Origin of the sequence: Arthrobacter sp. 3Tela_A (assembly GCF_049311025.1) — a bacterium.
Lineage (GTDB): Bacteria > Actinomycetota > Actinomycetes > Actinomycetales > Micrococcaceae > Arthrobacter_B.
The window spans coordinates 1-56,854 of the sequence record NZ_JAXIOM010000007.1 but is presented as its reverse complement, the minus strand read 5'-3'; the positions used below and the strand labels follow the sequence as shown (position 1 = coordinate 56,854).

General features: G+C 65.6%; 53 protein-coding genes (1 of these 53 cut by a window edge). 17 read left to right on the top strand and 36 right to left on the bottom strand.

All coding sequences use genetic code 11. The features are described from left to right. Together TVC13_RS04010 and TVC13_RS04005 are read right to left on the bottom strand one after the other, a co-directional pair. Positions 1 to 469 carry the beginning of an ABC transporter ATP-binding protein gene (locus tag TVC13_RS04010; RefSeq protein ID WP_422399946.1) on the bottom strand. Its footprint begins 674 nt before the window's first position, so 469 of the gene's 1,143 nt are visible here — the first part of the coding sequence; its start codon is at positions 467 to 469; its stop codon lies off the left edge, out of view. After that, entirely contained in the window at positions 466 to 2,235 is a 1,770-nt protein-coding gene (locus TVC13_RS04005; protein ID WP_387011849.1) for an ABC transporter permease, read from the bottom strand. The genes TVC13_RS04010 and TVC13_RS04005 overlap by 4 nt, the downstream gene beginning before the upstream one ends. 168 nt (positions 2,236 to 2,403) lie before the next feature. Here TVC13_RS04005 and hpaH point away from each other — a divergent pair, with 168 nt between their 5' ends. Then, a complete protein-coding gene (hpaH, locus tag TVC13_RS04000; protein WP_422399945.1) occupies positions 2,404 to 3,186 on the top strand; it encodes a 2-oxo-hept-4-ene-1,7-dioate hydratase in 783 nt (260 codons plus the stop codon). Between the two features lie 139 nt (positions 3,187 to 3,325). Beyond that, the gene (locus tag TVC13_RS03995; protein ID WP_422399944.1) at positions 3,326 to 4,975 is read left to right on the top strand and encodes a RecQ family ATP-dependent DNA helicase; all 1,650 of its coding nucleotides are present in this window, start codon (positions 3,326 to 3,328) and stop codon (positions 4,973 to 4,975) included. A gap of 23 nt (positions 4,976 to 4,998) precedes the next feature. Here the strand turns inward: TVC13_RS03995 and TVC13_RS03990 are convergent, their stop codons facing one another. Next, positions 4,999 to 6,459 (bottom strand): aminotransferase class I/II-fold pyridoxal phosphate-dependent enzyme, encoded by a 1,461-nt coding sequence (locus TVC13_RS03990; RefSeq protein WP_422399943.1) that lies wholly within the window; start codon positions 6,457 to 6,459, stop codon positions 4,999 to 5,001. A gap of 92 nt (positions 6,460 to 6,551) precedes the next feature. After that, entirely contained in the window at positions 6,552 to 7,031 is a 480-nt protein-coding gene (locus TVC13_RS03985; protein WP_422399942.1) for a CinA family protein, read from the bottom strand. Between the two features lie 124 nt (positions 7,032 to 7,155). On the opposite strand from TVC13_RS03985, the gene TVC13_RS03980 reads away from it, so the two are divergent. The 4 genes from TVC13_RS03980 to TVC13_RS03965 are packed head-to-tail and all read left to right on the top strand — an operon-like array spanning position 7,156 to position 11,241. Beyond that, complete coding sequence (locus TVC13_RS03980; RefSeq protein WP_422399941.1) at positions 7,156 to 8,268, top strand: glycosyltransferase family 1 protein; 1,113 nt, start codon at positions 7,156 to 7,158, stop codon at positions 8,266 to 8,268. Next, entirely contained in the window at positions 8,265 to 9,332 is a 1,068-nt protein-coding gene (locus tag TVC13_RS03975; protein ID WP_422399940.1) for a glycosyltransferase family 4 protein, read from the top strand. The genes TVC13_RS03980 and TVC13_RS03975 overlap by 4 nt, the downstream gene beginning before the upstream one ends. Then, positions 9,329 to 10,375 (top strand): glycosyltransferase, encoded by a 1,047-nt coding sequence (locus TVC13_RS03970; RefSeq protein WP_422399939.1) that lies wholly within the window; start codon positions 9,329 to 9,331, stop codon positions 10,373 to 10,375. The genes TVC13_RS03975 and TVC13_RS03970 overlap by 4 nt, the downstream gene beginning before the upstream one ends. Further along, entirely contained in the window at positions 10,372 to 11,241 is an 870-nt protein-coding gene (locus TVC13_RS03965) for a glycosyltransferase family 2 protein (RefSeq protein WP_422399938.1), read from the top strand. The genes TVC13_RS03970 and TVC13_RS03965 overlap by 4 nt, the downstream gene beginning before the upstream one ends. Here TVC13_RS03965 and TVC13_RS03960 read toward each other — a convergent pair. Further along, the gene (locus tag TVC13_RS03960; RefSeq protein WP_422399937.1) at positions 11,135 to 12,205 is read right to left on the bottom strand and encodes a glycosyltransferase; all 1,071 of its coding nucleotides are present in this window, start codon (positions 12,203 to 12,205) and stop codon (positions 11,135 to 11,137) included. The genes TVC13_RS03965 and TVC13_RS03960 overlap by 107 nt on opposite strands. Positions 12,206 to 12,364: 159 nt before the next feature. On the opposite strand from TVC13_RS03960, the gene TVC13_RS03955 reads away from it, so the two are divergent. Continuing rightward, on the top strand, positions 12,365 to 13,246 hold the full coding sequence (locus TVC13_RS03955) for a manganese catalase family protein (RefSeq protein ID WP_422399936.1): 882 nt from the start codon (positions 12,365 to 12,367) through the stop codon (positions 13,244 to 13,246). A 350-nt stretch (positions 13,247 to 13,596) separates the two neighbouring features. On the opposite strand, the gene TVC13_RS03950 is transcribed toward TVC13_RS03955, so the two are convergent. Next, complete coding sequence (locus TVC13_RS03950; protein WP_422399935.1) at positions 13,597 to 14,223, bottom strand: ScbR family autoregulator-binding transcription factor; 627 nt, start codon at positions 14,221 to 14,223, stop codon at positions 13,597 to 13,599. A gap of 232 nt (positions 14,224 to 14,455) precedes the next feature. Here TVC13_RS03950 and TVC13_RS03945 point away from each other — a divergent pair, with 232 nt between their 5' ends. Next, entirely contained in the window at positions 14,456 to 16,000 is a 1,545-nt protein-coding gene (locus tag TVC13_RS03945) for a long-chain-fatty-acid--CoA ligase (RefSeq protein ID WP_422399934.1), read from the top strand. A gap of 25 nt (positions 16,001 to 16,025) precedes the next feature. On the opposite strand, the gene TVC13_RS03940 is transcribed toward TVC13_RS03945, so the two are convergent. Together TVC13_RS03940 and TVC13_RS03935 are read right to left on the bottom strand one after the other, a co-directional pair. After that, a complete protein-coding gene (locus TVC13_RS03940; RefSeq protein ID WP_422399985.1) occupies positions 16,026 to 16,913 on the bottom strand; it encodes a cytochrome b/b6 domain-containing protein in 888 nt (295 codons plus the stop codon). 175 nt (positions 16,914 to 17,088) lie between these two features. Further along, a complete protein-coding gene (locus TVC13_RS03935; protein WP_422399933.1) occupies positions 17,089 to 18,108 on the bottom strand; it encodes an EamA family transporter in 1,020 nt (339 codons plus the stop codon). A 101-nt stretch (positions 18,109 to 18,209) separates the two neighbouring features. Between TVC13_RS03935 and TVC13_RS03930 the strand changes: the two genes are divergently transcribed. The 3 genes from TVC13_RS03930 to TVC13_RS03920 all read left to right on the top strand — a co-directional run bounded on the left by TVC13_RS03930 (position 18,210) and on the right by TVC13_RS03920 (position 22,090). Then, the gene (locus tag TVC13_RS03930; protein WP_422399984.1) at positions 18,210 to 18,773 is read left to right on the top strand and encodes a CGNR zinc finger domain-containing protein; all 564 of its coding nucleotides are present in this window, start codon (positions 18,210 to 18,212) and stop codon (positions 18,771 to 18,773) included. Positions 18,774 to 18,934: 161 nt separating this feature from the next. Continuing rightward, complete coding sequence (locus TVC13_RS03925) at positions 18,935 to 21,454, top strand: trypsin-like serine protease (RefSeq protein WP_422399932.1); 2,520 nt, start codon at positions 18,935 to 18,937, stop codon at positions 21,452 to 21,454. Positions 21,455 to 21,670: 216 nt separating this feature from the next. After that, positions 21,671 to 22,090, top strand: a complete 420-nt coding sequence (locus tag TVC13_RS03920; protein ID WP_422399931.1) for a hypothetical protein — start codon at positions 21,671 to 21,673, stop codon at positions 22,088 to 22,090. A 25-nt stretch (positions 22,091 to 22,115) separates the two neighbouring features. On the opposite strand, the gene TVC13_RS03915 is transcribed toward TVC13_RS03920, so the two are convergent. From TVC13_RS03915 to TVC13_RS03895, 5 genes are all read right to left on the bottom strand, one after another. Next, entirely contained in the window at positions 22,116 to 22,451 is a 336-nt protein-coding gene (locus TVC13_RS03915) for a hypothetical protein (protein ID WP_422399930.1), read from the bottom strand. A 104-nt stretch (positions 22,452 to 22,555) separates the two neighbouring features. After that, positions 22,556 to 23,095: a hypothetical protein gene (locus TVC13_RS03910; RefSeq protein WP_422399929.1), complete on the bottom strand. Its 540-nt coding sequence runs from the start codon at positions 23,093 to 23,095 to the stop codon at positions 22,556 to 22,558. A gap of 103 nt (positions 23,096 to 23,198) precedes the next feature. Then, on the bottom strand, positions 23,199 to 24,548 hold the full coding sequence (locus TVC13_RS03905) for an MATE family efflux transporter (protein WP_422399928.1): 1,350 nt from the start codon (positions 24,546 to 24,548) through the stop codon (positions 23,199 to 23,201). Positions 24,549 to 24,553: 5 nt separating this feature from the next. Beyond that, positions 24,554 to 25,804 carry an MFS transporter gene (locus TVC13_RS03900; RefSeq protein ID WP_422399927.1) on the bottom strand — a complete coding sequence of 417 codons (1,251 nt, stop codon included), beginning with the start codon at positions 25,802 to 25,804 and terminating at the stop codon, positions 24,554 to 24,556. After that, positions 25,797 to 26,717, bottom strand: coding sequence for a DUF4031 domain-containing protein (locus TVC13_RS03895; RefSeq protein ID WP_422399926.1), 921 nt, complete (start codon positions 26,715 to 26,717; stop codon positions 25,797 to 25,799). Before TVC13_RS03895 ends, TVC13_RS03900 begins: the two co-directional genes overlap by 8 nt. A gap of 155 nt (positions 26,718 to 26,872) precedes the next feature. Between TVC13_RS03895 and TVC13_RS03890 the strand changes: the two genes are divergently transcribed. Both TVC13_RS03890 and TVC13_RS03885 read left to right on the top strand, forming a co-directional pair. Further along, positions 26,873 to 27,976: a WD40/YVTN/BNR-like repeat-containing protein gene (locus TVC13_RS03890; RefSeq protein WP_422399925.1), complete on the top strand. Its 1,104-nt coding sequence runs from the start codon at positions 26,873 to 26,875 to the stop codon at positions 27,974 to 27,976. After that, a complete protein-coding gene (locus TVC13_RS03885) occupies positions 27,973 to 28,266 on the top strand; it encodes a MoaD/ThiS family protein (protein WP_422399924.1) in 294 nt (97 codons plus the stop codon). The genes TVC13_RS03890 and TVC13_RS03885 overlap by 4 nt, the downstream gene beginning before the upstream one ends. 94 nt (positions 28,267 to 28,360) lie before the next feature. Here the strand turns inward: TVC13_RS03885 and TVC13_RS03880 are convergent, their stop codons facing one another. Beyond that, positions 28,361 to 29,092, bottom strand: coding sequence for a transglycosylase family protein (locus tag TVC13_RS03880; protein ID WP_422399923.1), 732 nt, complete (start codon positions 29,090 to 29,092; stop codon positions 28,361 to 28,363). Positions 29,093 to 29,506: 414 nt separating this feature from the next. On the opposite strand from TVC13_RS03880, the gene TVC13_RS03875 reads away from it, so the two are divergent. After that, a complete protein-coding gene (locus tag TVC13_RS03875; protein WP_422399922.1) occupies positions 29,507 to 31,543 on the top strand; it encodes an APC family permease in 2,037 nt (678 codons plus the stop codon). 40 nt (positions 31,544 to 31,583) lie between these two features. On the opposite strand, the gene TVC13_RS03870 is transcribed toward TVC13_RS03875, so the two are convergent. Further along, positions 31,584 to 32,585, bottom strand: coding sequence for an NAD(P)/FAD-dependent oxidoreductase (locus tag TVC13_RS03870; RefSeq protein WP_422399921.1), 1,002 nt, complete (start codon positions 32,583 to 32,585; stop codon positions 31,584 to 31,586). Positions 32,586 to 32,693: 108 nt separating this feature from the next. Here TVC13_RS03870 and TVC13_RS03865 point away from each other — a divergent pair, with 108 nt between their 5' ends. Further along, a complete protein-coding gene (locus tag TVC13_RS03865) occupies positions 32,694 to 33,290 on the top strand; it encodes a helix-turn-helix domain-containing protein (RefSeq protein WP_422399920.1) in 597 nt (198 codons plus the stop codon). A 1-nt stretch (position 33,291) separates the two neighbouring features. On the opposite strand, the gene TVC13_RS03860 is transcribed toward TVC13_RS03865, so the two are convergent. From TVC13_RS03860 to TVC13_RS03790, 15 genes are all read right to left on the bottom strand, one after another. Then, a complete protein-coding gene (locus TVC13_RS03860; protein WP_422399919.1) occupies positions 33,292 to 33,918 on the bottom strand; it encodes a hypothetical protein in 627 nt (208 codons plus the stop codon). A 50-nt stretch (positions 33,919 to 33,968) separates the two neighbouring features. Then, on the bottom strand, positions 33,969 to 35,348 hold the full coding sequence (gene dnaB, locus TVC13_RS03855; protein WP_091600911.1) for a replicative DNA helicase: 1,380 nt from the start codon (positions 35,346 to 35,348) through the stop codon (positions 33,969 to 33,971). A 571-nt stretch (positions 35,349 to 35,919) separates the two neighbouring features. Continuing rightward, a complete protein-coding gene (gene rplI, locus TVC13_RS03850) occupies positions 35,920 to 36,369 on the bottom strand; it encodes a 50S ribosomal protein L9 (RefSeq protein WP_055242872.1) in 450 nt (149 codons plus the stop codon). An 18-nt stretch (positions 36,370 to 36,387) separates the two neighbouring features. After that, the gene (rpsR, locus tag TVC13_RS03845; RefSeq protein WP_003800144.1) at positions 36,388 to 36,627 is read right to left on the bottom strand and encodes a 30S ribosomal protein S18; all 240 of its coding nucleotides are present in this window, start codon (positions 36,625 to 36,627) and stop codon (positions 36,388 to 36,390) included. A gap of 103 nt (positions 36,628 to 36,730) precedes the next feature. Next, the gene (locus TVC13_RS03840) at positions 36,731 to 37,282 is read right to left on the bottom strand and encodes a single-stranded DNA-binding protein (protein ID WP_055242870.1); all 552 of its coding nucleotides are present in this window, start codon (positions 37,280 to 37,282) and stop codon (positions 36,731 to 36,733) included. 68 nt (positions 37,283 to 37,350) lie between these two features. Then, on the bottom strand, positions 37,351 to 37,656 hold the full coding sequence (rpsF, locus tag TVC13_RS03835) for a 30S ribosomal protein S6 (protein ID WP_091600910.1): 306 nt from the start codon (positions 37,654 to 37,656) through the stop codon (positions 37,351 to 37,353). Between the two features lie 211 nt (positions 37,657 to 37,867). Continuing rightward, entirely contained in the window at positions 37,868 to 39,145 is a 1,278-nt protein-coding gene (locus TVC13_RS03830) for a M18 family aminopeptidase (protein WP_422399918.1), read from the bottom strand. A gap of 146 nt (positions 39,146 to 39,291) precedes the next feature. Beyond that, positions 39,292 to 40,167 carry an ABC transporter permease gene (locus TVC13_RS03825; protein WP_422399917.1) on the bottom strand — a complete coding sequence of 292 codons (876 nt, stop codon included), beginning with the start codon at positions 40,165 to 40,167 and terminating at the stop codon, positions 39,292 to 39,294. After that, positions 40,164 to 41,120 (bottom strand): ABC transporter ATP-binding protein, encoded by a 957-nt coding sequence (locus TVC13_RS03820; RefSeq protein WP_422399916.1) that lies wholly within the window; start codon positions 41,118 to 41,120, stop codon positions 40,164 to 40,166. Before TVC13_RS03820 ends, TVC13_RS03825 begins: the two co-directional genes overlap by 4 nt. Positions 41,121 to 41,288: 168 nt before the next feature. Beyond that, a complete protein-coding gene (locus tag TVC13_RS03815; RefSeq protein ID WP_422399915.1) occupies positions 41,289 to 42,140 on the bottom strand; it encodes an ABC transporter permease in 852 nt (283 codons plus the stop codon). Then, positions 42,137 to 43,084, bottom strand: a complete 948-nt coding sequence (locus tag TVC13_RS03810) for an ABC transporter ATP-binding protein (protein ID WP_422399914.1) — start codon at positions 43,082 to 43,084, stop codon at positions 42,137 to 42,139. The genes TVC13_RS03815 and TVC13_RS03810 overlap by 4 nt, the downstream gene beginning before the upstream one ends. 31 nt (positions 43,085 to 43,115) lie before the next feature. Beyond that, positions 43,116 to 43,955: an ABC transporter permease gene (locus tag TVC13_RS03805; RefSeq protein ID WP_422399913.1), complete on the bottom strand. Its 840-nt coding sequence runs from the start codon at positions 43,953 to 43,955 to the stop codon at positions 43,116 to 43,118. Further along, complete coding sequence (locus tag TVC13_RS03800) at positions 43,952 to 44,998, bottom strand: ATP-binding cassette domain-containing protein (protein WP_422399912.1); 1,047 nt, start codon at positions 44,996 to 44,998, stop codon at positions 43,952 to 43,954. The genes TVC13_RS03805 and TVC13_RS03800 overlap by 4 nt, the downstream gene beginning before the upstream one ends. 99 nt (positions 44,999 to 45,097) lie before the next feature. Beyond that, positions 45,098 to 46,303, bottom strand: coding sequence for an MFS transporter (locus TVC13_RS03795; protein WP_422399911.1), 1,206 nt, complete (start codon positions 46,301 to 46,303; stop codon positions 45,098 to 45,100). 55 nt (positions 46,304 to 46,358) lie between these two features. Further along, complete coding sequence (locus TVC13_RS03790) at positions 46,359 to 48,041, bottom strand: ABC-F family ATP-binding cassette domain-containing protein (protein WP_422399910.1); 1,683 nt, start codon at positions 48,039 to 48,041, stop codon at positions 46,359 to 46,361. A gap of 116 nt (positions 48,042 to 48,157) precedes the next feature. Here TVC13_RS03790 and TVC13_RS03785 point away from each other — a divergent pair, with 116 nt between their 5' ends. Further along, positions 48,158 to 48,478, top strand: coding sequence for a putative quinol monooxygenase (locus tag TVC13_RS03785; protein WP_422399909.1), 321 nt, complete (start codon positions 48,158 to 48,160; stop codon positions 48,476 to 48,478). Between the two features lie 31 nt (positions 48,479 to 48,509). Here the strand turns inward: TVC13_RS03785 and TVC13_RS03780 are convergent, their stop codons facing one another. The 6 genes from TVC13_RS03780 to TVC13_RS03755 all read right to left on the bottom strand — a co-directional run bounded on the left by TVC13_RS03780 (position 48,510) and on the right by TVC13_RS03755 (position 55,352). After that, on the bottom strand, positions 48,510 to 48,785 hold the full coding sequence (locus TVC13_RS03780; RefSeq protein WP_422399908.1) for a hypothetical protein: 276 nt from the start codon (positions 48,783 to 48,785) through the stop codon (positions 48,510 to 48,512). A gap of 50 nt (positions 48,786 to 48,835) precedes the next feature. Continuing rightward, positions 48,836 to 49,945, bottom strand: coding sequence for a hypothetical protein (locus TVC13_RS03775; RefSeq protein ID WP_422399907.1), 1,110 nt, complete (start codon positions 49,943 to 49,945; stop codon positions 48,836 to 48,838). A gap of 137 nt (positions 49,946 to 50,082) precedes the next feature. Beyond that, complete coding sequence (locus TVC13_RS03770; RefSeq protein WP_422399906.1) at positions 50,083 to 51,528, bottom strand: phytoene desaturase family protein; 1,446 nt, start codon at positions 51,526 to 51,528, stop codon at positions 50,083 to 50,085. After that, the gene (locus TVC13_RS03765) at positions 51,521 to 52,573 is read right to left on the bottom strand and encodes a lipid II:glycine glycyltransferase FemX (protein ID WP_422399905.1); all 1,053 of its coding nucleotides are present in this window, start codon (positions 52,571 to 52,573) and stop codon (positions 51,521 to 51,523) included. The genes TVC13_RS03770 and TVC13_RS03765 overlap by 8 nt, the downstream gene beginning before the upstream one ends. Further along, positions 52,570 to 54,015 carry a glycosyltransferase family 87 protein gene (locus TVC13_RS03760; RefSeq protein ID WP_422399904.1) on the bottom strand — a complete coding sequence of 482 codons (1,446 nt, stop codon included), beginning with the start codon at positions 54,013 to 54,015 and terminating at the stop codon, positions 52,570 to 52,572. The genes TVC13_RS03765 and TVC13_RS03760 overlap by 4 nt, the downstream gene beginning before the upstream one ends. Positions 54,016 to 54,035: 20 nt before the next feature. Next, entirely contained in the window at positions 54,036 to 55,352 is a 1,317-nt protein-coding gene (locus tag TVC13_RS03755; protein ID WP_422399903.1) for a hypothetical protein, read from the bottom strand. Between the two features lie 336 nt (positions 55,353 to 55,688). On the opposite strand from TVC13_RS03755, the gene TVC13_RS03750 reads away from it, so the two are divergent. Then, positions 55,689 to 56,774: an inositol-3-phosphate synthase gene (locus TVC13_RS03750; RefSeq protein ID WP_422399902.1), complete on the top strand. Its 1,086-nt coding sequence runs from the start codon at positions 55,689 to 55,691 to the stop codon at positions 56,772 to 56,774. Positions 56,775 to 56,854 lie beyond the last annotated feature (80 nt).

The window sequence follows — 56,854 nt, the reverse complement described above, 5'->3', positions numbered from 1 at the left end:
GCGGCACCACTGCGCGGGCCAGGGCGACGCGCTGCTGCTGGCCGCCGGAGAGCGTGCCGGGATAGGAGTCGCGGAAGTCCCACAGATCCACCATCACCAGCGCCTCACGGACGCGATCGTTAATCTCCCGCTTCGGAGTCTTCGCCCGCTTCAGGGGGTAGGCAACGTTCTCGAAAACGGTCTTGTGCGGCCATAGGGCAAAACTCTGGAAGACCATTCCCAGCTTGCGCTGTTCGGGAGCCTTGTTGATGCGGCCGGCACCATCGAAGACGGCGTCGTCACCGAGGTAGATGGTGCCGCCTTCCGGGCTTTCCAGGCCTGCGATCGAGCGCAGGAGGGTGCTCTTGCCGCAACCTGAGGGGCCCAGCAGGCAGATGAACTCTCCGTCCTCGACGTCGAGACTGACGTGGTCCAGCACAGTTTTGGTACCGAAGGACTTGTGCAGGTCCCGGATTGAGATGCCGGTCATTGGGGAACTCCTTGGACTTCCGCGGCGGTGCGGGTAGAGGAACGGCGGACGAGGGCCCGGACAAGCAGCCAGGCCAGGAATGCAGCCCCGGCGAGCGCGGCCATGGCACAGGTGAAGATGACATAGAGGGCGGAGGCGAGGACAGTTTCTCCGCTGTTGTAGAAGCCGAAGCTCACGGTGGCGATCATTTCCGTGCGGGCGCTGCCCAGCAGGATCGGGACGTCGAGGATGCCGGACATGGTGATGGCGACGAGGAACCAGGCGGAGATGAGGCTCGGCCCCATCAGGCGCACCGTGACGGTTCCGACGGCCCGGAGGAAGTTGTCCCCGGCGATGCGGGCGGCTTCTTCCATGTCGACGCCGATCTGGGCCAGGGCGCCTTCCAGCGTGCGGGTGGCCAGCGGCACCGTTGCCACGGCGAGGCCGATCACCAGGATCCACACCGTGCCGTACAGCGAACGGGTTCCGGGGGTGAGCAGCACCGACCACAGGAACGCCAGACCCAGCACCAGTCCCGGCATGGCTGCCGGGACCCAGGAGGCCAGCTGGATGAAGCGGCCAAGCTTGCCCTTCATCCGCACGAAGGCAAAGCTGACCACCAGGGCGAGCACCACCGTGAGGACGCCGCCGACGGTGGAGACGATGATGGTTGTCTGCAGTGCCTGCATCACGTTGGGGGTGTTGAGCAGGCGCTCAATGTTCTGCAGAGTGAGGGTCGGAGCACCCAGATACGGCTGGAACGCGCTCAGAATGACCTGGGCAATCGGCAGCACCAGGGCAATGAAGAAGTGCAGCAGCATAATGCCGACAACCACCGGCATCCATTTGCCCGTGCTGCGCAGGTTTGTTCCCTTGGAACGGCCTCCGACGGAGGTGTAGGTCTTCCCGCCGCCGGTCAGCTTGAGCTGGAGGAGTACCAGAGCCGCCAGGATCACCACGATGACCAGTGAGGACGCGGATGCAGCCGGGTAGTCTGCCTCGTAGCCGCCCCGCAGGTAGTCGTAGATGTGCGTGGCGTAGACGTTGATGCCTGCGGGAAGGCCCAGGACAGCCGGCGTTTCAAAGGCTTCGAGTCCCTTGACGAAGACAAACAGGCTGGCGGCTGCCAACGCAGGGAGCAGCGCCGGCAGTTCGATGCCGAAGAAGGACTGGGCCCGTGAGGCTCCGCCGATTCTGGCTGCCTCCTCCAGGGCGGAGTTCTGGTTGCGGAAGGCGCCCAGGACAATCATGTAGGCCAGCGCGCCGGCTTTGAGGACGGTCACCAGAACCAGTCCGAACCAGCTGCGGGTGTTGAAGGCCTCGGCCAGTCCGTCCATGCCGATAAAGGCAAAGAACCTGTTGATAAGTCCGGACTGTCCGGCACCGAGCATGGCCCAGCTCAGGGAGTAAAGCACGGTGGGCATGGCCACGAGAATGACCATTACCGGGGTAATGAAACGGCGGAACGGGACGTCCATCCGGGTGTTCACAGTTGCGAAGAAAATCGCCACCGCCATAGAGAGAACGGTGATCACCACGGAATAGAGCATGGTGGAGCCCAGGGCTTCGTAAGTCCGGGGATCGTTGAAAAGCCGTTCGAATCCCGAGAGCGTCCACCCGGTGTTCCCGGCCAGGGGTGAGGTGTTGAAGGCTCCGTAAATCAGCATTCCGAGGGGCCAGACAAACAACCACGTGAAAACCAGCAGGCAGATTGCCTTGCCGGCCTTAGCGGCCACTGAGCCGGGACGGATGCGGGAGGAGGACCCGGACATGGTCAGCGCACTCATGGCACACCCCCTTTCCAAATATGAAGTACGCATTGCGTACAGCGGTTACATATTTCGTACGTTGATTTATGCTAGTGATTCATCTCACGCCGCGTCAATCGAGTCTTGAGTCGCACGTCACATATCTGCCAGTTGGGCGAAGACGCCTCTGGGGAGAAAGCAGGAAGCTTGGAAACTTCGGAAATCACCGCCATCGTTGACGAACTGGTTGCCGCCGGGACCAGCCGGGTGCCGGTCAAACGCCTCACCGCCCGCTACCCCGGCATGAGCGTGGAAGACGCCTACCGGGTACAGAACGCGTGGCGGGAGCGCTGCGAAGCCGCCGGCCGCCGGCTGGCCGGACGCAAGATCGGCCTCACATCCCGCGCCATGCAGGCAGCCACCGGCATCACCGAGCCGGACTACGGAATCATTTTCGAAGACATGATCCTGGAGAACGGCGCCACCATTGAGTGGGAAAAGTTCACCCACCCGCGCGTTGAAGTGGAACTGGCATTCAAGCTGGGCAAGGACATCTCCGGGCCGGGCGCCACCATCTTCGACGTACTCAATGCCACGGACTACGTCATCCCCGCCCTGGAAATCCTTGATTCCAGGATTGAGATGGAAGGACGCACCATCGTGGACACCATCTCCGACAACGCAGCCCTTGGCGCCATGGTTCTTGGCGGCAGCCCGGTACGCCCCATGGATGTGGACCTCCGCTGGATCTCCGCCATCCTCTACAAAAACCAGACAGTCGAGGAAACCGGCGTGGGCGCGGGAGTCCTGAACCACCCTGCCGCCGGGGTCTACTGGCTCGCCAACAAGATTGCGGCGCACGGGGACGGCCTGAAAGCAGGGGAAGTCATCCTGGCGGGCTCGTTTACCCGCCCCATGTGGGTCCACGCCGGCGACACGGTGCTTGCTGACTACGGACCCCTGGGAACCATCACCTGCCAGTTCGCCTAACCCCCTCCATCGAGATGACAGAAACGGCTCGTTACAGCCCTCATAAGAGCCTTATCTGCCATCTCGATGGGGGGATGCGACACGGGCACGGAGTAATCAGTAAGCTGATAATCCACCAAAATCCCCAGGAGGAATGCCCATGTCACCGTCCCGCGCCGACCTGCAGCGCACCGCTTCGGAGGTCTTCGGCTGGGAGGACTTCCGGCCGGGGCAGCTTGAGGCAATGGAAGCGGCCGTTAACGGGCGGGATGTCATCTGTGTGATGCCCACCGGGGCAGGAAAATCGGCCGTTTACCAGGTGCCGGCCATGACCCTGCCGGGCACCGCCGTCGTGATTTCACCGCTGATAGCGCTCCAGCGCGACCAGGCGGATGCGATCAATGAAGCTGCAGGCACCACCTGCGCCTTCGTACTGAACTCGGCCCAGCCGCAGGCGTACTGGGACGATGCGTGGGCCGCGGCCCGTGGGGACGACGGCGCAGGGAAGGCGAAGTTTCTTTTCCTTGGACCCGAGCAGGTGGCCCGGGAGGAAGTGCTGGAGCAGCTGCGTGGGCTGGACGTATCGCTGCTGGTGATCGATGAGGCGCACTGCGTTTCAGCCTGGGGACACGATTTCCGGCCGGACTACCTGCAGCTGGACCTCCTGGTCCGCGCCCTCGATAAACCGGTGGTGGCACTGACCGCCACAGCCGCGCCGCCCGTACGTGCGGAAATCGCCGACCAGCTGGGCCTGCGCAGTCCGCTGCAGATCTCCCTGGGCTTCGACCGGCCCAATCTTCACCTGGCGGCTGCACGCTACGAGGACGCCGAGGACAAGCGGCGGGCAGTGCTGGAGCAGGCCGGGCAGCACGCTTTTCCCGGCCTGGTCTACGTGGCCACCCGGAAGGAAACCGAGGAATACGCTGCGGCGATGCAGGAGTCGGGACTGCGTGCCGACGCCTACCATGCGGGCCGTAGCCATGAAGACCGGCACCGGATCCACGAGCAGTTCCTTGAGGATGGGCTGGACATTGTGGTTGCGACGACCGCGTTCGGGATGGGCATCGACAAGGCCAATGTCCGTTTTGTCATCCATGCGGACATTCCCGATTCCGTGGACAGCTACTACCAGGAGATCGGGCGCGGAGGGCGTGACGGCGAACCGACCGAAATCTTCCTGCATTACCGCCCCGAGGACCTGGGAATCCGCCGCTTCTTCGCAGCCAAGTCCCCCGATGAGGAGGCTTTGGCGAAACTCTTCAAGGCACTCAAGAAGCGCAGCGAGCCAGCGGACCCCACCAGCCTGCGCACCGAACTGGATCTGAGCCCCCGCCGGTTTTCCGCTCTGCTGGGCCTGCTGGAGCAGTCCGGTTCCATCCTGGCGTCCGAAGACGGTTACTCTGCGCGGCACGGCGTGGGTGCCAGGACTGCCGTCAAGGCGGCACTGGAGTTCTCCGAACAGCGCCGGAACATCGAAGAATCCCGGCTGGACATGATGCGCCAGTACGCCGAAACAGGTGAATGCCGACGCCGCTTCCTGCTGAACTATTTCGGTGAAGACGCCCCGGACATGTGCGGCTACTGCGACAACTGCGAGCGCGCGGAAGCAGAAGGCGAAGAGCTGGGACCGAAGGAATCCAACACGGCCCAACCGTTCCCCCTGCAGTCTGAAGTCATCCACTCCGAGTGGGGGCCCGGGACAGTCATGAGCTATGAGGACGAGACCGTCACGGTGCTCTTCGAAGCTGAGGGCTACAAGACGCTCTCTGTGGAACTGGTGCTGGAGAAGGGGCTGCTGCAGCCGGTCTGATCTTTCGTCTCCGGCAATTTGGGCTATTCCTGTACGACGCGGACCGTCTCCATGCTCGGGTCCGCCGGGTCGGGCAGCACCATTCCCGCCTTGGCACCGGATACCAAGTACTCGATCACGCGCCCGTTGATCCGTTCGCCGGGCAGAATGGCCGGCACCCCCGGCGGGTAGGGGGTTATCTGCTCCGCGGCGATCCGGCCGGCTGCCTCGGCGGCTGGAATCACCTCTACGGGACCGAAGAAGGCATCGCGCGGAAGCTGAACCGTCTCCATCTCCAGGTCCGCGGAATCGGGCAGGTCGACCCGAGCGGGGACCGGCAGGCCGGGAGCAGCCTCCACGAGTGAGTTCAGGGCGTCGAGAAGCCGGTCAGCACTCTGTCGGTTGTCCGCCTGCGAGAAAGTCGCTTCAATCCGCCGGTGGTCATTCAGCCCGACGTCGATCCTGGCCTTTTCACGCAGCCAGTCCGCAGCCTGGTAGCCGCTCACACCGAGCTGCTGGACATCGATCAGCACATGAAGCGGATCGAAATCGTGGGAGGCCTCCTCGCGGATGAGCTCATCATGCACTACCTGCATGTCCGGCAGACCATTGATCCTTTCACGTGTGCTATCGACCAGCTGGAGGGCTGCCTCCAGCTGCCTTTCACCGTGCCGGACCATTTGCCTGCGCCAGCCGTCCATGCCGGCGTAGATCAGCACATTCGTGCTGGTCGTGGCCAACAGGTCGGCACACTGCTTGAGGCGTATCGGGTCCACCAGCTGCCCCTGGAGGTGATAGACCGAACCCTGTTCAAAACCCAGACCCATTTTGTGCACGCTCACCACGCAGATATCGGCACCAGCATCCATGGCCCAGGTGGGGAGCGAGTCGTGGAACGGCAGATGCGCTCCCCAAGCTTCGTCAACAATCAGGGGCTTCCCGCGCCGATGGCAGATTTCGGCGATCGCCTGGATGTCTGCGCACGTTCCGTAAGGTGTAGGGCTGACGATCAGGCACGCTGCCGCGTCGGGATGGCGCTGCCACATCTTCTCCACCGCTTCGGGCGACGGCGGGTGGGCCAGGTGCAGTTCGTCGTCCCAGCGCGGGCGGATCCAGCGCGGCTGCAGGCCCGAGAGGATCAGTCCCGCAGTGACGGATTTGTGGGCGTCGCGGCCAATCAGGATGTCCCCGGTCCCGCGCGTAACCGCAAGGATGGCAGCCTTAACCGAGAGCGAGCTCCCGCAGGTTGAAAAGAAGGCATGCTCCGCACCTACGGCATCAGCCATCAGCTCCTGTGCCTCGGCCAGGTAGCCGTTGGAGGAGGAACGGTCATCCAGCCCGGCGGAGGCGAGGACATCATTTGCGAAGGTGTCGGCGCCAATGACGTCCAGTGTCCGCTTGTCCACTCCCCGGCCCTGCCGGTGGCCAGGCGGGGTGTATCCGTACCGGTCATCCCGGTGATAGGCCTCGAGTGCATCGAGGATTGGTGCTTTCCGCTGGTCCACGGTCCCCTCCTTTTAAACCCGGATTCATTCCGAAGGCTGGCCGTGGAAGGTCACCCTGGCTCCCACCCGCTGCATTGCATGTGCGCCGCCCCTCAAGCCTTCTGGGCCAGCTCGTACAGCTTCCGCAGCGCTGCCGCTTCGGTTTTCTCCAGCACCTCCGCCGGCTCTCCGTCGAAGGAATACTCGGCTGAGCCGGTTTCCCCAAACAGGCTCCAGCCGATGAACACGGTTCCGGCCGGCTTGCCTTCCAACGAACCGGGACCGCCCGCACCCGTTGTAGAGATGGTCAGGTCTGCATCGAAGAGCTTCGCTGCTCCTGCCGCCATTTCCTCGGCGCAGCGCGCGCTCACTACGGGTCCCTCACTGACGCCCAGCACGGTCTGCTTGATCTCCGTCAGGTAGGCAACAATTCCGCCGCTGAGCCATTCGCCGCTGTTACCGCCCTTTCCCAAAGCACCGGTGAGATTTCCGCAGGTCAGTGACTCGGCGAGCGCCACCATCAGGCCGGCACGCTCAACTTCCTCTGCAATGCGGTGCGGGAGCTCCTCCAGTGCATCTTCCACTGCGTCCATTTAGGTCTTTGCCACCTTTCAGCGTTCTTGTGCTATTGATTACTAACGGTACTTACTATTTACACCACTCGCACGGCAGCTGCCCTCGCCCGGGCCGGTGCCATAACCAAAAAGGGGTCCCAGATTGCTGCTACAAAACCGCATTCGGGTCGCCAGCGTTCCCGCCGGGCACGTCTACGTCCGTCATCTTGACCCGGTGCAGGACCACCCGGGGGCGCCAACCGTCCTGCGCCTGGCAGATCCGGATCCGGATTCCCCGGACAACCCCGCCACGGGCAAGTGGTGGCCGCCGGTCATGCTGAATGCGGGCTGGATCGATGCCCATGCCGATTCATTCGATGTTTTCCACATCCACTTCGGCTTCGATGCCCAGGACCCGGCCGCGCTTCAGGAGGCCGTCACCGCCCTGCGCCGGCACGGTAAACCTCTGCTCTACACCGTCCATGACCTGCGCAACCCGCACCACGAATCCCCCGATGCCCACAATGCACACCTGGACGTGCTTATCCCGGCAGCGGACGCCCTCATCACCCTCACCAAGGGTGCAGCAGCAGAGATCGAGCGCCGCTGGGGCCGCACGGCCCAGGTCATCCCCCACCCGCACGTCGTCGAACTGGACACCATGGAGGAGTACGCCGCCCGTCCCCGGCAGGACGGAAGACCGTACCGGGTGGGTGTCCATGTCAAAAGCCTGCGGGCCAGCATGGATCCGCTGCCGGTCATTCAGACCCTGCTTGAGGTGGCGCGGGAAGACGGCGGGATGGTGATCCAGGTCAACGGACACTGCGACGTGCTGCTGCCGGACGGCGCCCGGTACGACGCCGAACTGGCACAGTTCCTCGGACACGAGGCCGGAACCGGTGAGCTGGAAGTGCACATCCATGACTTCCTCCCCGATGACCAGCTCTGGGACTACCTGGCCGGCCTGGACCTTTCCGTACTGCCCTACCGGTTCGGCACCCACTCCGGCTGGCTGGAGGCCTGCCGTGATCTGGGCACCGCAGTGGCTGCTCCCAACTGCGGGTTCTACTCAGATCAGGGACCTGTTTTTGGCTATTCCCACAACGAATCCGGACTGGACGCAGCGTCCCTGAAGGCTGCCGTCCGCGCGGCCCGGAACACCGGCGCTCCGGCGCCGCTAACTCCGCAGGAGCGCGCCCGGCAGCGCAGCGCCGTCGCCGCCGCGCACGCCGAAATCTACACCCGGCTGCTCGAGCGAAGCGGCGTGCTGCAATGAGGCTCTGCGTCATCGGCCCGTCCCGCTTCCCCATCAGCGAGCCCTTCGCCGGCGGACTCGAGGCACACACCCACGCCCTCGTCTCCGCCCTGACAGTCCGGGGTCATAAGGTCACGCTGTTCGCCGCCGCCGGCTCGGACCCGAACCTGGGCGTGGAACTCCTGGACGTCCCTGCCTTTGAGATGAGCGAGGCGGCACGAAGTGACGTCGGTGCCCTTCCGGAGCAGTGGATGAGTGAGCACCACGCGTACCTCTCCCTCATGCTGGACCTGGCAGAATCCGGTGAGCAAAAGTACGACGCAGTGCTGAACACCAGCATCCACCACCTGCCTGTGGCCATGTCCCGGATGCTCCGCCTGCCGCTGGTCACCACCCTGCACACTCCCCCGGTGGGCTGGCTTGAATCCGCCCTCCACGTCCGCGGCCCGCTGACCCGTTTTGTTGCCGTCAGCGCCCACACCCGCGATGCCTGGGCTCCGCTGGTGGACAGCACAGCCATCCGCAACGGAGTCGATACGGCAACGTGGCAGCGCGGTCCCGGCGGCGGCCCCGCCATCTGGTTTGGCCGGATCGTGCCGGAAAAAGGAACGCACCTGGCGATCCAGGCGGCCCTCGCCGCAGGAATCCCACTGGACCTGGCCGGCCCCGTGTATGACCGGGCCTACTTCCAGTCCGAGGTACAGCCCCATCTCGGCGACGGCATCCGGTATCTGGGGCATCTGGACCACGCGCAGCTGCGCCGCGCCGTCGGGAACGCCCGCGCAGCGCTCGTCACGCCCCGCTGGGACGAGCCATACGGCCTGGTGGCTGCGGAGGCCCTCGCCTCAGGGACACCCGTCGCCGCGTTCAACCGCGGGGCACTTCCCGAAATCCTCACCGAAGACTGCGGCCAGCTCGCAGAACCCGACGACGCCGCCGCCCTGGCGGATTCCCTCAAGGTCGCCTGTCGTCTCGACCGCGGCGCCGCGCGGCAGCGGGCAGAAACGTTCTGCTCGCATGAGCGGATGGTCGATGAGTATGAGGCCCTGCTTCTGGACACTGTTTCACGGATGGCTGCGGCATGATCGGCTACTACATCCACCACCACGGATTGGGCCACCTGCGCCGCGCGCAGGCCATCGCCGCCGTACTGCCGGCGGGCGGCGTCACCGGCCTGTCCTCGCTTCCCCGTCCGGCAGACTGGGCCGGCCCTTGGACCCAGCTCGAACCTGATAATTCTTCCGACAGCCCCCGGGACGTGGACGCCAACGGCCACCTGCACTGGGTGCCGGCCCGAGACCCGGGGTTGCGGGCGAGGATGGCGCAGCTCTCCGCCTGGATCCAGGAAACCGATCCTGCAGTCCTGGTCGCTGACGTGTCTGTTGAGGCTGCCCTGCTGGCCAGACTGCACGGCGTTCCGGTGGTGACCGTTGCCTTGCCGGGGGTCCGGCTTGACCGCGCACACACGCTCGGTTTCGGAGTCTCCGACGCCGTGATCGCCGCGTGGCCTGCCGCCGCTGAGCGGATGCTGCACGCCGGAGCGGAGGTCCTGGAGCGGCTGCAGCCGGTCGGTGCAATTTCCAGGCTGCCGGTGCAGTCCGGCCGGCTCCCCGGCCGGATCGCACGCGTCCTGGTGCTCGGCGGAGCCGGGGGCGGGGGAATGGACGACGCCGCTCTTGCCGACGCGCGGGCCCAGACACCGGGCGTGCAGTGGATTCCTCTCGGGACGAGACCAGGGAACCGCAGTGCGAACCCGCTTCCGCACCTGCTCGCCGCAGATCTGGTCCTCACCCATGCTGGCCAGGGGGCACTTGCCGACGTCGCGGCCGCTGGCATCCCTGCCGTGATTGTGCCGCAGGAGAGGCCGCACCGGGAACAGGCCACTACCGGGCAGGCGCTGGCCGCCATGGACCTTCCCGTGATCGTGTCCCAGGGGTTTGCCCGCCGGGACTGGGCAGCGGTCCTGGAGTCCGCCGCGAAGCTGGACGGCCGGAAGTGGGCGGCATGGAACGACGGCGCGGGAGCCGCACGTGCCGCCCGGATAATTGCCGGGGTCGCCGGAATCAGAACCCTGCCTGCGCCGCCCGCTGCGTCGGAAACAGGGACGCGCCTGGGAGCAGACGCGTGAAAACTGCACTCATCACGCTGGTTCACGGGCGTCATACCCATCTGGCCGCCCAGCAGCAGGCGCTCCTCGGCTCCTCGGCACCTGTCGAGGACTACGTGGTGGTGGCGATGAATGACCCGGCAATCCGCGGTCCCCACCCCGCGCTGGGAGGAACCGTTATCCGGGTGGACTCCGGAGGCGGGAACCTGCCTCTGGCGCACGCGCGGAACGCCGGTGCCCGAGCGGCCCTGGCCAGGGGGGCCGAGCTGCTCATATTCCTGGACGTGGACTGCCTGCCGGCTCCTGATCTGATCGCCGGGTATGTTCTGGCGGCAGCACGGCCTGAGGGCGCCGGCCGGCTGCTTTGCGGGCCGGTGACCTATCTGGATCCTCCCGGCCCGGACGGATACGACCTGAACAACCTGCACCTCCTGGACTCCCCGCATCCGGCCCGGCCGGCACCTGAACCAGGCACCGTAGTGCCGGACGGGAATCCAGACCTGTTCTGGTCCCTGTCCTTCGCGGTGAGCGCGGAGACCTGGCAACGGATCGGCGGGTTCTGCGAGGACTACACCGGCTACGGCGGGGAAGATACCGATTTTGCCCGTCTGGCACAGCGCTGCGGCGTCGGACTTGCCTGGGTGGGCGGGGCCCGTGCCTACCACCAGTGGCATCCGACGGAGGATCCGCCCGTGCAGCATCTGGCGGACATTGTGCGCAACGCCAACCTCTTTTATCGCCGCTGGGGTTCCTGGCCCATGGGCGGTTGGCTCGACGCCTTCAGGGAACGCGGACTGATCCGCGGCGGAACCGGATCCGAGCGCTGTGAGCTTGCGGAACTGGCCGGGCAGCAGGCGCCAAAAGCCCGTCCCGCAGCATCCGTCTGAGCTCCCTCTGCGAGTGCCCCGCTTGCCTGATCCGGACTCCCGCGTACGGGACGCCCCCGGCGAGGCGGAGCCACAGGGCAGACCAGATCGCCAGCGACCGTTCCAGCAGCCACAGTGGAGCCCATAACGCCGATGACGCGGGGAAGACCTCCGTTCCGCGGTTTCGCTGCCTGCCTGCTTCAGCAAGACCGACGGCGACTGCAGCCGCAATGGCAGGAAGCAGATGGAAGCGCCGGGTCCCGAAGACCAGCAGAGGCAGCAGCGCCAGTTCACCCGCCAGCCGAAACGGCTGAGCGAAGTCGTCATAGGCCTGCCGCACGCGCTGGGACCAAAAATGCCGGGCACTGCACGGCTGCCGGGCCACAAATACCGACGGCGCCCACACGTCCCTCCCCCCTGCAGCACGGACTGTGCGGATCATTTCCAGGTTCTCGAATAAAACATCCCCGCAGTACCCTCCAGCGCGCAGCAGCACTGAGCGGCGCACCCCCAGGGTGCCCGGATAATCTGTCCCCAGGGCCCGGTTAAGCAGGCTACGGGCCGTATCCCAGCGGGCGTGCCACGGCAGGGACGAGAAATAGTTCTGCGGCCGGACCACGTCCGCGTCCGCAAGCAGGGCCAGGACGCGGCGGAACGCTGTTTCGGTATAGCGCACGTCGTCGTCGGCTATGACACACAGCTCCGTCCGGGCCCGTTCCAGCCCGGTCAGCACACCGGCCACCTTGCCGTTGAGGCAGCGGTGTACGGGCACAAGGTGGACGACGCCGGCAGGCAGCTCGGCAGCGTGGGCCTGGAACACATTCGGCTCAGACCCGTCCACCACCAGTACCTCAGCCCACTCAGCCACACGGCCCAGGTACTGCGGCAGATCTCCCAGCGCGTCCGCTGTGGTGCGTCTCAGCGGCAGGATGTAGGAAGCACCGGGTTCCGGCGCCCCCACGCGATGACCGCCCTGGACCTTCATGCGAAAGAGTATAAACAGGAAAGATAAGTTTGCTTAGCACTTCACAGGACCTGCGAAAGTAGCTACTTTTTTACACGCAAGGGTCCTCCGCCTCCGGCCCACACCGGGAGGCCGGTGCGAGCAGACGGTGGATCGTCCGACCGGTTTAGAGAGGGCAGCATGTTTTTTCACAAACAGGAACTGCAGTTCAAAGCAACCCCGGACCAGCCCGACGCCATCTACGCCCGAAAGCTCCAGGAAGTCCTCGGTGGCCAGTACGGTGAAATCACGGTGGCTATGCAGTACAGCTTCCAGGCCTGGAACACCCACATACCGGGCAAGTACCGCGACCTGCTCTTCGGCATTGGTTCAGAAGAGTTTGGCCACGTTGAAATGCTCGCCACCATGATCGCCCAGCTGCTGGAAAAGGCACCGCTGGGTATAACCGAGGATGCCGTGCAGTCAGATCCCGCCATCGCGGCAGTGATTGGCGGCACGGACATGCAGCAGGCCATTGTCGCGGGCGCCGGCCCCCGCCCCGTGGACAGCAACGGCAACCCGTGGCAGGGCAGCTACATTACGGCCAGCGGCAACCTTCTGGCGGACTTCACAGCCAATGCGAATGCTGAAATGCAGGGCCGGGTACAGGTGGCCAGGCTCTACCACATGACCGATGACCACGGCGTCCGGGACCTGCTCTCCTTCCTGCTGGCTCGGGACACCATGCACCAGAACCAGTGGCTGGCAGCAGCCCGCGAGCTGCAGGAGGAGGGTGCCGAGACCCTGCCGGTCCCGAGCAATTTCCCGCTGAAGAAGGAAGAACGTTCAGTCTCCTACCAGTACCTGAACTTCTCCGACGGTGCTGCCGCAGCGGAGGGTTCCTGGGCGTCAGGGCCAACTCCGGACGGCCTGGGAGAGTTCACCTACCACGACGGGCCCACCACCTCGGCGCCCATGCCTCCGCCGACCCATCCGGATTCGCGGTTCTACGGCACCACCGAGCTGCCTAACACCATGGAGAAGGTCACCGGCGCCGTGCAGGACAAGCTGAAGATGGAATAGCGGGATTCTTAAGCCGCATAAACCGAAATGGATCGGGCAGGTGCCGCCGGTGCCTGCCTGATTCACGCCCGCACCTGCAGGCCGCCGGGCATTACGTGCAGGGCATGTGATCAGTACAGGCGGGTGGTGACTGGAGCCTCCACCCGCCCTTCCCTACTGCGAATCGGTAACTGGCACCTACATCCGGCTGCCGCTTGGGCTGCAGCACAATGCCGGTGCCGGACTACCGGTTTTTCCCAGTACCCCCCACAGCCCAGAGCCTAAGGGATTTTTCCATTCAAAACAAGGCGGATGACCGGTTTTGTTTACGAAGACGCCGGCAAGACTGCCCACGGCAGGACTTGCTGTTCCTAGGCCAAGGAAAACCGGGCCAGTTCATCCGCCCTGCCAGCCAGGGATGGGGCGACCACACCCGGCAACATAAGCTCCCACATCTGCTCTACGCGCTCCAGCAGATCATCCCGGCCGGCGAGCACTGCGGAGGTGATCTGCACTCCGGTCAGGGCGGAAACGACCAGCCGCGCAAACGCTGCCGCATCCACGTCAGAGCGGAGCTGACCCTGTTCCTGAGCGCGTACCGCCAGCTGCCCCATAACCTCCACCCAGTCCTCGTAAGGCTGCCTGATGTCCTCGTGGAAGATGGAAGCTTCGAGCGTAAGCCTGGTTCCGGCCCGGACAATGGAGTGCTGCAGCAGGTTCAGTGCAAATCTCCGGCACAGCACAATCATTGACTCCAGCGGAGGCAGTCCCTGGCTGAGCACGGAGGCATTGTCTGCGGTGACAAAGCGGTGCTGTTCTGCAATGACCGCCCGCGCCAGTTCGTCCTTCGACTGGAAATGGAAATAGAGCGCACCCTTGGTGACCCCCGCGCGCTCTGCCACCTGGCTCAGCGAGGCACGGCCGTAGCCCATTTCCTCGAAAACAGCCGCTGCCCCGGAGAGTATGGCATCACGTGTGGCTTTCGCCCTGTCCTGCAAATCTCTGATGGTTCGGTCCTCCGCTCGGCGCTGCCCCCTCCTCCAAGTTAGATGCAAATCAATCAAGATGGAAAAGGGTTACACCGATCCACGGGCTCTCGCGCGAAAACGTGCCGGATGCCGGCTGCCGCCTGCAGCAGAAATGGGCTCACGGCATTCCGCCCGCGCCGGCCGGTTGGTAGCCTCGCAGCACTGCGGCACTGCTGCCGCGTCCGATCAAAGGAGATCGTCCATGGCCAACCTCGCCGGAATCCTGACCGAAACTGCTGCACGGATCCCTGACCGTCCCGCCCTGCGGATCAATGACACAGTCATCAGTTATTCAATGCTGAATGCCATGAGCTCCAAAGTGGCAGGGCTGCTCCGTGCCCGCGGGGTCCAGCGCGGTGACCGGGTTGCGCTGATGATGCCCAACATTCCGCCGATGGCTTCCGTCTACTACGGAGTGCTCCGCTACGGGGCGGTGGTGGTGCCAATGAACCCGCTGCTAAAGGCCCGGGAAGTGGCACATTCCCTGCAGGACTCAGGAGCCGGGCTGCTGTTCGCTTTCGAGCTGATGCTTCCCGAGGCCGCAGCGGGAGCTCAGGAAGCCGGCGGCGTCGACGTCATTCCGGTCAATACGGGCAGTTTCCGCCAGCTGCTTGAGGACAGCGAAGCGGATGACTCCGTGGCGGAGGTGGACGGAGAGGACATTGCCGTCATTCTCTACACCTCGGGGACCACCGGCCGCCCCAAAGGTGCCGCCCTCAGCCATGACAATCTGCGCAGCAACGCTGAGGTGGCGCAGAACCTGCTGGACACCGTGGAGACGGATGTCATCTTTGGCGGACTGCCCTTCTTCCACGTATTCGGCCAGACCTCCGCCCTGAACGCGGCGGTGCTGACCGGCGCCATGATCAGCCTGCTGGCCCGGTTTGATCCCACCGAAGCACTGAAGATCATCGAACGGGACAAGGTAACCATCTTCCAGGGCGTGCCGGCGATGTACATTGCCATGCTGCGCCATCCGGACCTTGCGCAGACAGACACATCCTCTCTGCGCGGAGCCATCACCGGCGGAGCGCCCATGCCCCTTGAAGTCCTGCGGGAGTTCGAAGACGTTTTTGGCATCGACCTGCTGGAGGGCTACGGCCTGTCCGAGACCTCACCGATTGTTTCCTTCAATCTGCCGGGCGGCGGCCGCCGTCCCGGTTCGATCGGCAAGCCGGTCTACGGCATGGAAGTGCGCATGCTCGACGGCGAGGGCCACGACGTGCCGATCGGAGAGATCGGCGAATTATCAGTCCGCGGCCTCGGCGTTATGAAGGGCTACTGGAACAATCCGGAGGCCACGGCGGCCGCGATTCCGGACGGCTGGTTCCGCACCGGCGACCTGGCCCGCTTCGATGAGGAAGGGAACATCTACATTGTCGACCGCAAGAAGGACATGATCCTGCGCGGCGGCTACAACGTCTATCCCCGCGAGGTGGAGGAAGTGCTGTACGAGCACCCGGCCGTCTCGGAGGCCGCCGTCGTCGGCGTACCTGACGAGCTCAACGGTGAGGAAGTTACGGCCGTCATTGGCCTGAAAGCCGGCGCTTCACCTGAGAACGAGGACGGGCGCCAGGCACTGGCAGCCGAGATCCAGCAGTTCGCGAAGGACAGGCTCGCCGCCTACAAGTATCCGCGCCGCGTGGTTTTCGCCGATGAGCTGCCCAAGGGCCCCACCGGCAAGATCCTCAAGCGCCAGATCCGCGAGGAACAGGCAGAGGTGCCCGCCGCGGCCACGGAGGCATAGCCTGTGTAGCGCCGGCCGGGACGGGTCAGCGGGAGACCTTTCCGGTCAGCGCGGCCACGGGCCGCAGGAACAGGGGCCGGGCAGCCACCCAGGCCGCGGCCATGACCACCACGGACGCGGCGAAGAACCAGAAGCCGGTCCAGCCCGTTCCGTCGCTAGCGGCGTACATGTGGTTCAGGTTCCGCAGCGCTCCGGTGGTCAGGACGAGTGTGACGTGGACGATGATGAACAGCACGAAGTAGAGCATCACGGGAAAGTGGAGGGCCCTGGCCGCCTCAATCGGGAAGACCCGGTTGAGGCGTTTGGCCTTGGCCGGCCACGACGGCGACATCCGCAGCCCGGTAAGGATGGCCAGCGGGGCTGCAATAAAGACGATGGAGAAGTAGGAAAGCACCTGCAGGCTGTTGTAGTTCACCCAGCCGTTTTCCATCGGCCAGTCCAGGGAGGCGTACTGAAGGGCGGTGGAGGCCGCGTTGGGGAAAACATCCCAGCTGGTAGGCACCAGCCGCATCCACTGTCCGGTGGCAAACAGCAGGATGTAGAAGATCAGGCCGTTGAGTACCCACAGCACGTCCAGGCTGAGGTGGAACCACAGATCCAGGCTGATCTTCTTCGGCTGGTTCCGGGTCCGGATCAGTCCCCTGTTGTTGCGGGTCCAGGATCCCACCGAACGCTGCCGGGTCCGGATCAGCCAGCCGGAGCGGATGATCAGCAGCAGCAGCAGTGAATTCAGGAAGTGCTGCCAGCCGACCCACGCCGGAATGCCCACGGGTGCGGTGCCAGGCAGTTCCGAATGGCCGGGATATGTCAGCAGGAAGTCCTGCACCCCCGGCGTTTCCCGCAGCCACCGCGCAGCCAGCACCATAGCCGCCAGAACGAGCAGCGCAGCGGGAATGATCCATGCCAGCTTCATCCAGCGTGAGCGGCCTTTCGGCTTCGTGGCAGTGGGACTCACGTTGCCGCCGCCTGGGGCCGGGGGCCAAGCGGCGACGCCGTCCTGCCCGGATACGGAGGGGAAGGGTACATCGTTGTGGCTCTCCCGTGGTCCTAGTGTCTGTCTCTGCCGGTGAGCCTACCCGACCCGTAGCCTAGTTCCGCGGCCCGGCGCTGATTTGGTCCGCGGGATTGGCGGGAACTGCTTCACCGGACACGTCCGGCAGGTCGGTTTTCCGGTCCAGCCGCACCAGCACCAGCCCGGCGACGATCAGCGCGCCGCCGGCCAGCTGCACGGGACCCGGAAGTTCCGAGAGCAGCAGCCACGCCCACAAAACCGCAAACAGGACTTCGGTCAGGGAAACGAAAGACGCCACACGGGGCCCCAGTGCGCGGGCTGCAATGATGCCGGTGACGTACGCCAGCACCGTGGAGAGCAGCACCAGCCCAATCAGCGGGACCCACCAGCGGGTGACCCACCCGGCCAGCACGACGTCGCTGGTGCTGAACCCGGTGGGCAGCAGGCCGGTGAGACCCAGCAGGAACATGGTTACAGCGCCGACCAGCAGTCCTCCGGTGGTCAGGACCAGCGGAGGAAGGGTGTCATTCTGCTTGGCAGTGATGAAGAAGTACATCGCGAGGCAGACGGCGGCGGCCAGTCCCCACAGGATGCCAAGCGGATCCACCCGCAGGTCACCGCCCAGGTCCAGGACCAGCACCAGGCCCGCGACTGCGGCAGCGGCTCCGGCAATGGTGGCTGCGCCCGGACGGCGGCGGGTCCGCGCCCAGATCCAGAGCACCATCAGCACCGGTGCCAGAAACTCCAGCAGCAGGGCCACGCCCACGGACAGCCGTTCCACGGCGTTGAAATAGAAGAACTGGCATCCGGCAACCCCGGCAAGTCCAAAGAGTCCGATGGTCTTCCAGTTCTGCCGAACCTGATACCACCGTCCGTGCAGCGCAATGAGTGCCGGGATGAGCAGGACGGCAGCCGCCCCGCCCATTCGGACTGCCACTGCGGTGGCCGGCGTCCAGCCTGCTTCCATGAGCGACTTCGCGAAGGAACCGGACAGGCCGAACACGGAGGAGGAGAGCAGTGCAATCAGGAGCCCCGATGCACCTGCAGAACGAATCCGGGCGGCTCCGGGCACTGTTGCGGAAATGGGCTTTGCCATGACTGACCTTTCAAGGAAACGGGCCCGCTCCCCCATGGGCTTGTCACGAGCTAATTGGGCCTATGCTAGTGACACTAAGGTTCGCGATGTCAGGGGTCAAGATGGTTTTCGCTTATGACACGGAAGTAGCGCTGGGCAGTGCTGCCGCGCTGGTGAACACCGGCTACCAGGAACCTGATCCACTGGCGAATGATGCAGGGCTGACCCGGTTCCTCACGGTGGAAGGCTTCTCCGGATCCCGCACCCACACCCCCGCCGAGCTCCGGGCAGTCCACCGGCTTCGGAGCGACCTGACCGCTCTGTGGACCGCGGGCGAGGAGGAACTGGTAAACGGAATCAACCGCCTCCTCTCCGCCGCCAGTGCCCTTCCGCAGCTGGTTCGGCATGACGACTGGGGCTGGCATCTGCACTGCACCCCGCCCGAAGCGGCGCTGGCCGACCGCATGGCCACGGAAGCTGCCATGGCACTGGCCGACGTAGTCCGGGCCGGCGAACTTGGCAGACTGAGGACCTGTGCGGCACCGGACTGCCGCAGCGCCGTCGTCGATCTCTCCCGCAACCGCTCCAAGCGCTACTGCGACACCGGGAACTGCGGCAACCGGGAGCACGTCCGCGCTTATCGAAGGCGGCAGGCCAAGGCGGAACCGGCCACAAAAAACAAGTAGCCTTTCTAATTGCCCTGAAAGATATCGCCCGTTAGGCTCCCGGGTACGCTGGCCATGTCTGTTGGCCGGTTCAACTCTCAGTCTCGAAGTTCCGGTTCGCCAAATAGCTGGTGGTGCCTGGATCACTGGGGCTGATCAGCGCCTAATGGGGGTTCTACAAGATGAAAAGAGCAGCGCGGGTCCTGCCCGTACCGGTCCGAGCCGCGGCAGCAGCCGCGGCACTGGCAGCGGGGGGCTTCCTGGTTGGAGTCCCCGCCCAGGCAGCACCCGGTGTGGACGCTCCGCCGGAACAGCCGGCCGCAGCCGCCGAAACGTCCGGCACCACACTTCCTCCCGGACTCGCCGAAGCGCTGCAGCGGGACCTGGGCATGACCGAGGAAGAGTTCCAGGCAGCCGGGGAAGCAGGACAACGAGCCGCTGCCGCCTTGCCGCAGCTGCAGGCAACGCCGGGGTTCGCCGGTTTGGAACTGCAGGACGGCGAAATTCTCATCTACGGATCAGGTGCGGAGCTGGAACAGCAGGCCGAGGCTCTTGGGGCCCGCCTGCTGGCACCGGCAGAACCGGTTGAGACCGCTCCGGCGGAGAACGATGCTGAGGAGTCCGGGGATGCAGCGCCGGCCGATCCTGCGATTGAACCCGTCACTGAGGAGTCCGCTGAGACGGAGCAGGTGCCTGCTGCCGGGGAAGAGCCTCCCGCAGCTGAGGCTACGCAGCCCACGCGCACTGCCTCGGACCTGACCGCCCTGACCCTCGACTACATTGCCAGCTTTGGTGTGGAGGGACTGCAGTCCGTGGGTCTGGGCGCGAACGGCTACACGATCAGCGTGGAGGATCCTGAAGAACCCCGCCCCGCTGCCAACGCCCGCATGTCTGCTGCGGCCACACCGGCCACACCGGCTGACTTTGCGTCCTCGTACGCCAACGTCACGGTGAAGGAATCCGCGGGCGCCGGAACGCCCCTGGCCGAAGAAGTCTTCGGCGGGCAGGGCTACTACGGAGAAGCCGGGGCCGGCGGGTACGCGAGCTGCTCGATCGGCTTCAACGGCTGGGACCCGGAGGGCAATCCGGCCGTCATTACTGCCGGGCACTGCACCGGAGACGGAACTGTCAGCGCCACCCTGCTGGCCCCGGATGCCGAAGGCGAAGCACCCACCACGGAGCTGGGCACCTTCGGGACTTCCATCTTCGGCGGCCCCGGCAACTCGTCCATCGATCCCGAGAATCCGGATCCCGCCGCCATTGGCACTGACATTGCCGTCATCAACTCCGTCAATGAGGACCTGGATCTGCTGCCCGAAGTGACCGAGTGGAACAGTGCCGGCCTGTCCGAGACCACAACCCGCATCACCGGGACGGGAACGGCCGTCGCCGGCCTGCCCGTCTGCCGCTCCGGCCTCACCACAGGCTGGAAGTGCGGAACTGTCACCGAGCTGGGCATCTTCCTGGTCGCCGGTCACGACAACGCCTCCAATCCCGACGACGTACGAGCCGTAATGGGCTTTATGTCTAACCTGGAAGCAGCACCCGGCGACTCCGGCGGCCCGGTCATCGCCGGCAGCACCGCACTTGGCTTGGTCAGTGCAGGCTTCCCCAACTCAAGCGGCAGCATCGATACAGTCGGCGCTGCCGACCTTACCGATGCACTGCGCTACACCCCCGGCTACTCCATCGCCACATTCATGGAAGCGCCGGCGCTGAACGACGTGAAGGACGGTGACACCGTCTACACCGACCAGGTGCTTTCCGGTACGGCTCCGGCCGGCTCGGTTGTCCGGATCAGCTTGGACGACGCAGGCAGTGAAATCCCGGCGGGCGCAGACGGCACCTGGTCCATGCAGGTTCCCCGCACGGTTACGGACGGCGAAACCGTCCGTATAAGCGTGAGCGCCGCCAGCGGCTTCAACAAGTCCAGGACCACCGTCTACAACCTGGTTACAGCACACTCCGCCCTGGATGCTCCGGTTTTGCTCTCTCCCACTGACGGTTCATCATCCGTAGGCGCCTTCAGCACCATTGAGGGCCTCGCCGAACCCGGCGCCACAGTGGAGATCGAACTTGGAACCGCCCAAAACGGAGAAGCTGAAAGTGCCCGCGCCCTGGCTGCAAGCGAGGCCATCACGGTCACCGCAGATGGCTCCGGCACCTTCTCCGCTGCTTTGGAGGAACCCCTAACGCCCGGCACCTACTCGCTCGCCGCTACCCAGGACGGCATCACCGGAAAGACGGTCTCGGCCGCGGCCGCAGCCGCCTTCTCGGTGCTGCATCCGGCCCCGGCCATCACTTCCGTCCGGAACGGCGAGGTCTTCACCGAAGCCTCAGCTCCCCGGACCATCTCCGGAACCGGTATTGCCGGTGCTGCCCTGACACTGAGCACCGGAGAGGCTGACTCAGAGACGGTGGTCGCAGAAGACGGCACCTGGAGCCTTGAAGTGGCAGCCTTCGCTCCGGGCGAGTTCACCGTGACCGCGGTCCAGGAGCTCGACGGCGTCGGCTCGGCCCCCGCCACGGCTACCTTCCAGGTGACCGCCCTGCAGGCAGCGGCTGTCACACGCACTCCGGGCGGCCTCGCCTCCACCGGTGCCGACGGCGGTTCCCTGACTGCAGTGCTCTCCGCTGCAGGCGTACTGCTGCTGGGCGGGGCGGCGGGCGTCGGTTACAGCCGACGCCGTAGCACCCATTAGTTAACCCGCATGGTCCCGGGCCAGCGCCCCCCCGCGGGGCCGGCCCGCGGCCCCCGCGGGGGGGCCCGGGACCATTGTGTGGATAAGGAACAGGGTCCAGGGAAGAAATGTGCGTGCAGCGGGCTGCTTTCGGCCCGCAGGACTGCTCAGAAGGAGCCGGGAAACTAGACTTGTGGGGTCGAGCAGTACGGCACCCCAAGCCTCCAGGAGCCTTTGATGGAGCAAAAACTGCGCTCTGCCCTGCCCGCCCGCACCGCCTGGTTTGTACTTGGCATCTGCGCGCTCTTCTGGCTTCTCTCGGCCTTTGGTCTGCTGCAGCTCCCAGCCTCGGTGCCGCCGGTGTTTATGTTTTTCTGGCTCTATCTCAATGCGCTGGCCATGCTGTTCAGCGCGATGGCCGCAGTGGCCGCCCTCGCTGCTCTCCTGCTGCACCGCCGGGCTGCCGGCTCGCCGGATTCCCTTAGTTCCGGCGCAGTGCCGCGTACTGTTTCAGCACTGGATGAGGCGGAAGAAGCCGGCCTGGATCAGCTGCTGGACGGGCCCACGGGTCCGCCTGAGCCTGCGGCGGCGGCAGCCGGTACAGCAGGCACACCGCAGCCCAAACGGCAGCAGCGTAAGAATCGCCGCAGGCGCTGACGCCGCAGCGCGGCGGAGTTCTGGACTAAGCTTTGCCGTCCGCAGGCTCATCCGGCTTCGCGCCGTCGTGGGCCGCGGGGTTCTGGCCGCGGGGTGCAGGTGCTCCCACGCTGCCGGCACCGCCGGGAATCTTTGCTGACGTCCGGTGGACACCGGACCCTTCGCTGAGGTGGTCCGGGTTCGGCTTCTCCGTCATGAGCAGCAGCGAAGAAATCAGCAGGGACGCGATAAACGCGATCCCCATGGCCGTCAGGCCGAGGTCCAGGCGCAGTTCCTTGGTGGCTCCGCCGGTGGCGAAAATCATGGTGGTAATGCCGGCAATGACGGCCAGGACTGCGGAGAAAACCAGCGGGGCCTTCACGGAATTCCGTTTCTGCGTCCCACCGGGCTGGCTCTTCGCCACTATTGTCCTCCTGCGTTGTCGGCTGGGCGGTCTTCTACCTTCGGTAGAAGCCGCGGATGATACTAGTTTACGGCCTTCGACGCTTCGTTGCTTTCCAGGGCCAGACTTGCGTCATGCCGCAGGCCCAGGCCGGAAATCGCCAGGACCACGGCAATGATGACGGCGGAGCCTCCGCTCACGCCCAGAAGCGCACGCACATGACTGCTTTCAGCCAGCGCCAGGAAGGCGGGCATCAGGGCTGCGGCACCGATCGCCGCAGCACCGGTAATCAGCCAGTCCCGCGCGGGGGTGAAGCCCTTGCGCACCCGGAACCAGAAGGCAAACTCAATGAGGCCGCCCACCAGCAGGGCTGCAGCGCCCACATAGGCGAAGACCGTGGTGGACTGGACCACTGCGACAATGACGCCGGCTGCTGCGTACACAGCTGCGGCCAGAAGCAGCGCTCCAGGGACCTGCGGAATTGCACAGGAACGCGCCAGCGTGGACATGCGCCACAGGCTCACGCCGGTCAGGACAAAGTACAGTCCGCCCGCGATTGCGAGCACGGAAAGTGTGGGTTCCTGCCAGAAGATGGTCACTCCGCCGTATACCGCGGCAATCACGGAACGGAGAAGAATAGGAACCCAGGGTGCTTTGGGGTGGGGTGCGCCCACGGCGAGCCTCCGCTTTCAGGTTGCTTGACGGCCGGTCCGGCCGATCCTTAGCTTAGTCGCTCGTTTTCCCTGTTGCCGCACCGGTAATCATCCACGCATCCGAGCGTGCCCGCCACGAAAGCGTCACGGCGCGGGCTGCCATGTACCCGAGTCCGAAGGCTGCCCAGAGCCAGGCGATTCCGGATCCGCCCTCCAGTCCCGAAGCATGGACCCACCAGAGCAGCGGCAGATAGGCCAGCAGGTTGAGTACGCCGGTTAACGCCAGGTACTTCGCGTCCCCGGCCCCGATCAGCACCCCGTCCAGGACAAACACCAGGCCGCAGATGGGCTGGGCCGCGGCCAGGACCCACAGTCCGGCAGTCAGCGCCTGGACCACGCCGGGGTCCGTGGTAAAAATCCATCCCGCGAAGGGTGCGGCCGCAGCCAGCAGCACCCCCGTGATGACGCCGAATCCGACTCCCCAGACGGACATCTTGCGGGTCAGTTCCCGGGCCATAGCGCGGTTGCCGGCACCGAGTTCCCTGCCGATCATGGCCTGCGCGGCGATTGCCAGGGCGTCCAGGGCGAAAGCCAGGAAGGTGAAGAAGGTCATAACCAGCTGGTGCGCGGCAAGGGACACCTGCCCCTGGGCTGTGGCCACAACGACGGCGGCGAGCACCGCGACGCGCAGGCTCGCCGTGCGCAGCATCAGCCAGGACCCAACCTGCACTCCGGAGATGATGCCGGCGCCCGTCGGCCGCAGGGAGACGTTCTGGCGCCGGGCCATCCGGGCGACCATCACCAGATAGGCGCCAGCCATGCCCCACTGGCTGATGCTGGTGCCCAGTGCGGCTCCGGCCACGGACATTCCAAGGCCGTACACCAGCAGGAAGTTGAGCCCAATGTTCATGCTGAACCCGGCCACGGCGATCACCAGCGGTGTCTTGGTGTCCTGCAGGCCGCGCAGCACACCGGTGGCTGCCAGCACCACCAGCATGGCAGTCAGTCCGGGCATCGACCACCGCAGGTAATCCACCGCATACCGGTGGACTTCACCCTCCGCGCCGAGCGCTCCGGCCACCCAGGGCGCCAGCAGGAAGCCTGCGGTGGAGAGCACCAGCCCCAGCAGCACGGCCAGGGCTATGCCGTCCCGCCCCGCTGCAACGGCTTCACGGTGCCTGTTGCCGCCGAGGAACCTGGCCACAGTCCCGGTGGTCGAATAGGCAAGGAAAACCATCAGCCCGACGGCGGTCTGGAGCACCGTGGATGCCAGGCCCACGCCGGCGAGCTGACTGACGCCAAGATGGCCAACAATGGCGGCGTCGGCCAGCAGGAACAGCGGTTCGGCGATGAGCGCCCCCAGGGCCGGAAGGGCCAGGGCGAGGATCCGCCTGCCAAGGCTCCGGTTAGCGCCAGGGCTCATTGTTTTCACGGTTCCAGCCTACGGCCGGTGCGGACACTTCCGGCTGGTTCCTGCCGTCCGGGCAGCGTGGCGGCCAAGGCTGCAGCGACGGCCAGGAGGGTCAGCACAAAAACCGCAAGTCCGTTCCACCCTGCGCCCTGGAAGAAGAGGCCGGCTGCCCAACCAACCAGGCTGGAACCGGTGTAATAGGCCAGGTTGTACAGCGAGGACGCCTGTGCCCGCCCACCGGCGGCCAGCACCGGCACCCAGCCGGAAGCCACGGCGTGCGCCCCGAAGAACCCTGCGGTGAAGATCACCAGTCCTGCAATCACGGCCGGAAGGGAATGGAGCAGGGTCACTGCCAGGCCCAGCGCCATCACGCCGGTGCACGCCAGCAGCACGGTCCTGCGGCCGCCGGCCACGCGCCCCGTGGCCCGGCCGGCAAAGCGGGAAGACCAGGTTCCGGCCAGGTATGCGAGAAAGAGGGAGCTGGCCAGGGACTGCGGAAGATTGAACGGTGCCAGTTCCAGGCGGAAACCAAGGTAGTTGTAGACGGCTACGAACCCGCCCATCAACAGGAACGCCTGCGAGTACAGCACCAGCTGGCGCCCCGAGCGCAGGTTCCCGGCCAGCCGGGATGCCAGGGAGGCACCGCCGTCGGCCCTTCGCCGGGGGAGGTATCCGCGCTGCCGGGGAGTAGCGAGCATAAAAACGACGGCCGCTGCTGCGGCCAGCAGGCTCACCGCGGCCACACCTATGCGCCATGAGGAATATTCGCCCACGGGAGCGGCCAGGATGCGTCCGGCCAGCCCCCCTAGCGTGGTTCCGGAGACATACGTGCCCGCCGCCACCGCAGCGTGGACAGAGCTGACCTCTTCGCTTAGGTAGGCCAGCGCGACGGCGGGAATGCCGCCCAGCGCGGCTCCTTCGGCGAACCTCAGGGCCAGCAGCACCGAAAAATCAGTGGACAACGGCACTATCAGTCCCAGGATCACGGCGGCGATGATGGCGGTCCGCATGACCGGAAGCCGGCCGAAACGGTCGGCCGCGGCTGACCAGGGAATAACAGCCATTGCCAGGCCGAGTGTGGCTGCGGAAACGCTCAGCGCCGCTGTGGAGGCGCTGATCCCGAAGTCAGCGGCAAGCTGGGGCAGGAGGCCCTGCACCGAATACAGCTGCGCGAAAGTTGCCACGCCGGCGGCTGCGAGGCCCACCAGGACACCCCGGTAACCGGCGCTTCCCCGGCGGTGCCCCGCGAATTCTGCGGCTTCAGCCACGGCCGGCACCGCTTCCGCATCCGGTGCCCGCCGGGGCGCTGCCTTCGCTCAGGGCGGCCAGTTCACGGGTCAGGTTGGCCCTCGCCGCGCTGCCCCACAGTTCCTCGCCCCGCCGGGTGCGGTACAGCCCGTTCCCCCTGGTCAGCAGGGACTCAAGCACCCTGCGCCGCCCCTCGGGGAATACTGCGTCGTCCAGGCGGCTGTATTCCCGGCGGATGTCTGCTGCATACCGGTCATAGTCCGGCGGTGTCCTGCCCAGCACGGCCAGATCGGCATCACAGAGCAGCTTGCCCGGTTCATCTCCCGGTGCCGGGTCGTGGCTTGCGGTGAGGCGGACCAGCCTGGCGGTCTCCGCGGCCTCGGCGGCAGGGACTCCCGCGGAGGGCAGCAGCTCCTCAGCGAGCACCGCGGAGGCTTCTTCATCTTCCCCTGGAACGCCGTCGTACACCGCGTCGTGGAACCAGGCAGCCAAAAGTACCGGACGATCCGTGCAGCCCAGCCGGTGCAGCGCTTCGAGCACCTGCAGCAGGTGCCGCCGGTCGTGATAATGCCGGTGCGGTTCGCCCCAGCGGTTCAGCAGTTCGGCACCGAGATCCGCGGCCTCCGGGACCAGGGAGTCCCAGCGCCGGCGCAGCGGATGAACCAGGGACGCGGCGCGTTCGCGCGCCGGGATGCGCAGCCCGCCGGCAATCAGGGCGCGCACCAGCGTGGCGCCGTCCACCGGTGTGGCACCGGCAGCCACCAGATCCGCGTGGCGCTTCCGCGGCACGTCGTAATGGTCCCGGTCGAAGGCCCGGCGCGGAATGCCGGCCGCCGCGGCAAAACTGTGGAGCTCTTCGAGCGAAGTGTCGGAGATCAGGTGGGAGAAGAAGGTGCCGTGGGCGGGCCAAAGCGGCGGATCGATGTAAATCAACCGCGCCTGCTCAGGAAGAACCGGGGAATATTGCTGGAATCATTCCTCCATCCTTAGTCCACGCGGTGCACAATTTCCATCCGGCCCTTCCCCGTGTACCGCCCGGCTTCGGAACTCCCTTGTCCCGCCGGCTGCCGAGTGGTCCAATATCTGCCATGACGCAGACCGGGGACACCCTTATTGCCATCGGCACGCGCAAAGGGCTGTGGCTGGCTCGCAGCACCGACCGTGCAGACTGGAAACTGAACGGACCGTTCTTCCTTATGAATGAGGTAGCCAGCGTGGCCCTGGATACCCGGCATTCCCCGCCGCGTATCCTTGCCGGACTGCTTTCCCCGCACTGGGGACCCACAGTCGTGATCTCCGATGACCTCGGTGAGAGCTGGACGGAGCCTGAGGCAGGAGCCATCACGTTCCCTGCTGAAACCGGAGAGTCGCTGGGACGCATCTGGCAGCTGCAGCCGGACTCGGCGGAGCGGCCGGGAGTCGTCTGGGCGGGCTGCGAACCGATCTCGGTGTGGAAGTCCACGGACGGCGGCACCAGCTTTGAGCTCAATGAGGGATTGTGGAACCACCCGCACCGTCCCGACTGGGGAGAGGGTTACGGCGGAGCTGCCGCGCACACGGTGCTTCCCAGCCCGGCAGATGACAGCGTGCATGTGGCCATCAGTTCCGGCGGTGTCTACCGCTCCGACGACGGCGGTCAGTCCTGGGCCGCCCGCAACCACGGGATTTCCGCCTACTTTATGCCGGATCCGAACCCGGAGTTCGGACAGTGCGTGCACAAAGTGGCACGCGACGCCCGGAATCCTGCCCGCCTGTACGCGCAGAACCACCACGGCGTTTACCGGAGTGACGACGCCGGAGACACCTGGGTCTCGATTGCTGACGGACTCCCGGCAGACTTCGGCTTTGTGATGCTGGCTCACCCGCACACCGGCGGCACACTTTGGACCATCCCGCTGGTTGCTGACGGAGAACGCATCCCTCCCGGCGGGGAGCTGGCCGTCTACCGGAGCACGGATGCCGGGGAGTCGTGGACGAGGCAGGACACCGGACTGCCCCGCAGCGAATACAACGCTGTCCTCCGCGATGCCGCTGCGGTGGACACCGCCGAACCGGCCGGAGTGTACTTCGGAACCCGCGCCGGAGAGGTGTATGCCAGCGCTGACGAGGGCGGCACCTTTGCGGTGGTGGCTTCCAATCTTCCGGATGTCCTCTGCGTCCGCGCAGCCCCGCTTGGGAGCCAGGTGCCGTGACCGCCGGTGAGATCAGGGTCCTGCTTCCGGATGTGCTGGCGCCGGCTGCAGGCGGAACCCGGGAGCTGAGCGTCCCCGGCACAGCCGGACTGACAGTAGGTTCCCTGCTGGACGGCCTGGGGAGCCGGTTCCCGGTGCTGGAACGGCGCATCCGTGATGAGACCGGAACCGTACGCCGGTTCGTCAATATCTATGTGGATGGTCAGGACATCCGCGGACTGGATCGCCAGCACAGCGCAGTGTCCCCGGGCGCTGAAGTCATGATCCTGCAGTCAATCGCCGGGGGTTAGTGCAATTCCGTGCCGTCGGTCTGTTTAAACGGATTAAATGGAAGAACGGCCGGACACCCGCAGGGGATGTCCGGCCGTTTTCAGCAGGTACCGGTTAGGCCGGCAGCTGCAGGGCCTGTCCGGTGAGGATCAGGTCGGGGTGGATCACGGTGCCGGTGTTGGCCGCGTACAGAGCCTGCCAGCCACCTTCGATGCCGAGCTTCTCAGCGATGGCGGACAGGGTGTCGCCGGCCTGGACGGTGTAGGTCTCGCCGCTCACTGCGGGAGCCGGTACAGCAGCAGCAGGACCCTGCGAGGTGGCCGGAACCTCTACCGGTGCCACAGCCTCAGGCTGGGCCGGAGCGGTGTAGGTCTGGACCGGAGCCGGCTCGGTGTAGGTCGGTGCCGGGGCCTCTGCCGGAACAGAGTAGGTCTGAACCGGGGTCTCGGCAACAGGTGCCTGCTCCACAGGGGTTGCTGCCTGCGGGTTGGCCGTAGCGCCGGTCATGCCCAGCTTGGCGGTGCAGGCAGGCCAGGCGCCGGGGCCCTGCTCAGCCAGGACACGCTCGGCTACAGCAATCTGCTGCTCGCGGCTGGCGTTGGCGGGGTCGCCGGTGCCGCCGAAAGCAGCCCAGGTGCTGGGCGTGAACTGCAGGCCGCCGGAGAATCCGTTACCAGTGTTGATGCTCCAGTTGCCACCGCTTTCGCACTGTGCCAGGGCATCCCAGTCCATGGAGGCTGCATTGGCCGGGGCGGCCATGCCGGCGAGGCCGGCGGCGCCGGCACCAGTGATGGCGGCGGCGGCGAATCCACGACGGACGTAACGGGTGATCTTCGAGTTCTTCATTAGCTGTATCTGCTCCTAGGACCCACCTACGCTCCGCCCGTCCCCGGGCTTCATAACGCCGTCGCCTGCCCCCGACTAAATAGAGGTCTGGTTGGATGCTCCCTCAGCAGCGACGTGAGGTGGCGAGGGGCACCTGTGCATTCTTCGGCCGCACCATTCAATTCGGTGCTGCCGGCCGGATCAGCTTCAGCTCTTCGGGACCCGGCTACCGCCCGTGTTTCGGGCACTCATCCAAGGTAGGGAAGACGCAAATCGATATCAAACCGAGACCTACGACGGCGAGTCGCAACAACCAGCACGATCCGCTTGCTCATGCGGATCGAGCGCCGCAATGTGGACTTGACCACAGGCTGCGGATTTCCGGGCCTGCGACTGTCTGGACTTGGTCCGGCAACCGGTCTATGGTTTGTCCTCGTGCTCACATTCTTCAATGCGCTCAAGCGCATTCTGGTGGGGCGTCCGTACGGCAACGAGCAGCTCTCCCGCACACTGCTGCGCAAGCGCGTGGCACTGCCCGTTTATGCCTCGGATGCGCTGTCATCCGCCGCCTACGCCCCGGATGAAATCCTCCTCACTCTGGCCCTGGCCGGCGTTGCCGCAGTGACCCTTTCCCCCTGGGTGGGACTCGCCGTTATTGTCGTCCTGCTGACCGTGGTTGCGTCCTACCGCCAGAACGTCCACGCCTACCCGTCCGGCGGCGGCGACTATGAGATTGCCAGTGAGAACCTGGGGCGCCGGGCCGGATTGACGGTAGGCTCCGCCCTGCTGGTGGACTACGTGCTCACAGTCGCAGTTTCAATGTCCTCAGCGGCGCAGTACCTGGTCACAGCCGTGCCGGTGCTGCATGGGCGGCAAGGACTGCTGGCGGCGGCCGGCGTCATAATCCTCATGCTCATCAACCTGCGCGGAGTTCGGGAAGCGGGCTCCCTGTTCGCGGTGCCGACGTACCTTTTCCTCGCCTCAGTGCTCGGCATGTGCGCGATCGGTCTTTTCCAGGCAGCAACAGGCACCCTGAAGGACGCTCCGTCCGCTGGTTTTGACCTGCTCCCGGAGGCCGGGCTCGACGCCGGACTCACCGGCCTGGCCGGAGCTTTCCTTCTCCTGCGGGCGTTCTCCTCGGGTGCAGCCGCCCTCACCGGTGTGGAGGCAATCAGCAACGGGGTTCCCACGTTCCGCAAACCGAAGAGCCGCAACGCAGCCACCACCCTGCTGCTGCTCGGAGGCCTGGCGGCCGCCATGCTGGCCGGCATCCTGGCCCTCGCAAACCTCACCAAGGTCCACTTTGTGCAGGACCCGGCCACGCAGCTGCTCCAGAACGGGTCACCGGTGCAGGACTACATCCAGCATCCGGTGATCAGCCAGCTGGCCGAGACGGTGTTCGGAGACGGGTCCCTGCTTTTCTACGTGGTGGTTGCGGCCACCGGCCTGATCCTGGTGTTCGCGTCGAACACCGCCTTCAACGGTTTCCCGATCCTGGCATCCGTCCTGGCCAAGGACGGCTACCTTCCCCGGCAGATGCGCACCCGCGGTGACCGGCTGGCGTTCAGCAACGGAATCATCGTGCTGGGCCTCGCCGCGCTGGTTCTGATCCTGATTTTCAACGCAGACGTGACCCGGCTGATCCAGCTCTACATCGTTGGCGTCTTCGTGTCCTTCACTGCCAGCCAGCTTGGCATGATCCGGCACTGGACCGCCAAGCTGCGCACCGAGCGCAAACCCGAAAACCGGCGGCGGATGAACCGGTCCCGGCTGATCAACTCCTGCGGCTTCGGCATGACGGCCCTGGTGCTTGTGATCGTGGTGGTGACGAAGTTTGAGCACGGTGCCTGGATTGCCCTGTTAGCCATGGCATTCCTGTACGTAGTGATGGACAGCATCCGCCGGCACTACGCGGCCGTCGCCGAAGAGCTGCGGGTCGAGGAAGACCCCTCAGTGCTTGCCCTGCCCAGCCGGGTGAATGCCGTAATCCTGGTCTCCAAGGTCCACAAACCCGTCCTGCGGGCCCTGGCCTATGCCAGGGCCTCGCGCCCGTCGAGCCTGAACGCCATCATCGTGGACCTGGATCCGGACGAGACGGAGAAAACGGTCCTCAAGTGGGAGCGACTCCGCATACCGGTGCCGCTGACGGTACTTTCCTCGCCGTACCGCGAGACCGTCTCCCCTGTGCTGGCCTACCTGCGCGAAGCCCGCCGGTCTTCGCCGCGGGAACTTTTTGTGGTCTACATTCCCGAGTACGTCGTCGGACGCTGGTGGGAACAGCTGGTGCACAACCAGACTGCGCTGCGCATAAAGGCCCGCCTGCACTTTGAACCGGGCATCATGGTGGCCAGCGTTCCGTGGCAGCTGGCTTCCAGCCGGGATGCAGCGGCCGCTTCCCGGCAGGCAACCGAGCAAGCCCGGTCCGGGCGGGATACCCAGCCGGGAACAGACTCAAAGACGCCGGGGACGTAGCGCGCACCGGACGGCACCGCGCCTACGTCACGCCTCGACCTCAGCCCTGAAGCACTCCCCCGCGCTGCGCTGCCACAGCAGCTGCCGTGTCCTCCGCAATCAGCTCGGCGTTGATCGCCGTAGCCGCAGCCAGTCCGGCGGACGCCGCGCCAATGACCTGGGTCATGGGGGAGGTGAGGTTACCTGCAGCAAAGACCCCCGGGACAGAGGTCACACCACTGGAATCTGCCGGCACGGCAGTTCCGACGGCGAGGTCGCCAAAATGCTGTTCCTCCGCGGCGAGCCCCACGCCGGCGAGGTAGTCAGCCCGGGCTCGCAGCCGGGTCAGCACCACCAGTGCCTGCCGGGACACAAAGTCGCCTGAGCCCAGGCGTACCCCGGCCAGGCCGGCATCACCTTCGACGGCGGCGACGGCACCCTCCACGACGCGGATTCCGCGGGCAGCCAGTTGGATGGACTGCTCACTGTCCGGTTCGCCGGCGGCGTTGAGGAACAGCACCACGTCTTCGCACCACTGCCGCCACATCAGCGCCTGGTGCACGGCCGTATCAAGATCCGTGGCCAGCACACCGAGCGTCTTCCCGGCTGCTTCCCAGCCGTGGCAGTACGGGCAGTGCAGCACATCTGTTCCCCAGTAGCGGGCCAGGCCCGGGATCTCCGGCAGTTCGTCAAGTGCACCGCTGGCGGCGAGGACCCGCCGGCAGGCCAGAACAGTCCCGTCCTGCAGGAAAACCCGAAAAGTTCCGTCGCCGGCACGCTCCACATTCTGTGCCTGCCCCTCCAGGATGATGCCGCCATAGCTGCGCACTTCGTCCCGTCCGACGGCGTACAGCTCACCCGGCGCCGCTCCCTCCCGGCCCAGGTAATTATGGACGTGGCCGGCAGCCGCGTTGCGCGGTTCGCCCGAATCAACAACTGCCACCTTCCGGCGCGCCCGGGACAGTGCCAGCCCCGCACTGAGTCCGGCCGCGGCACCTCCCACTATGACGACGTCGTACTGCGCCTGCGCGGGCTCGTGCGGTTCCTTGGTCTGATACGTCATGGCTGCTCCTTGGCACGTTTGGCCGGCATCTGCCCGGCCCTCTGCAATAAGTCTCCGTTGCACGGAACACACGTACAACGGATCTTGCTGTTATGGCAAGATCCGTTTATGAACCCAGACGATGAAGCGATTATCACCGCCATTGGTGCCAGGCTGCGCTTCCTGCGGACCGCACGGGGCCGGACCCTCACGGCAGTAGCCGACTCCACCGGAATCTCGCTCAGCACCCTCTCCCGGCTGGAAAGCGGGCAGCGGCGGGCAACGCTGGACATGCTGCTCCCGCTGGCCAGGGCCTACGGCGTCACCCTGGATGAACTCGTCGCGGGCCCGCAAACCGGAGACCCACGCGTCCACATGCGCACTTCACGCCACCGCGGCGCCACCGTGATCTCCCTGACGGAGAAGGCCAGCGGGATCGGAGCCTTCAAGTACATCCTGCCGGCACCGAAGAAACCTGCTCTCCCGGACCTCAAAACCCACGACGGCTATGAATGGCTCTACGTGCTCAGCGGCCGGCTGCGGCTGCTGCTGGGCAGCAGCGAACTCATTCTGAGTGCTGGTGAAGCCGCGGAGTTTGAGACCCGGGTGCCGCACTGGATGGGAAACGCGGATAAGGACGCCGTCGAGTTCCTGGCACTGTTCGGGCCACAGGGCGAGAAGGCGCACGTCCGGGCCAGGCCGGCTGATCCGCGGAAGCGGTCCTGACCTAGACCTTGGCGTCGCTTCCCCGGCCCGCAAGCACAGACCGGTAGGCGTAGTCCGTCAGGCGTCCGTCCCGGAGGGCAAGTTCAACCCGTTCGAAGGAGCGCGGCCCGTCAGCGCTGTACGGGAAGTGGATCAGCTCGGCAATGAGCTCCCATTCCTCGGCGATGCCCTCAATGAGTTCGTCGGGGGTTTCATCCGGTCCGGGACCGCCGCCCAGCACGTTCCAGTCCTCCTCCGGTACCCGGTAGGACTCCAGCCGGTCCAGATCCGCCTCCAGCTCCTCGAGCGAGGCATATTCGCGCTGGGCAGAGGGCGGCACGGAGCCGTCCGGTGTCGCCAGCTGGCTGACAAAGGTGGTATCGGACGTAGGGTAGACGGAGGTTGGTACCGGTTCACCCTCCTCCAGGTAGGCCGGCAGCTGGGACGGCATCCAGTACCAGGCATCGCCCTGGTCGGCACCCCCGGGCTGATCCCGTTCGCTGATCCAGCCGCGCCCGGCCAGGAGCGCCTCGGCATCGTCGCTGAAGTATGCGGTCTCCCCGCGCAGCATGGCGTTGACCTCATGCTCGGCGCGGCGGGCCTGCTTCTTCTTGGAAACGGCCTTCTTGCGGGGCTTGGACTTAGGCACGGGGAGCTCCTGGGGTGGTGGAAACGGGAAGGCGGATGCGGTGGTACCAGCTAGAAGCCGGAGCCGCCTTCAACAGCCATGTTCGAGAACCGCGAGTAATGGCCCTGGAAGCCCACAACGATGGTCTTGGTGGGACCGTTACGGTGCTTGGCCACGATTACGTCGGCCTCGCCGGCCCGCGGGGATTCCTTGTCGTAGATGTCCTCGCGGTGAAGCAGGATCACCATGTCTGCGTCCTGCTCGATCGAGCCGGATTCACGCAGGTCGGAGACCATCGGCTTCTTGTCGGTGCGCTGTTCCGAACCACGGTTCAGCTGCGAGAGGGCGATCACGGGAACTTCAAGCTCCTTGGCCAGCAGCTTCAGGGCACGGGAGAACTCCGAAACTTCCTGCTGGCGGGATTCAACGCGCTTACCGGAGGACATCAGCTGCAGGTAGTCCAGGACCACCAGCTTGAGGTCGTGGCGCTGCTTCAGCCGCCGGCACTTGGCGCGGATCTCCATGAGGGACATGTTGGGGCTGTCATCAATGAACAGCGGCGCGTCGTTCATGCGGCCCATGGTGGTGGCGATCTTGCCCCACTGCTCATCCTTGATGGTGCCCTTGCGCAGATCCTGCAGGCCGATTGTGGCCTCGGCGGAAAGCAGGCGCATGGCAATCTCATTCCGACCCATTTCCAGGGAGAAGAAGACGGTGGTCATGTTGTGCTTGATGGCCGCGGAGCGGGCAAAGTCCAGCGCGAAGGTGGACTTGCCGACTGCGGGACGGGCGGCAATGACGATCATCTGGCCGCCGTGCAGGCCCTGGGTCAGTTCGTCGAGTTCGTAGAAACCGGTGGGAACACCGGTCATTCCCTCGCCGCGGTGCCCGGCGGACTCGATTTCATCCACCGTGCCTTCGATGATGTCCTTCAGGGGAACATAGTCCTCCGCGGTACGGCGTTCGGCGACGGCATAGACCTCTGCCTGGGCTGCATTGACCAGGTCATCAACTTCGCCGTCGTTGGAGTAGCCCAGCTGGACAATCTTGGTGCCGGCGTCCACCAGGCGCCGCAGGACCGCGCGTTCGCGGACGATCTCGGCGTAAAACCCGGCGTTGGCTGCAGTGGGGACGGACTGGATCAGCGTGTGCAGGTAGGCCGGGCCGCCGATGCGGGTGATCTCTCCGCGCTTGGTCAGCTCGTCAGAGACCGTAACGGCATCAGCGGGCTCGCCGCGGCCGTAGAGATCGATGATGGCTTCGTAGATGGCTTCATGGGCCGGGCGGTAGAAGTCGACGCCGCGCAGCACCTCCACGCAGTCGGCGATCGCATCCTTGGAGAGCATCATGCCGCCAAGCACCGACTGCTCCGCTACCAGGTCCTGGGGCGGAGTCCGGCCAAAATCGGGAGTTCGGGTTGATTCAGCGGAATCCGCATGTGCAAGCGACACGGGGCCACCCTTTCCAAGAATGTTCTATCCACGGGCTCCGTCCGGCTGACCCGCAAGGCATGTATGGCTGGCTCTAGTTCTAGCCGACGGCACTGACATTGGGCGCCTCTGCCCGCCGTGCCCTCGCCGATACTTTTCCGGGTGCGCCGATGAGGGAGTCCACCGCAACCGTAGCCCCGTAAGGCTCCCTCAACAAACGAGTTATCCACAGGCATTGTGGATACCCTGTTCATAACTCGGCGTGTCTTGTGCACAGGTTGGGCATAAGGCTGTGGACAACAAATTAGTTTCAAGCAAAATATGGCTCTGACTAGGGGAAACACTTCTCCACACCTGTGCACAGCCAACTATTTTCCCCAACGTTCAGCCACACCCTTCAGGTTGACAGAATCCCAAAAGGGGCATACGGCGCCCGTTATCCACAGCCGCTATCCACATACTTGTGAGCTACTCGAAACTACCTGTGACGGTAAGCCTGCTGAGTGCTGCGGGGTGCCTGAAACGCAGCAGCGCCCCCTGCCTCACAGGAGGCGGGGGGCGCTGCAGATCACGCAGTGCGAGGCGATCGGTACTAGCTGGCAACGACCTCAAGGTCGATTACAGCAGCAACGTCGTCGTGCAGGCGGACGTTGGCCTGGAAGGAACCAACCGACTTGATGTGAGTCGGCAGTTCAACCTTGCGCTTGTCGATGCTGCCGAGGCCGGCAGCTTCAACAGCAGCGGCAACGTCAGCAGGCTTGACCGTGCCGAAGAGGCGTCCGGACTCGCCGGCCTTGACGGTCAGCTTGACCGGCTTGGCGGAGAGTGCAGCAGCCTGCTTCTGGGCATCTTCCAGCGAAGCGTGCTCGCGAGCAGCGCGGGCAGCCTTGATGGACTCAACCTGCTTCTCGCCGCCCTTGGTCCAGGTCAGAGCGAAGCCGCGGGGCACCAGGTAGTTACGTGCGTAACCGTCCTTCACCTCGACAACGTCGCCTGCAGCACCGAGACCGGTGACTTCGTGGGTCAGAATGAGCTTTGCCATGAGTTAGGTTCCTTTCCTTTAGCCGCGGCCAGCGCCGGAGTAAGGCAGGAGTGCAACTTCACGGGCGTTCTTGATTGCCTGTGCGATCTTGCGCTGTTCCTGCACGGTTACGCCAGTTACGCGACGAGCGCGGATCTTTCCGCGGTCGGAAATGAACTTGCGCAGCAATGCTACGTCCTTGTAGTCGATGACAGTGATGTCAGCGGCCTTCAAGGGATTGGACTTTGGTTTGGGCTTGCGAAGTTCAGCCTTAGCCATCGTGGAGCTCCTTATGTCTAGTGGAGCCCGTGGATCAATTCCACGGGATGGGCTCGACGGCGGTTGCCGTCAGAGGTTGTGCCTTGCGGCACAGGGGTATTGCTTAGAAGGGCGGATCGTTGGAATCCGGGCCGGCTCCCCAGCCGCCTGAGTTGCCGCCTGCAGGGGCACCCCAGGGATCGTCCGCAGGTGCGGACTGCTGCTGCTGCTGGCCGCCCCAACCGGAGTTGGAGTTGCCGCCGAAGCCGCCGCCGGCGTTACCGCCGAACCCACCGCCGCCACCGCCGGAGCGCTGGGTGCGGGTGACCTTTGCGGACGCGTAACGAAGCGAGGGGCCGATTTCGTCGACCTCAAGCTCCATGACGGTACGCTTTTCGCCCTCTTTGGTCTCGTACGAACGTGACTTCAGGCGGCCTTGGCAGACGACTCGGGTTCCCTTGGTCAGGGACTCGGCGACGTTTTCCGCAGCTTCACGCCAGACCGACGCACGGAGGAACAGCGTTTCGCCGTCCTTCCATTCGTTGGACTGCCGGTCGAAGGTGCGCGGCGTCGAGGCAATGGTGAAGTTCGCCACTGCTGAACCGGACGGGGTGAACCGGAGTTCCGGATCGTTCGTCAGGTTGCCGACCACGGTGATCGTTGTCTCGCCTGCCATTTATGCCTCCTGGTGTCTCGGCCCGGAGTACCCGGGCCTTTCGTTGACGAATAAAGGTTGGACCGAAATTACTCGGCAACAACCTTCTGGTCTTCGGGGCGGATGATCTTGGTACGCAGGATGGTCTCGTTGAGGCCAAGCTGGCGGTCAAGCTCAGCAGCAGCTGCAGGGCTGGCGGTGAAGTTAACCACCGCGTAGATGCCTTCGGACTTCTTCTTGATGTCGTAGGCCAGGCGGCGACGACCCCAGATGTCCACCTTGTCGACGGTTCCACCCTCGTTGCGGACAACGTTGAGGAACTTGTCGAGCGAAGGCTCCACGGTACGCTCTTCGACCTCGGGGTCGATGATTACCATCAGTTCATAAGCACGCATTTGTGAACCCACCTCCTTTGGGCTATACGGTCACGGTCTTTCCGTAACAGGAGGTTCTTTAGCGTTGTCTTTGCGTCCGGGCCGGCGGTGAACCCGCGTTATGCCCGGAAGCCTGCCGGCCGAAGCCGACAGCACAGACTTCCCTATCCTATCGGATTTTCCCGACTCCAAAGTTCACCTGTGGACAGTCCCCCTGTCCCCCGCCGCGCGGCTACCGGGCGAAGAAGGCCCCTGCGGCACGGGAGAGCTGGAACGGGTCCTCCACACCGGCCATCTCGCGGGCCGAGTGCATCGAGAGCAGCGGGATGCCGACGTCGATGGTGCGGATTCCCAGGCGGGTCGCGGTCAGCGGGCCGATCGTGGAACCGCAGGGAATGGAGTTGTTGGAGACGAATTCCTGGTAGGGCACCCCGGCTTCGCGGCACAGTGCGGCCCAGTAAGCGGCGCCGGGGGCATCGGTGGTGTAGCGCTGGTTGGCGTTGATCTTGAGCAGCGGACCGCCGTTCAGGACCGGACGGTTGGCCGGGTCGTGCCGTTCGGCATAGTTGGGATGCACTGCATGCCCGGCGTCGGCAGAAATGCAGAACGAGGCCGCGAAGGCACGCTGGGAGTCCGCGGTTCCGGCACCCAGGCCGGCGCTGATGCGGGCCAGAATGTCTTCGAGGAACGGACCGGCCGCTCCGGAACGGCTCCCGCTGCCTACCTCTTCGTGATCGAAGGCGGCCAGGACAGCGATCGATCCGCCGGTCTTGGATTCGGCGGCGGCTTCCAGCGCACACAGCCCCGCGTGCACGGAGGAGAGATTATCCAGCCGCCCGGAGGCAAAGAATTCCGAATCGGCACCAAAGACGCGCGCAGGCTGGGTGTCGGCGGCAACGACGTCGTACCCGCCGATCTCTTCACGGTCCACGCCGGCTTTGGCCGCGAGCAGACCCAGCAGGTCCGCAGCGGACGGGTCGCCGAGCCCCCACACCGGGTTCATGTGCTGCTGCTTATCCAGCTTCAGGCCCTCGTTCACGGCGCGGTCCAGGTGGATCGCCAGCTGGGGGAAGCGCAGCAGCGGGCCCGTGGCAACCAGGTGCTCGACGCCGTCGAGCGTCACCAGCCGGCCGGCCAGCTCCAGTTCCCGGTCCAGCCAGGAGTTCAGCAGCGGGCCGCCGTAGACCTCCACACCGGCCTGCAGCCAGCCGAACTTTCCGGTGGTGGGAGAGGGCTTGAGCTTGAACGTGGGTGAATCGGTGTGCGTGCCGAAGATGTTGAAACCGGTGCCCGGCGCCGCACCGTCCGGCACAATCCAGGCGATGAAGGCGCCGTCGCGCACCACCACGTACTTACCGGGCACTGCCGGCCAGTCCGAGTCTTCCCGCAGCTCGGTGAAACCGGCGGCCTGCAGGCGGTCCGCTGCGGTGCGCGCGGCGTGGAAGCTCGAGGGGGAAGCGGCGACGTACTCGCCGAGGTCGGTGACGTGTTCGTGCGGCGTTGGATTCATAGTCCGATTCAACCAGAAAGCCCGGCCTGCCGGACATAACAGTGGAGGGGAGCGCGGCCGTTCGTTCCGCGTTCCCCTCCACCGGGTTTATGCAGCCCAGCCTGATGTCAGCTGAGCAGATTTGTCAGGTCCTGGCCAATCAGGTCCTAGACGTCGCGGCGCTTGTTGACGATCAGCGCTACGAGGATCAGTGCGACTGCCCATCCGCCCAGGACGAGTCCGCCTTCGAGCTGGTTCAGGGCGCCGTCGCCAATCTGGGTGGCGACCAGCTGGGTGCCGGCACTGCTGGGCAGGAAGCGTGCGGCGTCGGGAATCCAGTCCGCCAGCCCGGAGACCAGCTGAACGATCACGGGCAGGACGAACAGCACACCGATGATGGTTACGACTCCGCCGGCGGTGCTGCGCAGCAGCGATCCGGTGGCCACACCCATGAGGGCGATCGCAGCGAGCAGGGTGCCCGTGTTGATGATGCTGGGCAGCACCCCGGGTGCGTCCAGGGCGAAGTCCAGGTTCTCCGGTGCCAGCAGCGGCTGGCTGATCAGGTAGCTGGCGAAGGCGCCGACTACGCCGATACCGAAGGCTACGACGCCGATGATGATGGCCTTGCCCAGCATTGCCGGGGTCCGGGTGGGAACCGCCACCATGGTGGAGCGGATCATGCCGGTGCTGTACTCGGAGGCAACCAGGACCACGGCCAGGGCAGCAATGAGCAGCTGGCCGAACAGTACGCCGGAGGCTGGAGTGTCATACACCATGGCCTGCAGGTCCATGCCGGTCCCCACGCCCATGGCCGGGCCCATGGTGGGGTCGTCCGCGAGCATCTCGGCCGTGACGGCCCAGCTCCAGGCCACGAGGGCGGCAATGCCGACCATCACCACCAGGGTGGTGGCCAGCAGGATCACTGTTGAAGGAACGGTAGTGACCTTAATCCACTCGGACCGGATCACCCGGGCAAAGTTGACGCCGCTGCCGTCGGTGCGGGCCGTCCGGCGGGACGGGGCGGGGGCGGTTGCGGTGCTCATGCTCGGCTTCCTTCCACAACAGGCTCGGCTGCAGCCGGTTCCTGGCTAAATCCATGGGACTTGTATTCGACGTCGTCCCGGGTGAGTTCCATGTAGGCGTCTTCAAGCGAGACCTGGATGGGGGTGAGTTCGGTGAGCAGGATCCTGCGGTCCAGCGCGATTTCCGCGATGGAGCGTGAATCGGCGCCGCTGATTTCGAACAGACCGTCCTCGACGCGCTTGATTTCCGCGCCCTGTCCCTCAAGGACGGGCAGCAGATCAGCCGCGTTGTCGGTGCGTACCCGCGTGCGCTGGCGTCCGCCGCCGTCGATGATGTCCTGGATGGGTGCGTTCGCGATGATGCGGCCCCGTCCAATCACAATGAGGTGGTCTGCCGTGACGGCCATTTCACTCATCAGGTGGGAGGACAGGAAGACGGTGCGGCCCTCGGCGGCCAGACCGCGGGCCAGGTTGCGGACCCAGAGCACGCCCTCGGGATCGAGGCCGTTTACCGGCTCGTCGAGGATCAGCGTGTGCGGGTCCCCGAGCATGGCGACCGCGATGCCGAGCCGCTGGCCCATGCCCAGCGAGAAACCGCCGACGCGCTTCTTCGCGACGGATCCCAGCCCGGTGAGCTCGATGACTTCGTTGACGCGCTTGTTGGAGATGCCGTGCGTGGCCGCCATTGCGCGCAGGTGGTTGTAGGCCGACCGGCGGGTATGCACTGCCTTGGCATCCAGCAGGGCGCCCACCTCGTGCAGCGGAGCCTTGTGGCGGGCGTAGGGCTTGCCGTTGATGGTCACGTTTCCTGAGGTGGGACGGTCCAGTCCCACGATCATCCGCATGGTCGTCGACTTGCCTGCACCGTTCGGACCCAGGAAGCCGGTGACTTTACCTGGTTCGACGGTGAAGGAGACGTTGTCGACGGCGGTCTTGCTGCCGTAGCGCTTGGAGAGGCCGTGTGCCTCGATCATGGTGATCCTCATCTAGGAGCGGAGCGTACAAGTTCGGGGGTGTGCCTCCACACTATGCTCCCGCGCTCCGCGGCGGACCGGCCCTAGGGATGATTCAGGGCAAAACCGGCGTCCCCCTTAGGGATGACTCAGGGTGCTCCCTGACTTCTGCGGACCGTCCCGCGGGTTCTAAACGTCCCGCTTTTTGATGACGATCATGGCTGCGGCGAGCAGCACCACCGCCCAGCCCGCGAGGATGAGTCCGCCCTCCACCTGGTTGAACTGCCCCGTCTGCACTTCCGTGGCTACCAGCTGGGTCGCCGCGGCACTGGGCAGGAAGCGCGCCGCGTCCTCCACCCAGTCCGCCAGCCCGGTGAGCAGTGCGGCAATGATCGGCAGGACGAACAGGGCACCTACCAGGGTCACCACCCCGCCGGCGGTGTTGCGCAGCAGCCCGCCGATCCCCACTCCCATAACGGCGATCAGAGCCAGGACGGTTCCGGTGTTAATGATCGACGGCAGCACACCGTCAGCCCCCAACCCGAATTCGAGGTCCGCGCCGGACAGAATCGGCTGCGCCAGCAAGTACGTAGTGAAAGCTGCCAGGACACCGAGCAGGAAGGAGATGACGGCGATCACCAGCGTCTTGGCCAGCAGGGCCGGGATGCGCGTGGGCACGGCCACCATGGTGGACCGGATCATGCCGGTGGTGTATTCGGAGCCGATCAGCACCACTGCCAGCGCCGCGATCAGCAGCTGGCCAAACGGCAGCCCGGACGCCGGGATGTCATATGCCAGGCTTTCGGGCGGACCGCCCACCCCTTCCGGGGGGCCCGCTTCAGGGTCGTTCACGAGTTCGACGGTCCCCCACGCGACCAGGGCACCCAGACCAACCATCACTGCGAAGCTCACGGCCAGCAGGATTATGGTTGAGGGCACCGTGACGGTCTTGATCCACTCGGAGCGCACAACCCGCCCGAATGTGACCCGGCCGCCGGGCCAGGTGCGCGGTGTGCGGGATGCCGGGGCTGCTGTACTCATTTGCTCTGCCCTTCGGGTGCCGGGAGCGCCTGCTCGCTGACTGGCCCGGACCGGTACTCAACTTCGCCGCCGGTCAGTTCCATGTAGGCGTCTTCAAGGGTCTCCTGCTGCGGTATTAGTCCGGTGATGAGGATGCCCCGGCTGAAGGCTGCCTCGGCGATGCTGCGGGCGGATAGCCCGAGGATCTCCAGCTCGTCCGCAGCCTGCCGCCGCACCTCCGCACCTGCAGAGCCGACGGCGTCGGCCAGGGCATCGGCGTCGTCCGTGCGCACCAGGACCCGCTCCTTTTGGCCTCCGGTGAGGACCTCGTCAATCGGAGCGTCTGCCAGGATCCTTCCGCGGCCGATCACGATCAGGTGGTCTGCCGTCACAGCCATCTCGCTCATCAGGTGTGAGGAGATAAACACCGTCCGGCCCTCGGCGGCCAGGCCCTTAACCAGGTAACGGACCCATTTCACGCCTTCCGGGTCCAATCCGTTGACGGGTTCATCCAGGATCAGCGTCTGCGGGTCGCCCAGCATGGCTGCCGCGATGCCAAGCCGCTGGCCCATGCCCAGCGAGAAACCGCCCACGCGCTTCCGGGCTGCGGACCCAAGCCCGGTCAGTTCAATGACCTCCTTTACGCGCGACGCCGGTATCCCTTCGGTCGCGGCCATGGCCCGCAGGTGGTTGTACGCGCTGCGCCTCGGATGAACGGCCTTGGCCTCAAGCAGGGCACCGACCTCATGCAACGGCATGCGGTGCCTGGCGTACGGTTTCCCGTTGACAATGACGTTCCCGGACGTGGGGTGGTCCAGCCCGACGATCATCCGCATGGTGGTCGATTTCCCGGCGCCGTTGGGCCCGAGGAACCCGGTGACCTTGCCGGGCTGGACATTGAAGGTGATGCCGTCGACGGCGGTCTTGCCGCCGAATCGCTTGGTGAGTTCGTGTGCCTGGATCATGCTTGGTCCTTTGGTTCGAAAGGGACGGGTCCTAGCGGGAACTCACCGCCTCGAACTTGCGGACGGCCAGAGGTACGAACACCACAAGCATGATCGCGGAGCCGATCAGCACCGTGGTGACGGGATTCTGCATGGGCCAGGTGTCCGGCACCGGCGTTGAACCCAGGTTGCCGAAGAGCTGGCGGACGGCCTGGACCAGCGCGGAGACCGGATTCCAGTCAGCGATCGTCCGCAGCGGTTCCGGCAGCGTGGAGCTCTGCACAAAAGCGTTGGAAATAAACGTGATGGGAAACAGGATGATGAAGGAGGCGTTGTTGATCGCTTCCGGGGAGCGCACGGACATGCCCAGCAGGGCCATCACCCAGCTGAAGGCGTAGGAGAACAGCAGCAGCAAACCCACACCGCCCAGGAAACCCCAGAAGGACGTGTTCACGCGCCAACCAACCAGCAGTCCGGTGCACATCATGATGATCACCGAAATGCCGTTCAGCACCAGGTCGGAGTTGGTCCGTCCGATCAGCACAGCCGAAGGGCTCATGGGCAGCGTGCGGAACCGGTCGATGATTCCTTCCTTCAGGTCCTGGGCCATGGCAGATCCGGAGAACGTGGAACCGAACACCACTGTCTGCGCGAAGATGCCTGCCATCAGGTACTGCGTGTAGTTGGTCCCGGCGACCTGGATGGATCCGCCGTAGACCTGGCTGAACAGCAGCACGAACATGATGGGCTGCAGCACAGCGAACACGATCATGTCCGGCGTGCGGCGGATCTTAATCAGGTTTCGTTTGGTGACGGTCCAGCCGTCGGAGATCCAGGTGCCCGCGGTGGTGCCGGAGCCCGCCTGGAACCGGGCCGTGACTGCGGCGCTCATCGTGCTGCCTTCGCTTTCCCGGCATCCTGCTTTTCTTCTTCGGTGGTGTGCCCGGTGAGTTTCAGGAACACGTCGTCGAGGGTGGGGCGCCGGATACCGGCGTCGTGCAGTCCGATTCCCTCGGCTTCCAGGTCACGTAGAACCCGCTGCAGGGCCAACGGGCCCTCTGTCACTGCCACTTCCAGGGCGCGTCCGTCGCTGGCGGTGTGGACTTCTCCGCTGCCGTAGCGCGCCAGGATCTCCTTCGCCGTGCCCGAGTCGAATCCCTCGACCAGCGCCACGGCTACCCGGTGTCCCCCGATCCGGGCCTTGAGCTGGTCCGAGGTGCCTTCAGCTATGACCTTGCCACCGTCGATCACGGCCACCGTGTCCGCCAGCTGGTCTGCTTCCTCCAGATACTGGGTGGTCAGCAGCAGGGTGGTTCCGCCGGCCACCAGCGACTTGATCACGTCCCAGAGCGCCAGCCTGCTGCGCGGGTCCAGCCCGGTGGTCGGTTCGTCCAGGAACAGGACGCGCGGATTGTTGACCAGGGCACCGGCAAGGTCCAGCCGGCGGCGCATGCCGCCGGAATACCCCTTCACCGGCCGGTTGCCGGCGTCCGCCAAGTCGAACTGTTCAATGAGTTCAGCGGCCCGCCGGCGGGCCTGCTCCGTGGGCAGGTGGTAGAGCTTGCCGACCATCCGCAGGTTCTCGACACCGGTCAGGTTCTCATCCACCGCCGCGTACTGGCCGGACACGCCAATGATCCGGCGGACGTCCTTTGGCCGGGCAGCGACGTCGATTCCATCGATGGAAGCGGTCCCTGCATTGGGTTTGATCAGGGTGGTGAGCACCTTGACCGCCGTCGTTTTTCCGGCGCCGTTGGGGCCCAGCAGCGCTGTTACGGTGCCCTGCGGCACTCCGATGTCCAGGCCGTCGAGGGCAAACACCGGCCCGGACTTGGACTTATAGACCTTGGTGAGGCCTCGGGCCTGAATCAGGGGGTCGCGCCGGCCTTCCGAGGCCGGGCGCACTTGGTTGTGGGGGTTGGAGGGAAGGGACATGCGAACAGGTTAGGACTGCCCGCATCCGTTGGATAGGGCTTATCCGGACAGCTTCAGTCCGGAAGGCAAGAGCGCCGGATCTTTGGCTGGAAATATGCCCTAGGAGGCAGAATCTCCCGAATCCAGCTCCTCTGGTTTGCGCTCGGCGGCAACAGGCGCGAACACGATGGACATCAGCATCGCGGCACCGACGACGAGCAGTGCGTTGCGCAGCCCCCAGAGCTCGCCCAGGAAACCGAGCAGCGGCGGTCCGACGAAGAAGGCTGTGTAGCCGAGGGTCGAAACCACGGAAACGCGTCCCGCGGCGTGGACCGGATCGTCGCCGGCAGCAGACATTCCCATCGGGAAGCCCAGCGCGGCACCGATACCCCACAGGATGACCCCGATCCCGGCCAGCCAGAGACTGGGAGCGAAGACAAACAGGAGCAGTCCTGCGAGCGAGGCGCCCATGCACAGCCGCAGCGCCCGGACCCGGCCCATGCGGTCGATCAGGCGGGCGCCGAACCAGCGGGTGGCAGTCATGGCAGCTACGAATACGCCGAACATCACTGCCCCGGCTGTCTCCGAGGCGTCGAGCCCGTCCACGGTTGCCTTGGCCACCCAGTCGTTGGCGGCGCCTTCGGTCAGTGCCGCCCCCAGGACAACGACGCCGATCAGCAGCGTGCGGCCCTCTTTCCATGCGCCGAAGCTGGAAGGTTTCGGTGCGCCCGTTTGGTGCGGATGAAGCATCTCGGGGGAATCCGGCAGGAAGGCCCGGGGTACCAGGATCACCAGCACGACGGCGATCACCACGATTCCGATCAGGTGCACCGGCAGGCTGACGTTCAGGGCGGACAGGCCGGCGCCGATCATCGCACCCAGGAAGGCACCACCGCTGAAGGCACCGTGGAACTTGGGCATCAGCGTCCGGCGCAGGCCGCGTTCAACTTCCGTGCCTTCAAGGTTCATGGCCACGTCCCAGAGGCCAATGCCGGAGCCGAAGATCAGCAGCCCGGCCGCGGTAAGGGGAATCGATCCCGCGGACAGTCCGGCCGCGATGACCAGCCCGGCCGCGGAGGCGAGCAGTCCGCCGGTCCGCACGGCGTTGGCAGTGCCAACCCGCTGGGCCAGGGCGCCGGCGAGGGGCAGCGCAGCCACTGAGCCCACGGCAGAGAAGAGCAGCAGCAGGCCTACACCCGCGGAACCAATATCCAGTGCCTGAGCGGCAGCCGGAATGCGTGCCGCCCAGCTGGCGAAGATCACACCGTTGAGGGCGAAAACGGCAAAGACAGCCAGAAGGGCACGGTCCAGGGTTTTGGTGTTCACACCCTCATTCTGGAGCCCGGACCCTGCCGGAGTGAAACGGGCGCGCGCGGGCCGGTCAGCGGACGCGTTCGACCCGCTTTTCGTCCCAGACCGGTTCTTCGGACTCATAGACCCGCCCGTCGGAGCCGAACACCAGGAACCGGTCGAAGCTGCGGGCGAACCAGCGGTCGTGCGTTACCGCCAGAACCGTTCCTTCGAAGGCTTCGATGGCCTTCTCCAGTGCCTCGGCGGAGTGCAGGTCCAGGTTGTCGGTGGGCTCATCGAGCAGCAGCAGCGTGGCTCCGGAGAGTTCCAGCAGCAGGATCTGCAGGCGCGCCTGCTGGCCGCCGGAAAGCGAGTCGTACTTCTGCTCGCCGGAGGAGGCCAGGCCGTAGCGGTCGAGGGCGCCGGCAGCGGCCTCCCGGCCCAGGCCGGAGCGGTGCTCATCCCCGCGGTGCAGGATGTCCAGCAGGGTCTTCCCCAGCAGATCCGGGCGCAGCATGGTCTGCGCGAAGAAACCGGGACGGATCCGGGCGCCCAGCTTCACCGAACCCTCATGCGGAACCGGGGCGATCTCCACCTCGGAGACCGGCTCGTGTTCCTTGTCCGGATCGCTGCCGCCCAGGGCCAGCAGACGCAGGAAGTGGGACTTGCCGGAACCGTTGGACCCCAGCACACCAACCCGGTCGCCAAACCAGATTTCCGTGCTGAACGGCTTCATCAGCCCGGTCAGCTCCAGCTTCTGCGCCACCACGGCGCGCTTGGCGGTACGGCCGCCGCGCAGCCGCATCTTAACGTTCTGCTCGATCGGCAGCGCTTCGGGCGGTCCGGCTTCCAGGAACTTCGCCAGGCGGGTCTGGGCGGCGTGGTACCGGTTGGCCATGTCGGAGCGGAACGCGGCCTTGTTCTTGTACATGTTGACGAGTTCCTTGAGCTTCACGTGCTCCTCGTCCCAGCGCCGGCGCAGCTCCTCGAAGCGTGCGTTGCGGTCTTCGCGGGCCTTGATATAGCTTCCGAACCCGCCGCCGTGAATCCACGCCGAGGCGCCGTTGATGCCCGGCTCCAGCGTCACGATGCGGGTAGCCGCGTTGGCGAGCAGCTCACGGTCGTGCGAAACGAAAAGGACGGACTTCTTCGATTCGGCGAGCTTGGATTCCAGCCAGCGCTTGCCCGGCACGTCCAGGTAGTTGTCCGGCTCATCGAGCAGCAGCAGCTCATCCGGGCCGGAGAACAGCGCCTCCAGCACCAGCCGCTTCTGCTCACCGCCGGAGAGCGTGCTGGCCTGGCGGTACTGGGCGGAGTCGAAGGGCATGCCCAGGGCGGCTGTGGTCACTTCGTCCCAGACGGTTTCCTGTTCGTAGCCGCCCACGTCGCCCCAGTCGGCAATGGCCTGGGCGTAGCGCATCTGGGTGGGCTCGTCGTCGTTCTCCATCATGGCTTCTTCGGCCTCGTCCACTGCGCGCGCCGCCGCGGCAATGGCGGGCGGCGCGGCGGAAACCAGCAGGTCCCGGACGGTGCTGCCGTCGCGCACCTGGCCCACGAACTGGCGCATGATGCCCATGTTTCCGGACCGGGACACGGTGCCCTCGTCTGGTTTGATGTCTTCCGCGATGATCCGCAGCAGGGTGGTCTTCCCGGTGCCGTTGGGCCCGATCAGGGCAGTCTTGTGTCCCTCCCCCACCTTGAAGCTGACGCCGCTGAGCAGCTGCCTGCCGTCGGAGAGGAAATAGTCAATGCCGGATACGTCGAGATGAGCCACGCTTCCATCCTCCCACCGCCGCACAGATCTTCCGTCAGCACTCCGCCAGCGTGACGGCACGCAGCACCGGGCATAGGATTTGAGTCCGAAGAATCCGCACAACCCGGGAGAAAAAGATGATCTTCATCGTCGTCAAGTTCAAGGTCAAGCCGGAGTGGACTGAGCGGTGGCCGCAGCTCACCGCCGATTTCACCGCTGCCACGCGCGGCGAAGAGGGCAACCTTTGGTTCGACTGGTCCCGCAGCCTGGAAGATCCGAACGAATTCGTCCTGGTTGAGGCCTTCAAGGACGACGCCGCTGCCGCCCACGTGAACAGCGACCACTTCCAGCAGGCCATGAAGGACATGCTGCCGGCGCTGGTTGAGACCCCGCGGATCATCAACACGCTGATCGAGGGCCAGGAGTGGTCCCGGATGGGCGAACTCGAGGTTAAGTAGCGTCGTCATTCCCCGCTGGAGAGCGGGCCGGCTACTCCTGCAGGGAGAACCCGGCGCGCTCCAGCATTTCGCGCAGGTCCACCACTGTCTGTTCGTCGATGTCCTTGCCGCGGGGCGGGGTGAGATAGTCGGTTTGCCCTGCGATGGTGACCTCGTACTTGCCGTTGTGCTCCCGCGTGGTGTCGGCAACGGCATCAAGCAGGGACCGCACACGCTTCCACTCAATGTTGTGGGAAACCGGATGGCGCAGAATCTGGTTCAGTGTGTCCCGGTGGTGATTGCTCAGGTGTTCGGGTGTGTCCGTCATGGGAACCTCCTCGTTCAAGTTCCCCACGCCGCGCGGCCCAGTGCAAGGGCTCAGGGCCGGAAGTCCAGGCCGAGGGTCTCACCCGCCACCTCCACCCCGGAGCTGAAGCTGATGTTCACCAGGTCAGAGCGGCTTTCCCAGCGTCCCGCCCCGCTGGTGTCCTCCTGGTACTGCGCCCGGGCCTTGCCTCCGGCGGCATACACGGTAAGCCCTGATTCGGGCGTGCCCGTGATCCGGTATTCCGGAGCCCGTTCCAAAACCCACTGCACATCCCGGACCCGTTCCGGCCCGTAGCCGGAGTACGCCGCGTTGGGGCAGGCCGAAGGTGCGGCCTCAGGACGGGCGAGGCACTGCGCCAGGTAAGCCTCTGCCTGCGCCTGGACTTCGGCGGCCAGCTCGGCATTCGCCGCCGCCCGGAGACGGACCGGATTCGGACCGCCTGCCATACCGGGATCCACCAGCACCGTTTTGCCTGCACCGTAGCTGAAGAAGCGTTCCAGTGGACCTTCCACCAGGTAGGAACCGGGGAGCAGCAGTACCTCCGCTGAGTCCTCGCCCGGCGGCAGGGCCAGTGCGGTCCCGTTGATCCTGATCTGTCCCGTTCCGGCGGGAACCTCCACCCGCACGGTCCTCGCAGCGGAGGGCTCCAGCTTCCATGCCGAGAAGACCAGTGCCTGGGATCCGGCCTCCACCAGATGTAGCTCAACGGTGCTGCGCTCACCGCTGCGGTCCACCAGCGCCTGCACGACGGCGCTGCCGGCACTGATTTCCTGTCCCAGGATTTCGAAACCGGTGATCCGTGCCCCTGCAGACTCGTAAACCGCCGGGTCCTGCGGAACCAGGGCCCCGGTCTCCGGCAGCAGTGCGTGCGCGGCTGCCTGGTCTCCGGAGGCAAGCGCCGCCAGGTAGTCCTCCGCCACTGCCTGCGGGCCCAGCACGTTCTGGCTCACGAAACGGTATCCGAACACGCCCGCGGCCAGCAGGACGGCAGCTCCGGCAACGGCCAGGACAAGCGCGGTGTTCCGCCGTGTGCGCCCCGGACTGCGCCGACGGCCGCGGCGTCCCCGGCGTTGCCCGGACTGCCTGCCGGCCTGTTCCGGGGAAGGATTGCGGAGGGGCGCTTCGGGATGCCCGGTAAGTGGTGGTGTTGAAACCGTCATAAGAGATCCCCCGGCTGCGCTGTGGCTGAGGCTCTGATCGAAGCCACGGTCCTAAGATGCCGAGTTCCAAGATACCGCCGGCGGCGGCGGCTGCCGGCGCAACGCCGCGCTTCCGGCATCAATCCGTAACCTTGCTGCTACCTGCCCGGGGCGAGGGAGGGCAGCGGCAGCCCGAATACGGTCCGCAGTGCCGCAGCCGCCGCGTGGTATCCGCCCATTCCGTGCACGCCAGGCCCGGGAGGAGTGGATGCCGAGCACAGGAAAACGCCGGGCAGCGGGGTCTTCCACGGGGTAGGGGAAAGCACAGGGCGGCGGAGCATCTGCCCGAGCGTTACGGCCCCGGCCCCGAAGTCCCCGCCCACATAGTTTTCGTTGTAGGCGGCCAGGCCGCGCGCCGTCGTCGTGTGTGTTTCCACGACGACGTCCCGGAATCCCGGGGCGAAGCGTTCAATCTGCGCGGTGACTGCGGCGGCCATATCCTGCTCTGATCCGGCGGGAACATGGCAGTAGGTCCACAGGATGTGCCGGCCGGCGGGAGCGCGGGAGGCATCGAAAGTGCTGGGCTGGGAAAGCAGTACGTAAGGTTTCTCCGGGTGCCGGCCGGCGGCTACCTCGGCCTCGGAGGCAGCGGTCTCTTGGCGTGTTCCGCCCAGATGAACGGTTCCGGCAGTGGCCAGCCCGGGGTGGGCCCACGGGACCGGACCGGAGAGGATAAAGTCCACCTTGCAGGCGGCATTGCCGTACCGGAAACGGTGCAGCGCGCGTTCATAGCGGGCCGGCAGCGCTCCGTTCGCCAGGCGCAGCAGCCCTGCCGGCGCGGTGTCGAGGATGACGGCCCGGGAGCCGGAGAGTTCACTGAGCGAATCCACGGCGTGCCCCGTCTCGAGTGCTCCGCCGTGCGCCCGGAGGTCCTCCACCAGGGCGTCCGCGATGGCCTGGGACCCGCCCTGCGGCACGGGCCAGCCGACGCTGTGGGCCAGCAGTGCCAGAAGCAGGCCGCCGCCGGCCGAGGGCAGGGACGGCAGCCGTCCCACCGGGTGGGCCATCACGCCGGTGAGCAGCGCGGGCGCCGCATCTTCGCTGAAGCGGCGGTTCCAGGTACGGCTTCCCTGGTCCAGGGCAGCCAGGCCAAACCGCAGCGCGGCCAGCGGCTCGCGGGGAAGCTTCAGCAGCGGATCCATGAGCGTCCGGGTGATGGCCTCGCTGTGCTCAACCAGGGGCCGCATCAAGGCGTTGTAGGCCGTGCCGTCCGGTCCAAGTTCCTGCACGGTGCGTTCCAGGCTGCGGTAGGCCAGCGCAGCGCGTGCCCCGTCCAGCGGCTGGGCGTAGGACACCTCCGGAACTTCCAGCCCAATCCGCTCCGAGAGGCCAAAATCCCGGAAAAACGGTGAGGCAAGGGCCATCGGATGAACGGCTGAACAGACGTCGTGAAAGTGGCCGGGACGCATCAGTTCACTGGTGCGTGATCCGCCTCCCGCGGTGGAGGCCGCTTCCAGGACGCGCACGGACAATCCTGCGCGGGCCATGGTGACGGCCGCGGCCAGGCCGTTCGGCCCGGCTCCCACCACGGTTACATCAGTCACGGCCGGCCTTGGCGCCCGGACCACGTTTCAGGCCTGCACGAACCCGGCGCAGCCGCAGGGCAGTTTCAAGTGCCCGGTAACGGAGAGGGTGCAGTGGGATGTCATAGGTGGTGGGGACGGTAACCACCGTCTTGGAGAAGTTGCGCTTGAAGGTCGTGACGTTGGCCAGCGAGGGGTAGTTTTCACTTTCGATGCCGGTCAGTCCGCAGGCCGTGTTCCCTGCTTCCTTCAGGACCTTGAAGGCTTCCCAGAGCAGCAGGTAAGGGGCGTTGGTCTTTCGGGCGTCGCGTGAGCTCGCGGCGAAGTAGTACACGGCGTAGCCGCGGTATTCCGTGGTGATCAGCCAGGAGACCGGCCTGCCCTCGACGTAGGCCACCATTAGGCGCAGGTGGTCGCCCAGTTCGGTGAGCAGGGTTTCGTAAAAGACTGAATCGAAGCTGGAAAACCCGTCGCGGGCGGCGGTTTCCTGCATGATCGGGAAGAGTTCGGTGCGGAAAACCTCGGCCCATCGCTCCCGTTCCACGGTCCGGACTTCCACGCCGAGCTTCTCCGCCTTGCGGATCAGGTTCCGGGCGTTGGGGCGGAAGGCAGCGAAGATCTTCTCGGTGTCCGGGGTCAGGTCCACTACGATTTCGCGTTCGTACCAGCCGTGCTCGAGCGGTCCGGTGACCGGCGGGCTGACATGCTCCACCTGCATCCGCACATACAGCGGGTCGACGGCGGGATCTGCCCGGAACTGCTCCTGCACGGTGGCCACCAGGCGTGCCTCGGCCTCGGGGGTCCGCTCGGTGAACCAGGTCGGCCCGTTCACCACTACCAGGGAGGGGCGCAGGCGCCGCCGGGAGCGGAGGTAACTGGCGGAGGCGACCAGCTTGTCGCCGTCGTAATAGGCCCAGATGCCATATGGTTCCCGGCCCAGGCTGGTTTCGAAATCCGCCCAGTACGGTGTCTGTTCCAAGGGGATGACAACGCCGGGGTGGCGTGCTGCCACGGACTCGAAGTCCTCGCGGGACAGCTGCTGGAAACGGTAGGGAGCGGGGGTCACATTGCTTCTTTCGCCGGGGCTGCGTCCGTTTCCAAGGGTACCCGAGGGCGGCGGCGCAGCCGCAGGCGCCAGCGGTCCGGGGCCTGGTTGAACGGTCCGCCCTGCGGATCATCGATGCCCATGCGGCGCACCGGGTCTGTCCGGGGATCCCAGATGTCCATCACCACCCGTGCCATCAGGTACATGGTGGCACCCATGTGCCCAATCACCGAGAGGACGAACCAGCCGGAGTCGAGATTGTTTTCCGGAGCTCCGCCGCCAACGAGCGCTGCCAGGTAGAGCCAGATGGCCCACCAGTGCATCACTTCAAAGAACTGCCAGATCAGGAAGTCCCGCCAGCGCGGCCTGGCCAGCGCCAGCAGCGGGACCAGCCAGAGCACAAACTGGGGCGAGTAGACCTTGTTGGTCAGGATAAAGGCCGCCACGATCAGGAACACCAGCTGCGCCAGCCGGGGGCGGTGCGGGGCCGCCAGCGCCAGCACAGCGATCCCCGCGCAGGCAAGCGCGAAGAGGAAATAGGCCCAGAAGCTGATGAAGGCAGCGTCGACCGGGGACTCCGGGAAGGTAATGTTCCAGACCTGCCAGACGCTGGAGTTACCTGCTCCGCGGTCCTTGGAGAACTCGTAGAAAAACTTCCAGCCCGCAAAGTCACGGAGCATAAACGGGACGTTGACCGCCAGCCAGGCGCCGGCTGTGGCCGCGAAGGTGAGGGCAGCGGCGCGCAGCTTAAGGGTGCGCAGAGTCAGTACCAGCACCGCCCCGAGAATGAGCACCGGATAGAGCTTCAGCGCCGTGCCAAGGCCAATCAGGACGCCGGCCAGGACGGGCTGGTTCCGCGCGAAGGCCAGCATGCCCAGGGCAGCGAGCATGACCGCCCAGATGTCCCAGTTGATGAACATGGACAGGATCATGGCCGGCGCCACGGCCACCATGGCGGCGTCCCAGGGACGCCGGTTGGCCATCTTCATGGTGGCGATTACCGTGACGATCCAAGCGGCCGTGGCAAACACCGCATTCAGGTCGAAATAGACCAGTCCCCGGGAAGCCGCGTCCGCGGGGACCAGCCAGGCCACAAAACCCGCAAGCAGCCCCAGCAGCACCGGATATTCGAACTCCGAACCGGCGCTGATAAAGGGATAGACCCCCTCACCCAGGCCGCGGGCACCGAACAGGGCGGGCCAGTCCGAATAGCAGGCCTGGTAGAAGGAGTTGGACCAGCCGTTGAGCCGGCAGGGGGTTTTGGCCAGCAACGCCAGCAGGGCCGCCGCCGTGGTCAGCAGAATCAGCACGCGCGGGACGGTGAAGAATCCCGGGGAAACGACTCCCGGAGCGGTGTACCGGCCCAGGGGTCCGCCAATGGCCTCTGTGAACCGGCCCAGCAGCCGGTCGTTCCGGCTTGGAACGACTATGCGCATCGGCCGGCGGCGGGGAGTGGAATCCATGCCTACCAGTATGCAGGCGCCTATGCTGCGCGGAGGGTTCCGCCTCCGGCAAGGTCGTAGTCCTGCCCGTTCAGGTAGCCGTTGCCCTCCGCCGAGGGATCGTAGGTGAGGGTGTGCCCGTTGCCGGTGATGTTGCTGATCTCGGTGCCGGTGACGAGTGCGCCCGTAACGGAGGTGGCGGAACTGTCCGCTGTGAGGTCAATGGTGCTGGTGTTATCCAGTTCCACCCCCACATTGTTCAGCGTGCCGGTGATCTTGCTGTTGGCCGTCAGGGAAAGGTCCAGGCTGCTGCCGGCGTCGGACGTGAGCTGTCCCTCCAGTTCGGTCTCCGTCAGGGATGCCGATGCGCTGCCGTTGTTGGTCACGCTCAGAACATTTCCGGACCCGGGATCCAGCTTCGCGGCATTGCTGAGGTTGATTGTGGCCGAAACCCCGTCGACAAAAACGGCATTTCCGTTCTGCGCGGTCAGCGTCCCGCCGGAGAGGGTCAGTGTTCCGCCTCCGCTGCCGCCGGGGGTGCTCGAGTACATATAGGCCCCGTGGGTGCCGCCGGTGAGATCGGAGCTGGAGGCCTGCACGGAGTTGGCTCCCTCAACCACGATCGCCTCGGCCAGCGCCGATGAACCGGTCAGCCCGCAGACGTCGATCATGCCGGTCGAGTAGATAACTGCGGAGAGTCCGCCCTCTGTCCTCGCGGTGCCGCCGGCAACCTGGATGGCGCCGCCGCCGCGGTCGGTGGCGATGGCGCTGGAGTGGTCCTGGGCAGTGGTGAGATCGGCGCTGACTGCGGTGATGCTCCCGCCATCGGTGACATCCAGGGCATGGGAGAAGCTGCCCTCGGTCTTTACGCTCACGTCCTGCAGGGATGCTGAGGATCCGGTGCCGGTCGCGAACACCCCGTTGGCGCCGGCACCGCTGGTTTCCACGATGGTTCCGTTCATCGCCAGGGACCCGCCGCCGGAGATCAGTACGGCAGCGTTAAGACCGGTGAAGCTGGAGGAATCCGTACTGGAGCTGTCCCCTGACTTGCTGATCGTGGAGGCACCCACTGCCCGCTGCTGCCCGCTGACAATCTCGAGGGCAGAGGTGTCCGGGTCTGTGGCGGCGAAGTTCCCGCCTTCCGGACTGGGCGTGGCTGATGGCGCCGGCAGTTCACACTCATCGGCGAGCTGCGACGCCGAGGGGGACTCCGCCGTCGGGCTCGATGTGGACTCTCCCGAACCCTGGCTGCAGGCAGCCAGTCCGCCTCCGGCAAGAAGGCCGGTGGCTGCCAGTACGACGGCGGCGCGGGTGCGGACGGCGGCGCGGGTGCGGACGGCGGCTGGAATGTCTCTCATGATGCACTCCTAGCGGAGGAAGGGCTCCGGCACTGTTCTTCCAGCGTAGGCGCACCGGTTGGCCATGCCACCGGCGGCGGACCAAAAGCAGTCAGCGAAGGGCGAGCCGGGTCTGGGTCTGCAGGGCTCCTGACTCTGTTTTGGTACGGTCGCGGCACTCGGGGCAGCGGCGGTTCTGTCCGCTTTCCGCTGAGGGCGCGCTGCGCTCTGCGGCCCTGCGCCCGGGGTTTGTTCACCGGACGAAGTAGACTAGGTCAGTTGCCTGAGCCGCCTGCTGCGGCATATCCGCGCGTCAGCGGCGGGCGGCGGCACAGGAATTGTCTTCAAAGGAGAACCGTGGCAAATAACCCGATCCGGGTGGCAATCGTTGGTGTTGGTAACTGCGCTGCATCGCTGGTGCAGGGCGTCCACTACTACCGAGACGCCGACCCGACAGCAACCGTCCCAGGCCTGATGCACGTCCAGTTCGGCGATTACCACGTCAATGACGTGCACTTCGCGGCTGCGTTCGACGTCGATGCCAAGAAGGTCGGACTCGACCTGGCCGACGCTATTGGCGCAAGCGAAAACAACACCATCAAGATTGCCGATGTCCCCGAGACCGGTGTCAAGGTCCAGCGCGGCCACACCCTCGACGGACTGGGCAAGTACTACCGCGAGACGATCAGCGAGTCCGACGAGGCCCCCGTAGACGTGGTTGCCGAGCTCAAGGCCGCGAACGTAGACGTTATGGTCTGCTACCTGCCGGTCGGTTCCGAACAGGCAGCTAAGTTCTACGCCCAGTGCGCCATCGACGCCGGCGTGGCCTTCGTCAACGCCCTGCCCGTCTTTATTGCCGGGACCAAGGAATGGGCTGACAAGTTCACCGCTGCCGGTGTGCCCATTGTCGGCGATGACATCAAGAGCCAGATCGGTGCCACCATCACGCACCGTGTGATGGCCAAGCTCTTTGAAGACCGCGGCGTCACGCTGGACCGCACCTACCAGCTCAACGTCGGCGGCAACATGGACTTCAAGAACATGCTCGAGCGCGAGCGGCTTGAATCCAAGAAGATCTCCAAGACGCAGGCCGTCACCTCGAACGTCTCCGCCGAGCTGGCCGCGAACGACGTCCACATCGGCCCGTCCGACTTCGTGGCCTGGCTGGATGACCGCAAGTGGGCCTTCGTTCGCCTGGAAGGCCGCAACTTCGGCGACGCCCCGGTGTCCCTGGAGTACAAGCTTGAGGTCTGGGACTCCCCCAACTCCGCCGGCGTCATCATCGACGCCGTCCGTGCAGCCAAGATCGCGCTGGACCGCGGAATCGGCGGGCCGATCCTCTCCGCGTCGAGCTACTTCATGAAGTCCCCGCCGGAGCAGTACAACGATGACATTGCCCGCGAAAAGGTTGAGCAGTTCATCCGGGGCGAAGCCGAGCGCTAAGCCCTCCCCCAAGAATCGAGATAGCAGAAAGTGCACGTCCCAGCGCTGGGCCGGTCTCTTATACACATCACCGCGCCCCC

What these genes read in the sequence shown, in the direction of transcription:
- TVC13_RS04005 (WP_387011849.1), bottom strand. Translation starts at nt 2,235, where the DNA reads ATGAGTGCGCTGACCATGTCCGGGTCCTCCTCCCGCATCCGTCCCGGC.
- TVC13_RS03995 (WP_422399944.1), top strand. Translation starts at nt 3,326, where the DNA reads ATGTCACCGTCCCGCGCCGACCTGCAGCGCACCGCTTCGGAGGTCTTC.
- TVC13_RS03985 (WP_422399942.1), bottom strand. Translation starts at nt 7,031, where the DNA reads ATGGACGCAGTGGAAGATGCACTGGAGGAGCTCCCGCACCGCATTGCA.
- TVC13_RS03975 (WP_422399940.1), top strand. Translation starts at nt 8,265, where the DNA reads ATGAGGCTCTGCGTCATCGGCCCGTCCCGCTTCCCCATCAGCGAGCCC.
- TVC13_RS03970 (WP_422399939.1), top strand. Translation starts at nt 9,329, where the DNA reads ATGATCGGCTACTACATCCACCACCACGGATTGGGCCACCTGCGCCGC.
- TVC13_RS03960 (WP_422399937.1), bottom strand. Translation starts at nt 12,205, where the DNA reads ATGAAGGTCCAGGGCGGTCATCGCGTGGGGGCGCCGGAACCCGGTGCT.
- TVC13_RS03955 (WP_422399936.1), top strand. Translation starts at nt 12,365, where the DNA reads ATGTTTTTTCACAAACAGGAACTGCAGTTCAAAGCAACCCCGGACCAG.
- TVC13_RS03945 (WP_422399934.1), top strand. Translation starts at nt 14,456, where the DNA reads ATGGCCAACCTCGCCGGAATCCTGACCGAAACTGCTGCACGGATCCCT.
- TVC13_RS03940 (WP_422399985.1), bottom strand. Translation starts at nt 16,913, where the DNA reads ATGAAGCTGGCATGGATCATTCCCGCTGCGCTGCTCGTTCTGGCGGCT.
- TVC13_RS03935 (WP_422399933.1), bottom strand. Translation starts at nt 18,108, where the DNA reads ATGGCAAAGCCCATTTCCGCAACAGTGCCCGGAGCCGCCCGGATTCGT.
- TVC13_RS03930 (WP_422399984.1), top strand. Translation starts at nt 18,210, where the DNA reads ATGGTTTTCGCTTATGACACGGAAGTAGCGCTGGGCAGTGCTGCCGCG.
- TVC13_RS03925 (WP_422399932.1), top strand. Translation starts at nt 18,935, where the DNA reads ATGAAAAGAGCAGCGCGGGTCCTGCCCGTACCGGTCCGAGCCGCGGCA.
- TVC13_RS03920 (WP_422399931.1), top strand. Translation starts at nt 21,671, where the DNA reads ATGGAGCAAAAACTGCGCTCTGCCCTGCCCGCCCGCACCGCCTGGTTT.
- TVC13_RS03905 (WP_422399928.1), bottom strand. Translation starts at nt 24,548, where the DNA reads ATGAGCCCTGGCGCTAACCGGAGCCTTGGCAGGCGGATCCTCGCCCTG.
- TVC13_RS03890 (WP_422399925.1), top strand. Translation starts at nt 26,873, where the DNA reads ATGACGCAGACCGGGGACACCCTTATTGCCATCGGCACGCGCAAAGGG.
- TVC13_RS03880 (WP_422399923.1), bottom strand. Translation starts at nt 29,092, where the DNA reads ATGAAGAACTCGAAGATCACCCGTTACGTCCGTCGTGGATTCGCCGCC.
- TVC13_RS03870 (WP_422399921.1), bottom strand. Translation starts at nt 32,585, where the DNA reads ATGACGTATCAGACCAAGGAACCGCACGAGCCCGCGCAGGCGCAGTAC.
- TVC13_RS03865 (WP_422399920.1), top strand. Translation starts at nt 32,694, where the DNA reads ATGAACCCAGACGATGAAGCGATTATCACCGCCATTGGTGCCAGGCTG.
- rplI (WP_055242872.1), bottom strand. Translation starts at nt 36,369, where the DNA reads ATGGCAAAGCTCATTCTGACCCACGAAGTCACCGGTCTCGGTGCTGCA.
- rpsR (WP_003800144.1), bottom strand. Translation starts at nt 36,627, where the DNA reads ATGGCTAAGGCTGAACTTCGCAAGCCCAAACCAAAGTCCAATCCCTTG.
- TVC13_RS03840 (WP_055242870.1), bottom strand. Translation starts at nt 37,282, where the DNA reads ATGGCAGGCGAGACAACGATCACCGTGGTCGGCAACCTGACGAACGAT.
- rpsF (WP_091600910.1), bottom strand. Translation starts at nt 37,656, where the DNA reads ATGCGTGCTTATGAACTGATGGTAATCATCGACCCCGAGGTCGAAGAG.
- TVC13_RS03830 (WP_422399918.1), bottom strand. Translation starts at nt 39,145, where the DNA reads ATGAATCCAACGCCGCACGAACACGTCACCGACCTCGGCGAGTACGTC.
- TVC13_RS03825 (WP_422399917.1), bottom strand. Translation starts at nt 40,167, where the DNA reads ATGAGCACCGCAACCGCCCCCGCCCCGTCCCGCCGGACGGCCCGCACC.
- TVC13_RS03820 (WP_422399916.1), bottom strand. Translation starts at nt 41,120, where the DNA reads ATGATCGAGGCACACGGCCTCTCCAAGCGCTACGGCAGCAAGACCGCC.
- TVC13_RS03815 (WP_422399915.1), bottom strand. Translation starts at nt 42,140, where the DNA reads ATGAGTACAGCAGCCCCGGCATCCCGCACACCGCGCACCTGGCCCGGC.
- TVC13_RS03810 (WP_422399914.1), bottom strand. Translation starts at nt 43,084, where the DNA reads ATGATCCAGGCACACGAACTCACCAAGCGATTCGGCGGCAAGACCGCC.
- TVC13_RS03805 (WP_422399913.1), bottom strand. Translation starts at nt 43,955, where the DNA reads ATGAGCGCCGCAGTCACGGCCCGGTTCCAGGCGGGCTCCGGCACCACC.
- TVC13_RS03800 (WP_422399912.1), bottom strand. Translation starts at nt 44,998, where the DNA reads ATGTCCCTTCCCTCCAACCCCCACAACCAAGTGCGCCCGGCCTCGGAA.
- TVC13_RS03785 (WP_422399909.1), top strand. Translation starts at nt 48,158, where the DNA reads ATGATCTTCATCGTCGTCAAGTTCAAGGTCAAGCCGGAGTGGACTGAG.
- TVC13_RS03780 (WP_422399908.1), bottom strand. Translation starts at nt 48,785, where the DNA reads ATGACGGACACACCCGAACACCTGAGCAATCACCACCGGGACACACTG.
- TVC13_RS03775 (WP_422399907.1), bottom strand. Translation starts at nt 49,945, where the DNA reads ATGACGGTTTCAACACCACCACTTACCGGGCATCCCGAAGCGCCCCTC.
- TVC13_RS03760 (WP_422399904.1), bottom strand. Translation starts at nt 54,015, where the DNA reads ATGGATTCCACTCCCCGCCGCCGGCCGATGCGCATAGTCGTTCCAAGC.
- TVC13_RS03755 (WP_422399903.1), bottom strand. Translation starts at nt 55,352, where the DNA reads ATGAGAGACATTCCAGCCGCCGTCCGCACCCGCGCCGCCGTCCGCACC.